We start from the raw sequence: 57,671 nt of genomic DNA on the forward strand, positions 1-57,671 counted from the left end.
AGGCTTCATCGCTTCTGGGAGTACGTCTGCGAATACCGGGTTACTGCAATACTCCAATGACAAGATGTTAAGCGACTTTACTGAACAGCTTGGGGAAAAGAATGCCGTTTTATTTTATCGTGCCTGCAAGCACGCAGCCGAGCAATTAGGCGATATAGCTGAAGGTTTGCGAAGACAAGTTGATTTCAAGCGCCGCAGTAGCTTTTACTATGCCTCAACTCCGGAGGATGTCCCTGCACTTAGACGGGAATATGACATGCTGCTCCAGCATGGATTTCCTGCGGATTGGTGGGAAGAAAATCAAATCGGGCTAATGTTCCCGTTCCAACGAGCTGCAGCAATTGTCACACGCGGGGATGCTGAAGTTAATCCTTATAAATTCGTTAATGCTGTTGCAGAAGAAGCCCATCTAAGCGGACTCGACATCTATGAAAATACAGCTATGCTATCCGTGGAGCCCTCCTCCCAAGGTTATGTCGTAAAAACAAATCTAGGTGATATTGAAACGGAGCATGTCATCTATGCCGTTGGTTATGTTCCGGAGTCAGCGGGGGGACGATGGGTAGAAGCCAAGCTCAACCGCTCCTATGCTATAGCCACTGAACCGATCGCTTCCCTATCCGATTGGCATGAAAGGTTCATGTTATGGGAGACAGCCCGACCCTACTTATACTTAAGAACAACCGTTGATAATCGAATTATCGTGGGAGGGCTGGATGAGAACATCCGACAGCCAGTTCAAACCAAGCAGGAGCTAAAGTCACATTCCTTGAGACTTCTTTCAGAGCTTCATAAGCTATTTCCAAGCTTGGACCCACAAATCCGTTATGAATGGTGTGCGACTTTTGGTGAATCAGCAGACGGTTTGCCTTGGATTGGCGAAGATCCGGACCGTCCTGGGCAGCATTACTGTCTAGGTTATGGAGGTAACGGATCAATATATAGCTTGCTTGGTGCAGAGATTATCCGAGACCACCTACTCGGCGTGCATAATCCCATCGCAGCGATCGTTCGACCCAATCGTCACACAGCTTCTGCTTCTGTTGGAGGCTAATAGACAGGGAAGATAAACCGCAGGTTGAGGGCTACAAGCCGCTACCAGCGGACTAATTGTTCGAAAACCGAGTATCGGTGCGCTGTAAGCCGCTATCAGCGGACTAATTGGAGGGAATCCTCGCAGCGGAGCTCTGCAAGCCGCTACCAGCGGACTAAATGGCGGGAATCCTCGCAGCGGAGCACTCCAAGCCGCTACCAGCGGACTAAATGGCGGGAATCCGCGCAGCGGAGCTCTGCAAGCCGCTACCAGCGGACTAAATGGCGGGAATCCGCGCAGCGGAGCACTCCAAGCCGCTGTCAGCGGACTAATTGTTCGAAAACCGAGTATCGGTGCGCTGTAAGCCGCTATCAGCGGACTAATTGGAGGGAATCCGCGCAGCGGAGCTCTGCAAGCCGCTACCAGCGGACTAAATGGCGGGAATCCGCGCAGCGGAGCTCTGCAAGCCGCTACCAGCGGACTAAATGGCGGGAATCCGCGCAGCGGAGCTCTGCAAGCCGCTACCAGCGGACTAAATGGCGGGAATCCGCGCAGCGGAGCACTCCAAGCCGCTGTCAGCGGACTAGAGTGCTGTATCCACGCAAAAAAGCCTACAAAACCACCGTTACTCGGGGATTTGCAGGCTTTACGTTGTAGCTGCCCTACTCAAGTACAATTACTGGAAGACGTCGGATGCTCCTGCTTGCCTTAGACAGTCCTGCGCATCGAGCTCCGGATCTGTTTTCGCAACTAATAAATATTGACCTGATTCGACTGCTTGGCCACATTGCTTAGCTGCATTCTCAGGAATCCCAATTGCGTGCAACACCCCACTGCTGCTCGCCTCCTCATCGGAGTTAGAGCCATAGAACACCACGCCTGCCGTCCCAGAGTTGGAGTTCATGGACATACTCCCTACGGGGAACCCCCCTGTAGCCATTGGAGCAGTGCCGAAGGGCAGAACATCTCCGTTTTCATCATGTGATCTAATCGCTTGAATCTCATATAGCTCTTCAATCGCAACTTCCCCATCAGCTGCCAATAGCGGAGCACCTTCCCTATTGTTCACGACAACACGTATTTCTTCTTGCTCTACTCCCGCTTCACGAAGCAGCCGAACGGCCTGCAGTACCTCATCCTCTTTGTCAAAAATACCTATAGTCACTGTCATTTTAGTCACACTCCCTCCGAGCTTAGCCTAATCGAAAACTCCTACATATTAGGTATACCCTGAAGTGGAAAATTTGACTCTAGCTAACGAATTTTGCGAAAGATTCTATACTTATCATTACAAGCTTCGTAACGACCGGCCATAGGTGTGAAGGAGATTGATTCCTTGCCCCCCAACGTTAGAAACCCCTCTTGTGCTAAGCTTTCGTAGAAGAGCTTATGAGCTTGGTCCCTAAGCTGAGAGTTGAAATAAATCATAACATTACGGCACATAATGACATGAAATTCGTTAAAGGAGCTATCCGTAACCAGGTTATGGCGTGCAAACACGATAGGTTGGCGTAAAAATGGCTTAACCATCACTGTTCCATGATCCGAGATGTAGTAATCGGAGAAGGACTGCTGGCCACCCGCTAACTGATAGTTTTTCGTATACTTTTTCATCCGGTCAATCGGTATGATTCCGTCTTTGGCTCTTTGCAAAGCACTCTCGCTAATGTCTGTAGCGTATATCCGCGACTTGTGCAGCAATCCCTCTTCATTTAACAGGATGGCCATCGAATAGACTTCCTCACCTGTGGAGCAGCCAGCGTGCCATATTCGAATAAAAGGGAGCTCACGCAGCAAGGGAATGATATCCCTCCTAAAGGCCAAAAACATGTCTGGATCGCGAAACATTTCCGTGACAGGGATAACGAGATCACCTAAGAGACGGTGGAACACCTCAGAATGATGCATGACTTTTGCCTGCAAGGATGAAACATTCTCTAGCCCTTCCAGTCGCAGACGATGCCAAATTCTTCGGCGGATAGATGCATAGGAATAATTGCGAAAATCATAGCCATATCTCCGGTAAATTCCTTCTAACAACAGGTTGATTTCGATTTTCTCGAGCTCGCCATCGAGCGGTAGCTGTGTATTCATCGATGCAGCCATACTCTCATTAAAGATAAGAGCTGGTCCGTATTGACCGGCTTCGTAATATAATCAGAAGCGCCAGCCTCAATGCATTTATTTCTATCATCCTTCATCGCCTTAGCTGTCAATGCGATGATTGGAATGTTGTTCCATTCAGCGTTGCTACGAATATGCTTCATCGCTTCGTAACCGTCCATTTCAGGCATCATAATATCCATTAGCACTAAATCAACGTCAGATTGCTCTTCTAGTATGCTCAGAGCCTCCCGTCCATTTTCTGCAACGATGACTTTCATCTTCTTATGCTCCAACACGCTTGATAGAGCAAAGACATTGCGTGCATCATCATCTACGAGTAGTATTTTCTTATTTTCAAATGCGGCTTCTCCCTGATGCAGCTTGCTTAGAAGCTTTTGCTTTTCCTCGGGGAGCTCAGACTCCATTCTATGCAAGAAAAGCGCCGTTTCCTCCAAAAGACGCGCTGGTGAGTTTACGTCCTTAATGATGATTTTGTTTACATATGGCCTTATTTTTCTTAGCACATCCTCATGAATATCATTTAATCCGTGCACTATAACTGGAATGCGTCTCAAATCTGTTGATTCTTGAATGTGATCAAGTAAGGTAGTTCCCGAATCACCTGCCAAATTAGAACCGAGAACGATGCAATCGAAAGAATTTTCCCTTAATTCATCCCTTGCTCTAACTACATCTGGAACTGCGGTTACGATAACGTCTTTATGATCAATTAGCTGTGTGAGACTTAGCCGCATTTCGTCCTCTTGCTCAATAAGCAGCAGCTTCTTTGGTTTTTTATGATCCAAAACCCGATTAATATTTCTAAAAACCTGTTCAAGCTGCTCTCCAGTAGCCGGCTTCTGTAAATGGCCTATCGCACCCATTCGAAGGCCCTCATTCGATTGTTTGACAACAGATATGACATGAACCGGGATATGACGAGTTTCTGGATCACTCTTAAGCTCATTAAGCACAGACCATCCGTCCGTCACTGGTAATTGAATGTCTAGAATAATAGCTTCAGGTTTCAAGGATTTGGCTAGCTCAAGGCCTTCATCACCCTGCAGCGCAATAACTGCCTTAAACCCGCGGGAATGTGCCATCTCCAGCAGAACTTTGGCAAAGTTCACATCATCTTCAATGATCAGTAGCACCTTATCTTCTTTGACCAAAGAGGCACGGTCATCTTCAGGTACCAATTCCCTTGCCATCTGATTTATAGGGGAACTAGGAGCCGAATCGTATGGGTATAATGGTTCCGAATCCAATGGGAATGTGCCATAGTCTATCACTTGCTCAGGCACAACAAGGGTAAATGTGCTACCTTTACCCAAACTCGTCTCTAAATAAATCCACCCTCCCAGCAGATGAGCAAGCTCCCTGCTTATCGTAAGCCCAAGACCAGTACCGCCATATTTACGACTCGTCGTCCCATCTGCTTGACGGAATGCCTCAAAAACAAGCTGGCTATTCTCTGGCGCTATCCCAATTCCAGTATCTGTTACTGATAACGCTACATAGCCTTTATCAGATTTCTTTCGGTCTGATTCCATTTCCTCCTCGCTTGGCCTGCGTATCGTAAACGTAACTGAGCCGGATTCCGTGAATTTAATCGCATTGGATAGCAGATTTCGCATAATTTGCTTCAGCCGATGTCCATCCGTCCATATCACTTCTGGAATGTCCTCTTTTTGCTCGACAAATAAAGATAAGTTTTTGGATACTGCCATCGGTGTATAGGTATGATCTAGGAACGCGGAAATATCGTCCAATACCACCCACTCCGGGTGAATGTCCATTTTACCGGCATCCACCTTGGACAAATCTAGTATTTCATCTATCATCTTCATCAAATCGTTTCCAGAATAATGAATGGTTTGCATATATTCCTTCTGCTTATCGGTTAGATTGCCTTCCTTGTTCTCCGCAAGAAACTCAGACAGAATGAGTAAGCTGTTCAGAGGCGTTCTTAGCTCATGGGACATATTGGCAAGAAACTCAGTTTTATATTTACTTGTCATCGCCAATTGAAGCGCCTGACGTTCCAGCTCAGAATTTGCTTGGGCTACCCGTTCAATATGCTGCTCTAAAGAAATTGTTTTGACAGTTAGCTCATGATTCGTAAGCTCTAGCTCTTCCTGCTGATGCTGCAGCTGTTGTTCCGATTTTTTCAAATCATTTTGTTGGCTCTCAAGCTTATCATTCGTTTCCCTTAGCTCTTCCTGCTGACAAACGAGCTCTTCGGACTGGGCCTGCAGCTCTTCAGTCATCGCTTGGGATTCCCTTAGTAATTCCTCCACTCGTTGGCGTGAGCGAATATTGTTTAGAATCGTGCCTAGCTTGTCGCATAGAATAACGAGCATTTCTTTGTTCTCCGAATTAAACCCCTTTATAGAAGCCAGTTCAATGACTCCGATAACCTGACTTTCATAAATAATCGGATGAATAAGCAGCCCTTTCGGCTCTGCTGCACCTAGACTCGAACCAATTTTCACATAACCTGCTGGAACGTCCTCCATACTAATGGGCTGGGCATCCTTAAAGCATTGCCCAACAAGGCCTTGTCCCGGATGAATAACTTCTGGGATGCCAGAAACACCTTCTCCGGTACTTTGCCCTAATGAAGCATAAGCACCTGACAGCTCTAATTGCTCCTCATTAGCTGTCGGATTTACTAAATAGAGATGAGCATAGGATGCGCCCAGCACAGGAGCAAACTCCGAGATAAAAGCTTCAGCGACCAGCTTTGTGTCCGAGCCCTGCTGAAGCAATTCTGTTACATGGGCAGCCTGGGCATTAATTCGCCCTTGACGTTGTTGGATGTCCGATAACAATGCTTCTCTCTCATTTTTCGCTTGAAGATCAAGAGCAATTTTCTTAAACAAGTGTGCTAACTGTCCAAGCTCATCCTGAGACTTAATTTCAAATCGAGCAAATCCACGCAAACGTCCTTTGCCAAATCGATCCGCCATTTTTCCTAACAGGTTGAGACCCTGCGTAATGCTTGGAAATATCCATAACACGATTGCTATGCCGAGCAGCAAACCAATGATCGTTAGAGCTGCCATCATCTGCACCGATCGATCGTACAGCCTTCGAGAATCTCCCATTTCCTCCTTCAAGGCATTCTCTTGGGTTTTCACTAGCCCATCCATGGAATCAATAACCTGTCTTTGTTGGCCACGAAGATGGTCTGCATATAGCTTCTTAGCAGCATCCACTTCATCTTTATTAATCAGCTCAATAAAGCTTGTTAATGATTTCGTGTATACTTCGGTTTTTTTCGTAATTCCATCCATCTCGTCTTGTTCATCACTAGTCTGTTCAAGTCTTGCTAACGTCTTAAATTGTTGATCTGCGTTTAAGAGTTTCGTTGTAATATCTTTTGCTCCCTCGGTCGGATCTTGATCTCCAATCATCATATCGTTCATAATACGACCCGCGGAGTTTATTTCACCCCGTACTGCAAGTGCTACCTTGACCTTCTCAAACCTATTATCGTAAAAATGGTTCATAGAGCTGTTCATCTGGCTCATACGCAAATATCCGAATGAAGTAATACCTATAAGAAGTAGAAGAAGCAACGTGAAGCCTACCCTTAGCTTTGATTTAATCTTCACGCTTCCCACCTCCAGGCATGACTTCAGCTTTAACTAAGCAGCGATCATCAGAACGACCATCGATCGGCTTGCAAGTAATCAGCTGCTCTACACTTGTTTCATCATCCTTCGCTTGGTGAAGGAATGCAATCAGTTGCTCCATCTGGGCCTCGTCATCTCCCTGAAAAGGACCTAGAATACCATCCGTAAACAAGTAAAGCTTGTCTCCCGGAAGGAGGTTCAGAGTGCGAGTAACGATTTCCAGCGTGTCGAACATCCCAAGTGGAGCGGAGCTAACCGTAAGCTTCTCAGGCTCCGGATCTTCAACACGGTAAAGCAATCCAGAGGGATGGCCTGCATTGGCATATTCCAGCTTTCCCAGCTCCAAATCCACAGTTACATAAATGCCGGTGCAGTAATAATGAGTAAGCTCATTTTCCCACTGAAGCCCCATCAGTCTGCGGTTAAGCTCTGTAAATACCCTTTGAGGTGACCATAGCGTGCGCATGGATTCCTTGAGTATGGAAGCAATAAACATACTAACTAAAGAAGAGGATATTCCATGACCCATAGCATCTATTACGGCGATAGACCAGCGGTTGTTATCTAGTCTGTGCCAAGCATACAAATCACCCGCCAGCTCCTCAGATGCTTGAAAAAAAGCATTAATGCGGAAATCCGAGTCCTCCACCCTATCTGGAAGCACGGACTCCTGTACCTGGCGGGCGAGCAGAAGCTCTTGCCGCATTCGAAAATCCCTCTCCTTATGCCAATCCAGCTCGCGCTTTAGCTTAAGAGCGGAACGAATTCTAGCAAGCAGCTCTGTTTTGTTAATAGGCTTCGTTACGAAATCTATCGCACCCGCATCCAATGCTTCTGCAAGCTTACGAGAATCCCCAATGGCGGTAACCATAATGACAGGTATATCTTTATAGTTATGATAAGTCTGAAGCTTTCGGCAAGCCTCTATACCATCCATTGTTGGCATCATTAAATCCAACAGGATCAAATCTATCTTTGTAGCTACAATTCCATTTCCCTCTTGATGAGTTTTCAGAAGCTCAAACATTTCTTCAGCAGAATAGGCTATGAGAAAATCATCGTAGCCTTCTCTTTTTAGCATTTCTTGAATAACCATGACGTTCATAGCATTATCATCCACGATTAATACAGCCATTTGTCCTAGTCTCCTCGATTGAATCGTGTTCTCTATCTAAATAATAAACGCGAATAAGGAATGAGCGACAGAATTCTGCCTCATTCCTTATTACCCTATGATCTCTCTATTTGTTCTATTAACCTTCTTCTTTCCTATTGAAACATATCAAGCTACTAATTTTTTTGTTGCTTCCAGCCTTTTTCTACGCTCCTAAACACCTGTGATCCTATAACCGCCCATTGCAGCCACGAAGGAGGGTCTTTACTGTCCTCTTTAGAAGCCGCTTGTTTCCTCATTGAAAGAGTAAAGCTTTCGGTAGCTTCCCTTGCGGTACCTGTTACTTCTCTTATCAATAGGCCGACATCCTCAACAGCATCGAACAAGGGGTCTGTCGATTGCAGCTTTCCTTTAATATCGTCAGCAACGACATTAATACTTTCTGCCAGCTTGTTCACTTCACCCTGCAAGCCTTCGACAGTTCCCTTTACTTCCTGCATGGTAGATTGCGCTGTCACTAAAGAGCGTTGCGCTGTTCTCAATAGGGAAATAAGAAATACGCAAAGAATGACAAAAGCGATCACAGCAATGACTACGCTCCATGTCATAATATCATTGTTTTCCATGAGCAACCCTCCCTATTTTCACCAAATCATTATCTCTTCTTACCCAATCATCGGTTTTGTGAAACAAACTATCCATTAGGTTCACCGATTAGCTTCTGGGGTAAGCAACTGACAAAGCGGGATACGGCCTAGCTGTTAAGGAGGGTCGAGTCGCAAAAAAGGAGGAAAATCCTATGTTATATTGGACTTTTGTTTTTCTAGTTGTCGCTATCGTCGCGGCTATTTTCGGATTCGGTGGTCTGGTAAGCGCCGCTGCGGGCATTGCTAAAATCTTATTTTTCATCTTCTTGATTTTGTTTATTGTTTCTTTCTTCACAGGACGCAGAAGCAAAGCTTAAGGTGGACTATCTATCATCATATATTCAAGTTTAATCGAGCCGCCTATGGACAGGTCATCTGGATAATTATTGCAGTAAAACCCTTTTTGAGGTAAAGTAGGCTTTAACATAAAGCTTCAACCTTCTCTCCAACGTAGCCATCTGGGTAAGGTAAGCCTCACATGATGATTGAATCCAAATTTTGCAGCTAACATTCCTCTAAAAGATGCTCCACTAGATACAGACGCTTCCCTAACGCATTTGCGATATGGGAGGCGTTGTTTTTTTTTCGGAGGTGATTGAAACATCTTTGTTTGTGTTAAAGAGTAGTCACCAAGCCCTTCTGGGAAACTTATCAATTATTTGGAGGTTGATCCAATCATGAAAGCATTATTTCTCGCCGGTGGTTTAGGAACCAGATTGCGCCCCTTAACGGAACATCTTCCGAAGCCAATGGCCCTAGTGGGGAATCGTCCATGGTTAGAGCATTTGCTCTTGCATTACAAGGAGCAAGGTATCAACGAATTCGTTATTGCTGTTAAGCATTACAGCGAGCTAATCGAAAGCCATCTAGGGGATGGCTCCAAGTATGGGGTGCGTATTGACTACTCCATTGAAAAAGAACTCTTAGGCACTGCAGGTGCCATTAAAAATGCTGAACACCTGCTTAGCGATAGATTCATTGTTGTAAATGCAGACATTATTCATCAGGTTAATCTTGCTTCTGCCTTGAAATTTCACATAAATCACGGTGGTGTGGCTACGATCTGCCTAACAGAGGTCGAAGACCCTTCTCAATATGGAGTCGTCGAGCAAATAAGCAATCATCAGATTACCCGATTTATCGAAAAACCAAAAAAAGAAGAAGCACCGTCAAATCGGATCAATGCTGGCATATACATTATGGAAAGGAGAGCACTCGGCTTTGTCCCTTCAGGCAGGTCAGTGTCCATCGAGAAAGAAACATTTCCCCTTCTAATCGAGAACGGGAGCGGTGTGTACGGTCACCCCATCGGCGGATATTGGATGGATATGGGTACTAAAGACCGTTATCGTCAGGTTCATTGGGATGTGCTCGATCGCCGTTTTCCAGTAAAAATCGATGGCAAAGAAGTGGAGGGTAAAGGAATTTGGCTTGGTGACAACGTCCGTGTCGGTCAGGGGGTGCTCTTCATCCCTCCTGTTATGATCGGGGATAACGTGACCATCGGGGATCGCGCTATTATTGGTCCTTATGTAGTTGTTGGAAAAAGTAGCCGCATTGGTGATCAGGCTCGTATGGCGAACTCTATTTTGTGGGATCGATGTAAGATTTCCGCCGGCGCTCAACTGAATGAATGCATTTTTGGATCGGACATGGAGGTCGGTCCTCATATTCTCCACGAAGCTGTTTGCAATCGGACCTTGGAGGTGCAGCGTTAATGAACAATCGTCTTCCTCAGATCGCGTATGCAAGTACTTATATCCCGAAAAAATGTGGTCTTGCTACGTATACTCATCATTTGCGAGAAGCCATCACCCATGCGAAAGGAAATCGGGCGATTGACCCGGTTATTACGCTATGTAATCCAGATGAATATTCGGACTATCAAGAGCCTTGGATGCTTCCCGTAATCAAACAAAACGTGGAAGATTATAAAATGATCGCGGAAGCAATCAATCAGAGCTCGGTGGAAGTCGTGTCCCTACAGCATGAATTTGGCATATTTGGTGGTGAAGCAGGCTCTCATATTATCGAATTTCTGCGCCGTGTTAAAAAACCGGTCGTTACAACCTTCCATACCGTGTTTGAACAACCAGTAGCACCCTACTCTGATGTACAGAAGCAAATTGCACATTGGAGTGACCACTTACTTGTTATGAATCGCAAAGGCATTGGTTATTTACATGATAATTTTGGTGTGCCGCTTGAAAAAATAACATTTATCCCTCATGGCACACCCGTCCCCAATCGAGCTAATCGGGCAAATGTACGCCAACAGGCAGGATGGGATAATCGTAAAGTACTGTTTACTTTCGGACTGCTTGGACGTAGCAAGGGCATTGAGCTTATTCTACGTTCGTTGGCAACAGCTGTTCAGGCTGTACCCGATTTGTTGTATGTCATTGCAGGCCAAACTCATCCGGAGGTTCGTAAGCACGAGGGTGAAGCTTACCGTGAGGAGCTAACTGCCTTGATCACTGAGCTTGGTCTTGAGCATCATGTGCAATGGATTAACCGATACGTACCTGAGGATGAGCTAGTGTCCTTAATTGCAGCCTGCGATTTATATGTCACCCCTTACCCAGGAATGGGTCAAATCACAAGTGGGACATTGGCTTATGCAGCAGGATTAGGCAGACCTATTTTATCTACACCTTATGTTTATGCTAAGGATCTTGTGCAGGGATACGATGAAATGCTGCTTCCCTATGGCGATGCTGAGGCATGGAGCTCTAAGATCATTGAATTGTTTACTTATCCTGGGATGCTGAACTCATGGGAACGAGTCATGTCTGAAATCGGGCGAAGTATGCATTGGCCACAGGTGGGGGCGCAACACCTACGGCTGTTCCAACAAGTCATTACGGAGCAAAGGGACAAAATTGCCGATGTCGGATAACAGTCAGAATCCAATTAACCGTTCGGCAGCGCCGCCGTCTTTCGCCCATTTGCGCCGCCTGACGGATGACACTGGATTACTGGAGCATGCTCTCGGGCGAATTCCTCGTCGCCGAGAAGGCTATACAACTGATGACAATGCGCGCGCTCTGTGGACGGTGACAGAGTGGCTATCCTTCGGAGAGGAAGTCGTTAATTCAGATACTAGAGATGAGCTTAACCGACTAGCCGATATTTACATGGCCTTCATGCTCTGGACGCAAAATGATGATGGCTGGTGGTTTAATAATTTCGCGTATGACCGAACACTGGAACCTGAGGAAATCTCGCATGACTGCCAAGGACGTTCGATCTGGTCCTGTGCGGATGCTTGGATTCGCCTGGAGGGTCCACAACGGGAGACTGCAAGATGTATAGTAGAGCGTTCATTGCCAACCCTGCATCGCATCGATTCCCTTCGCGGCCAGGCCTTCGCTATGGCCGCCTGCGCTCACCTACTGGAAGCCGAAAGACATGGAAAAATTAAACTTCCTGATGATGTAAGATCCGAACTGAAGCATCATTTAGTTCGTTTGGAAATATTGATAAACGGTGCATTTATTCATTTCTCAGATGAAAAATGGCGTTGGTTTGAGCCTGCGATGACTTATAGCAATGGTGTGCTTCCGTGGGCTATGCTGCGGACATATCGTTATACTGAGCGTCCAGAAACCTTAAAAGCTGGCTTGGAAAGCCTTTCGTTCCTACTAGAAATAATGACTGCTGATGAAGGTTGGTTACGCCCAATCGGCAACGAGGGCTGGTGTAACTCTGAGGCCGTTAGCCGCTGGGATCAGCAGCCACTAGAGATGTTCAAGCTTGCGCTAGCCTTAGAAGAAGCTGCCCTTGCCATCGAGCATTCGGAGCAGAGTCTAAGCGCCCATCTTGTCGGAAGCGCACTGGGGAAAGTGGGTATCGACTTCCGCGGGGAAGCTCGTCATCCCAATCAACACTCAGCCAAATTAGGCCATTCCAGCCATCGTTCCGGAAGCTCTGCGTACTTCCGTACGATTCGCAATTCGTGCCAGGCTTGGTATTACGGCGACAACGATCTTCAGGTGCCCGTTGCCGATCCTAAGGACGGCAGCTGCTGCGACGGGCTAAGCCAGCACGGTCCCAACATCAACTGCGGCGCAGAAGCAACAATATCCTACTTGATGACTGAAGCATTATGCAGTAAAAGATAAGACCAATCGCACCGCGCGCTGGAGACAGCGCGCGGTGTTTGCGTTGCATAGTGGCGGTCGACTTAACATTAGTAGCCTTCAGTGCCTTATTTCCTCTCTGTTGACCAAATTCGTCGATCTTAGTAGCCCTCAGTGCTTTATTCACTCGCTGTTGACCACATCCGCCGTCCTTAGTAGCCCTCAGTGCTTTATTCACTCGCTGTTGACCAAATCCGCCGATCTTAGTAGCCCTCAGTGCCTTATTCACTCGCTGTTGCCCAAATCCGCCGTCCTTAGTAGCCCTCAGTGCCTTATTTCCTCTCTGTTGACCAAATTCGCCGTCCTTAGTAGCCCTCAGTGCTTTATTTCCTCTCTGTTGACCAAATCCGCCGTCCTTAGTAGCCCTCAGTGCTTTATTCACTCTCTGTTGACCAAATCCGCCTTTCTTAGTAGCCTTCAGTGCCTTATTCACTCTCTGTTGCCCAAAACGCAAAGACATCCACACAACCAACGATTTAAAACCAACTATCTCGCTCTTCCAAGCCTCGTTGCTCGATTTTTTCGTACACCTACCTCTATTCGTGCCCACGCCAAGCCTCGTTGTTCGATTATTTCGTACATCTACCTCTAAACGTGCCTCAGCCAAGCTCGTTGCTCGATTTTTTCGTACATCTACCTCTATTCGTGCCTCTGCCAAGCCTCGTTGCTCGATTTTTTCGCACATCTACCTCTATTCGTGCCTCTGCCAAGCCTCGTTGCTCGATTTTTTCGTACATCTACCTCTAATCGTGCCTCAGCCAAGCCTCGTTGCTCGATTTTTTCGTACACCTACCTCAATCGTGCCTCAGCCAAGCCTCGTTGCTCGATTATTTCGTACATCTACCTCTAAACGTGCCTCAGCCAAGCCTCGTTGCTCGATTTTTTCGTACATCTACCTCTATTCGTGCCTCTGCCAAGCCTCGTTGCTCGATTTTTTCGCACATCAACCTCTATTCGTGCCTCTTCCAAGCCTCATTGTTCGATTATTTCGTACATCTACCTCTAAACGTGCCTCAGCCAAGCCTCGTTGCTCGATTTTTTCGTACATCTACCTCTAGTCGTGCCCCTGCCAAGCATCGTTGCTAGATTATTTCGTACAACTCCCTCTAATCGTGCCCCTGCCAAGCCTCGTTGCTCGATTATTTCGTACATCTACCTCTATTCGTGCCCACGCCAGGCCTCGTTGCTCGATTATTTCGTGCATCTACTCTCCCAACGGGCCGCTTCAGCCGTTATTACCACAAAGAACGAATGTTACTTGAAGAGGTGACAGTCGCTGTTGCTACATTTGTGTGGAATTGAAACTACGAGTAATAGCAAATATGTGTCACCGCGCGGAATTTTGATTGGCAATAAAAAAAACTCTCAAAGGCCTAAAAAAGCACCCGTGAGAGGTTTCTTAAAAATTTATTGCGCAACAAGTCACCAACCACTTAGTCCCGTCGCAGCTTATTCACCGCTTTACTGAAATCATCCGGCAAAGCTGCGTGCACCTGTTGCTTATCTCCAGTCCATGGATGACTCCAAATTAGTCGTTCACCATGCAGCGCTTGCCTTGCCATAATTCCCCTCTTTCCTCCATACATTCCGTCACCCGCGAGTGGATGATTAATCGAGGAAAGATGAACCCTAATTTGGTGAGTACGTCCAGTCTCAAGTCGCAAACGGACGAGAGTATGATCTGCCAATCGTTCAGCTACCTCAAAGTGGGTCACAGCTGGATCTCCCGTATCACTTACCCGGCGACGGGTGGAATGATGGCGATCCTGACCGATAGGCTTGTCAATTTTCCCCTTGTTGCCCTCGATGTATCCTTCTGCAAGTGCAATATAGATCCGTTCGATCTCTTTATCGCGCATCGCCTTGTCATACTGATAGTGGGCAAACTCATTTTTAGCATATAAAACAGGTCCCGTCGTATCCTTATCAATTCTATGAATATGACGAATTCGGATATCCTGACCTGACATTTCATAGTAAGCGGCAACTGCATGAGCAAGTGTCTTGCGTTGACCTTTTTCACTAGGATGCACTTCTATACCTGCAGGCTTGTTTACAACTAACGTAAACTCATCCTCGTAAAGAATATTAAGCTCCATCCAATCGGATGGAAAATCTCGGCCTTCCTTCGGGAATAAATGAAGGCGTAGACTTGGGCCCTGTAATGCCACTCCACGATTGTGCATTAATTTGGAGAGTAGCTTAGGAGGTAACGGTAAATGCTTGCTTATGATGGACATAGGAGCACCCACCAAATGATCAGGAAGACGAATTTCCATCCATTCGCCCTTTATCCTACCCATAGATATGATAGAATGGGAACCCTTGGCTTCTGACGGTCGCACCGCGCGATTCGCTGATCCGCCATTTCCATTCCGTTTTGGAGCGGGTCCGCGCTCATTAGGTTGCTTTGAGGCTTCCGCTCCCAGTCCACGTTCCCCTCTTCCGGCAACTGCACCACGCTCATTAGGCTTCTTTGAGGCTTCCGCTCCAAATCCACGTTCCCCTCTTCCAGCAGACGCACCACGCTCATTAGGCTTCTTTGAGGCTTCCGCTCCAAATCCACGTTCCCCTCTTCCGGCCGATGCACCGCGCTCATTAGGCCGCTTTGAGGCTTCCGCTCCAAACCCACGTTCCCCTCTTCCGGCCGATGCACCGCGCTCATTAGGCCTACTCTTTGGTCCTTCTGCTCTAAACCCACGTTCTCCACGTCCGGCCGCAGCACCGCGCTCGTTATATTTCTTAGGTGGTCCTCCACGAGAACCTCGTCCATTTCTTTCACTACCGCCTGCTTGCTTTTGTCCACCTTGCTGTCTGCTTCTTCCTGCACCGCTCATTGCTTAATTCCCCCGATTCCATTCCGCGCAAGCTCTCTCCTAATTAATAGAACTATGCGAGGCTTTGCCGAACAATATACGGGAACAACCGTGCAAAGTCAACCATTAAACCTTTCTTCGCAGTCCTTAAGCACGATTTAATGTCTATTCCTATCCCAACCTTCAACCTGCTTTTCGTCATATTTTCCGTTCGACTTCTATAGGAACTTATGACGTTATTAGTCGAATATAATCGACTGTTATCCCTTTCGATTAAACTAGTCATAATACAACAAAATAACACCGTTGCCACTTTTTTACTTTAAGTATAACGTGAGTATTAGGGGTTTGTCCCCCTTATCATTACCCCCGGGAGGTTTGTCGAGATGGATTTGGATGCTGAAGAAGTAGTAGCGGTTGAAGGATCGGAAGTAGATGCAGAAAGTGAAACTGCATCTGAAGAAGTAGAAGCGGTGGCTGAAGAAACGGAAGTTATCGAGGCAAGCGCGGATGAAGATGAAGCTGCTGAAGAGGCGTCCGACGAAGCTTCTGCTGAAGAAGCAGAAGTTGAAGCAGATGCATCTGAAGAAGTGGAAGTTACAGCTGAAGCTGAGGCAGAGGCAGACGAGCCTGCTGAAGCGGAAGTTGCTGCGCATGAAACCGAAGCATCCGACTCCGAGTCGGTCATTGACTAATTATTAATCTTTATATGATTACTAAAGGGGCTTTCCCGTAGGTCATAACAGACCGCATGGGAGAGCCCCTTGCCTTCGTAAAATGAGGGCAGACCTGCTGCCTAGGTTCGATTGCGGTAGAAGCTGAGAAGCGCCCATTTGCGTTCATGCCGTTTCATATATCGTGGCAATGACCGGAATAATTCACGACACTCCCTGTAGGCCTTAGCAGCCTCTTCAGGATTTCCTAAGCCCGTGTATACAACCCCTAGCCGATAGTAGGCTTCACAGGACGATGAGTTAACATTCTTGAATTCCTGTAAATAAGCAACCGCCTTTATAGGATCCGATTTGGAAAATGTTTCTGCAAGGCGCAAATAGGGCTGTCCATATTTAACTCTCGGACTTATTAAAAGTGCCTGCTGCATTTCTCTTTCCCCTTCGTCCACATTTCCAAGGGCAAGATCGCAAATACCTCTGTCGCTCCAATACTCCGCGGAATGGTCCATTTGAGTCTGGATACCAAGCAAGATTTCACGGGCTTTATCGTATTTCTTACTTTCGATTAATAGACGGGCCAGCTCCGATTTCGCTGCAACATCATGCGGACTAAGGTGTATCTGATTCTTCAACTTAGCAATCGCATTTCGACGGCGAAATGGACGTACAAGACTCGGTGATAAACCGATAAATCGACGCTCTAGCACGTATAAAATAATTAGAATAACTAGAATGGCTATGAACGGATCACCAAATAACCAAGTTAATCCTATGAACAGTAAAATCTTACTCAACCTCACCAAGCCCCCAGATCTTTCTTGTCTAAATGGTCGTGATAGCTAATGATGCTCCCATCATATCACACAGGCAGATATTGGAAAATATTTTTTTGAAGCTTGCTTTTGAAGGATCGAACCATCGCATTAGAATGGCAGCTCAACGGAATCGAGAAGCTACTAAACATCTAAGTTCTGAATGGCTTTGCCCTTCGGGTTGCCTCTGCTTCAAGCGGATTATCAGGCCAATAGTGCTTAGGGTAACGTCCCTTTAAGTCCTTCCTGACCTCAAAATAAGTATGACTCCAGAAGCTAGCAAGATCTCTTGTCACTTGCACAGGACGCTGTGCTGGCGACAACAGGTGCAGTGTTAATGGCACTCGCCCACCGGCGATGCGCGGCGTTTCTGGCAAGCCGAAGAGCTCCTGCAGACGAACAGCGACAAGAGGGGCATTAATATCGCTATAATCAATTGGGATGCGTGATCCGCTTGGTACAGTCCAGTGAGTCGGCGCACTATTTTCAAGCTCTCTCCGCTGCTCCCACGATAACATGGACTCTAAGATGTCCTTAAGATTCAATCGCTGTAAATCGGATCGACCCTTCATTCCATCTATATATCCCGCCAACCATTGTTCCAATGAATTCAGCAGAGCTAGATCCGACAAGTCCGGCCAAGCATTATCATGATGACGGACAAATACTGTTCTCTCCTGTAGCTGTCGAGCCGCTTTAGTCCAAGGCAGCAGCTCCAGGCCTTCCGTTCTGATACCCTCAAGAAGTGCTTGGAGCACAAGATTTGCTGGAGGGCGACTTAAAGGCTTCTCCCCAAGCTGCAAAGCTCCCAGCCTTTTGCGGCTTCGGCCACGAACTGATTTGGATTCGCTATCCCAATAAATTTGCGTTTCCTCGTTCATCTCATCCTGCAGATGCGTAGCAATTTGCTCCATAGAAATGGGAGCAGCGAGACGGATTCGACTATCCGATCCCATATCGTCTACATCAGCGACGACAATCCATTGCTCATGGGCTAATGCTTGCCCACTTGCGAACTCCGCTCCTCTTCCCCCGCTTAGCAAATACTTACCATTGTCCCTCCTGCGTCCAATTCGATCCGGATAGGCAAAAGCTAGTAAGAGTCCACAGTCTGTTCCCTCTGGATCTGCTGCCCCTTTTATTCCATGCTCGCGCTGCAACAGCTTAACTTCCTCCACGAGTCTCCTGCGGGCTCCCTCATCTGTTGCGTAGCCTCCTCTGCCTCTAAGAGCCTCCAACCTTACCCTTAAATCAGAAGTAGGAGCTTTACCTTCAAAGCGAATAATATCTCTAGCCTCCAGCAATACGGCAAGCTCACTAGCTAAGCTACCGAATCCAATAGGGATTGCTCTTAATAGCATATGAGCAATTCGAGGGTGCTTCCCGAATTCAGCCATTTGTCTCCCATGCGGAGTAATGAATTGTCCATCCTTATCTAATGCTCCCAGCTGCACAAGCAGGTCGCGAGCTTGCTGCAAGGCTGGAGCAGGTGGGTTGTCTAGCCAAGCCAGTTGAGCAGCATCCTTCACACCCCACATATATAATTCTAATAATAGTGGGGCCAGGTCTGCCTCCATGATTTCTGGAGCGCTACGCGAGGATAAGCTTTGCTCCTCCTCTTGGCTCCACAGCCGATAGCATGTGCCAGGCATGAGCCGTCCTGCGCGTCCACGGCGCTGGTCAGCCGATGCGACAGATACCGTTATCGTCTCCAAACGGGACATCCCCGTACGTGGTGAAAATCGGGAGACTCTCATTAATCCGCTATCAATAACGACAGTAATACCTTCAACCGTTAAGCTGGTTTCTGCCACGGAGGTTGCTAGCACTATTTTACGTTGTCCGGAAGCTACAGGAGCCAGAACCTCATCCTGCGCCTCTGCGCTTAAACCGCCATGCAGAGCGAATATTCGAATAGAAGCATCCCGTAGACTGGCTCTTAGCTTAGATTCAACTGAACGTATTTCACCGATACCTGGCAAGAAGACGAGCACATCCCCCTCATGAGCCCGAAGCGCTTCAATGATTACCTGTGCCACCCCATCAGTCATATAGCCGCTGCCAGAAGGCTTGGGACGATAGATCGTCTCTACCGGATAGCTCCGTCCCACACTGCTTATGACAGGTACGCCTCCAAGCAATTCTGCAACAGGCTCCGCCTCTAATGTTGCGCTCATGACGAGCATCTTCAAGTCATCCCGAAGCAAATCCTGGCATTGCAAACAAAGCGCCAGCCCCAAATCCGCTTGAAGGCTCCGCTCATGAAATTCGTCAAAGATAACAAGACCGATCCCTTCCAACGAGGGATCGGCCTGTAGCATTCTTGTTAGGACACCTTCCGTCACAACCTCAATACGAGTAAGTGGCCCCACTTTCGTATCCATCTTCACTCTGTAACCAATCGTTCCACCAACAGCTTCACCAAGCGTGCTGGCCATATACTTAGCCGAGCTGCGAGCAGCCAGGCGACGGGGCTCTAGCATGATGATTTTCTGTCCATTAAGCCATGGCTCATTTAGTAACGCTAAGGGCACACGTGTCGTCTTCCCTGCACCAGGAGCCGCTGTCAGAACAGTGTTGCGATTATCTAACAACGCTTGCTTCAAATCAGGTATTACCGAATCAATAGGCATCAGAACCATAACAACGTGGATCTCCTTCCTGTCCAACAAATACACATCAACGCTCGATTGTCGCTTTGTTGAACAGCTTACCATTTTCGGAGACACGATGAAACTATCACCTAAGCTCTATCCTATTTCTTCGCCAAATATTTACGAACATCGAATGCTACCGCTGACACGATTATTAAGCCTTTAATAATGAGCTGCCAATTTGGGTTAACCCCAATATAAGTCAAACCATAGTTGATGACGCCGAAGATCATAACGCCCGCCATAACACCAGGCACCGTTCCGATACCGCCAGTCGTTGATACTCCACCAACAACACAAGCCGCGATGGCATCTAGCTCATACATATTGCCGTAACCGTTCGAAGCCCCGCCTGATTTAGCTGCTTCCAGTACACCCGCTAGCCCGTATAACCCTCCCGCAATACTATAGATCCACAGGAGATTGCGACTGACATTTATACCCGAGACATGAGCCGCTTGAACATTACCCCCAATGGCATACATGTTCTTGCCGAGTCTTGTTTTGTTAAAGATGACCCAGCATATAATCGCCACAACAATTGCAATGATAACGAGATAAGGTAAGCTAAACGCACCAATCTCAATTGTTCCCGAGCCCCATTTGGTGAAGCTTTCACGAAGCCCGCCAATCGGTTGAGAGTTGTTTGGGGGCATGTCGAAGTACAATGAGTTGACCCCTAGAACGATTACCATTGTACCGAGCGTAGTAATAAACGGAGGCACGTGCAGCTTTGAAATAATTAATCCATTGATTAGGCCAACAATGAGTCCTGCGAGAATGGCTAATAGGACAGGGAAAATGACCCAAACCTCACCGAGATGAGGGAAAAATTTCTGCGGATAGTTAGATAATTGCACCATCGAAGCTGAAACAACAGCAGATAATCCAACAACACGACCAGCTGAAAGATCTACTCCCCCCGTAATCAGTACGAAAGCTGCTCCGAGCGCTATAATCGCTTTGGTAGAGTTCTGATGAAGGATATTTGTTAAGGTGCTTAGAGATAAGAAGGAGGGATTAGTTAAGGTTATGCCTATGATTAGAACAGCGAGCACGACATAGATTGCGTAATCCGTCAGAAAAGCATTTACTCTTTTTACAGAAACATTCATGTTGATCCCCTCCGATCATGCCGTATGTTGGGCGGCGAGCCGCATAATTTCTTCCTCAGTGGCACTTGCACCATCGACAATGCCCGTTAAGCAGCCTTCACTCATAACCATAATGCGGTCAGACATCCCAAGCAGCTCTGGCATTTCTGAAGAGATCATAATGATACTTTTACCTTGCGCAGCCAGATCAGCAATAATGGAGTATATTTCGTATTTAGCACCTACGTCGATTCCCCGTGTGGGTTCATCAAGCAGCAGGATGTCGGGCTCCGTCAATAGCCATCTCGCCATAAGCACCTTCTGCTGGTTCCCACCAGACAAATACCTAATCTGTGTTCTCATAGAAGGGGTCTTCACGCTCAAGCGGTTAATGCTGCGTTCCGTGTCCTTACGTCTTTTGCCGTCCTCTAAAAAGAAATATGGATTTTCATATTGCTTCTGGTTGGCGACTACCGTATTCTCAAGCACCGACAGTACGGAAAAAATGCCGGTGACGCGACGTTCCTCGGTTAGTAAAGCCATTTTGTGCCGAATCGCATCTAGTGGTCTACGAATTTTAATCGGCTTACCCCGCAATTTTAGTTGGCCAGACGCTAGCGCACGAATCCCAAACAGAGCTTCAATTAGTTCCGTTCGTTGAGCACCAACCAACCCGCCCACGCCCAAAATCTCGCCCTGACGTAGCTCGAAGGATACATTCCGGAATGATTTAGGGATAGTCGATGTGAAGTTGTCCACCTGCAGAAGCACGTCACCTGGAATGTTGCTGCGTTCCGGAAACCGTTGTGTTAGATCGCGCCCAACCATCCGTGAAATAATGAGATCTGTCGATAAATCCTTTGCATCCCATGTCCCAATCCTTCGTCCATCGCGCATAATCGTAACCTCATCTGAGATTCGCAATATTTCTTCCATTTTGTGTGAAATATAGATGATGGCGACTCCTCGACGCTTTAAGCTTTCAATAATGCGAAACAAATGCTCAACCTCATTCCCGGTGAGGGAGGAAGTCGGTTCGTCCATAATAATAATTTTGGCGTTATACGACACGGCTTTGGCAATTTCGATTGATTGAATTTTTGAAACCGATAGCTTACCCGTAATCGTGTCTGGCCTAATATCCATATCAAGCTCCGCAAAGAGCTTCTCTGTATCGTTAAACATTTTCTTACCATCTACGAAACGAAATGGACCAATACCCCGAAGCGGCAATCGGCCAAGCCAAATATTTTCCATTACATTTCGGTGTGATACAGGGTGCAGCTCCTGATGAATCATAGAAATCCCTTTTGTTAAAGCTGCTTTGGAATTAGGAAGCTGAAGCTTCTCCCCATTCATCCGAATTTCTCCGGTGTCCGGGATGTAAATGCCGAAGAGGCATTTCATTAGGGTGGATTTGCCCGCACCATTCTCGCCCATTAGCGCATGAACGGTACCTGGGCGAATGTTCAAATTAACATTGTCCAAGGCCTGTACGCCAGGGAATGACTTTGAGATTCCTTCCATTTCCAACAAATATTCCGATGCTGTCATTATTCACGCCCCCTGATGACAAATGCTCCATAATAGGAAAGGCGGGGTTAGCGATATTAGCTTTGCTCGCTCCCCGCCTTCGTTACTTGAACGTTTTATCCTAGCTGTTCAGCCAATTAACCCATTAATGATTACTTGGCTTCGTTCATGTTGTCCTTCGTAATTTTTTTGTAAGGTACCCACACATATTTGCCGTCCGTGATATCGTATCCGGAATTTTCCTTAGTTGGTGTTTCACCTTTAGCTAGCACAGCTGCAAGATTCAGTGTCGCTGCGCCTTGATTCTTAGCATCGTTAAGAACGGTTCCAAGCAGCGTCCCATCCGATAGTGCTTGTAATGCTGGAGCTGTAGCGTCAACGCCTACTACAGGCATGAATTTATTATCTTTGAAGTATCCGGCAGCTTTAAGGGCTTCGATCGCACCAAGCGCCATATCATCGTTGTTCGTAATTACGGCCTCAATCTTATCCCCATGAGCAGATAGGAAGGTTGCCATTTTGTCTTGCGCTTTTACGCGGTCCCACATAGCTGTGTCTTCCGCAAGCTTCTCAACCTTTATGCCAGCATCCTCGATTGCTTGGATGGAGAACTTCGTGCGTAGCTCGGCATCTTGATGTCCCGGCTCGCCCTTCAGCATAATGTATTGCAGAACGCCGTCTTTATTTTTGTCCATCTCCGGATGTGCTTTCCAATAATCAACGAGCAGCTCGCCTTCCATAGATCCTGATTGCTCTGCTTTAGCACCTACGTAGTAAACGTGGTCCCATTTCTTCATATCATCTGCAAGCGGCTCGCGATTGAAGAAAACGACTGGTATTTTAGCTTTTTTAGCTTTCTCAATAATGACTCCTGCGGCCGTACGGTCTACTGGATTAATAGCCATTGCATTATATTTCTTGGAGACGAAGAGGTCGACTTTATCATTCTGGGTCGGTTGGGAGTTCTGGCTGTCGACGATATCCACCGTTGCCTTGCCTGTCGAAGCATCCTTAATTGCGTTACGTACGCCTGTCATGAAGGTATCATCGAATTTGTAGATGGCCACCCCAATCGTATTGTTGCCTCCACCTGAGCCTTTACTGTCATTATTTTTCGAGCTACTACAGCCTGCTGCCACTGCTGCAAGCATTACTCCTACTACAAGAACCGGAATGATCTTCTTTTTCATCAATTACCTTGACCTCCTCGAAACTGTATATTTATGGTTACAAGGTCGATTATGTCTTATCTCAGTTAGGAATCGAATACAATATCCTCCTGTTTTCTAGCAATATCCTGCTGTCTGATCTGGACTATTGAACGAACGGAAACAGCATCTTTTGATTATCAGACCAGAACATGTTGACTGCATCAATGACCTTCGTTCCAGTATCTATCTTCTTATCAACCTTCTGTCGGCTCATCGCTTCAACCGCAGTCTTAACACCTAAATAGCCCATGCTAAAAGGATTCTGGATAACCGTTGCCTGAATAACACCCTCTTGTAGCCACTCTAACTCCTCCGGGGTATTATCGAATGCGACTAACTTAACAATGCCAGCACGCCCCAAGCTTTGCAGCTGCTCTGCTGCTCCAATAGAAGCAACAGCATTAAGCGCCAATATACCGTCGATACCGCTGTATTTTCTCAGCATCTCATTTGTTAAACGTCCACAGTTGTAGGAATCTGAGTTGCAATATACCGATTCCACAATATGCATATCTGGTATGCTTGCCCATTCATCTCTTATCCCTTGCTCACGGCGCTCGGCGTTCCGAGATCCTTTGACATAGTTAAGAATGATGAATCGCCCTTGTGATCCCGTTAATTCCTTCATCTTCAAAGCTGCTTGGCGTCCCGCTTCATAGTTGTCTATTCCAATGAAGCTTCTCACCTCTGGCGCATCGACTTCTGATTCTATCGTTATAACGGGAACCCCCATTTTATCCGCTTTAGCCACTACTCCTGCCAGCTTCTTATAATCGTTAGCCGCTAGAATAAGCCCATCTGTTCCGTAAGCAAGATACTTATTTACAAGATCTATCTGGGTTTGCTCATCCGTCTCATCCGTTGACCCGTCAAATATGAGCTTAATATTAAACTCCTTGGCCGCTGCTTCCGCCCCCATCTTGACGGTGTTCCAGAATTCTCCTTCCTTACTTTTAACGATTAGAACGATTTCCTTCTGCTTGTCCGGTATTGAGTGGATTTCTCCTCCTCGACCACACGAATTAAGCATGAGCATAATAAAAAGGAGGGCTGTACAAAGGGCTATAGATGGTTTCATGGCTCTACTCCTTCCTGCAAACAGGGCAGCCACAAGCTTACGACTGTCCCCTCCTCACGCTCACTCTCAAATTGCAATCCGTATTCCTCTCCATAATTCAATCGAATGCGCTCGTGTACATTGCGAAGCCCAATACCCACTCCTGCTCCTTCACTGTCGTGAGAAGCATCTGTTGTGAGCAGCTCCTTGAGTTTATCCGGTGCGATGCCTAATCCGTCATCCTTAACCTGGAGGCAGAGCTTACCTTCAATAATTCTTGCAGAAATTCGAATAAAGCCCTCGTCTGCGCTAGGCTCAATGCCATGATAAATGGCGTTCTCCACAAGCGGCTGCAAAATAAGCTTCAGCGTTCGACATGTGAGCGCCTCTTCCTCTGCCTCTATTGCATATTCGAACTTGTTTTTGTAGCGCATTTTCTGGATGATCAAATAATTACGAATATGCTCCAGCTCATCTGCGACTAAGATGAAGTGCTCCCCCTTAGACAAGCTAATCCGGAAAAATTTCGATAGAGAGGTAATCATCGTAATAACATCTTCGTTTTTCCCTGTACCTGCCAGCCGCACGACCGAGTTCAAAGTGTTATATAGAAAATGAGGATGAATTTGGGATTGCAGCACCTCTAGCTCGCTCTTACGTTTCGCTTCCTGTTCGTGAATGTTCTGATTCATTAGCTCACGAATTCGGTTCACCATAAGATTAAATCTTCGAGAGAGGCGACCAACCTCGTCATCGCGCCTAATGGGAATGTGAATGTCAAAATTCCCGCGTTCAACCAGCTGCATCGATTTCTCTAATCGTTTAATGGGCTGCGATATTTTGGCAGACATATACAAGGTGATTAGTAGGACGAATATCATAACAGCCAGTAAGAGCCACAGAAGGAAAGCGCTGATTTCCTTACGTGTCGTCACGATTTCATCCATGTAGGATACACCTACTATTTTCCACCCAACGTTATTAACGGTTTGAATAGTAATTAGTCGGTCTACTCCTGTTGAATTATCCAAGTAGCTGCCGTATGTATATTTCAACGCTTGCTCCACATTCTCGTACTTAAGACCGGCGTAGATTAATTGCTGCTGCGGATGATAAATGATATTTCCCGCGGAGTCATCAATAATATAGGCATAACCCTTCTGCCCGAGCTTAACGCTTCTTGAGAGATCATCTATCATCTTAAAATTAGCATCGACAAGCAGAACGGCCTTAATCTCTTCCCCGTTTGCCGTCTTTAGCTTAATTCCTTTGCTCATCGATACGACCCACTTATATTTACCTTTGAACAGATTTTGGACATGCGGTACGGAGAAGCTTAAATGATTAGGGTTTTCGATAGCAGAAAGAAACCAATTTTGAGAGGTAAGATGTGTGTTCGATCTCATGTATGTAGAAGGAATTGAAGTCATCCTCTGCCCCGTATCAGAAAAAAGTCCGATGGTGACAAGGTCCTCCCGCGTATTAAATATCGTATTAAGGCGCTCATTCAGAAGGTCATTTGGCAGTTCTCCGGTGGATTGAATCTGTGCCTCGACGGAGGCGAATACAGTTGTCATGCTGCGGATGTAATATTCGAGGTTAGCTGCAACCTGATAGATGATTTGCTGGTTGCTTAATGATGTGTTATTTTCAGCTGTGCGATTAAACTTGTTGTAAAGGACTATGCTGACGAAGGAGACGACGAGAACCGTCATTACTGTGAAGGAAGCGGCGATGAGAAATTGAATACTCTTGAACCGATAAAGTCGGACCCCCTTGCCTCTCACGGCAGCTCTCCTCTTGCCCGATTGCGATAATCCTTAGGAGACATTCCTACTTGCTTCTTGAAGCTAAAGCTAAAATAATTCGGATCAGCATATCCAACCAGCTCGGCGATTTCGAAGGTTTTGCGATCAGTCGTCAGGAGCATTTCTTTAGCGGCTTCCATGCGAATATGCAATAAATAATTCACATAGGTCATTTTCGTTTCTCGTTTAAAAATATTGCTGAAATAGCCAGAGCTTATGTGCAAATGTGCGCAAACTCTAGCAATGGTCATGTCGCTATCTGCATATTGGGCTTTTGTGAATGTTCGAGCCTGCTCTACTAGCGAATGGTAAGCGGATTGCCGATCTGATGCTATGCGGCTAATGATAGAAGCACAGGTTAAAATAACCCAAGCCTTGGCCTCTTTAAGACTATCGAACTGAGTAATCTCCCTAAACCAATTCGCATCGTTACCAGATCTGTCGCTTGGCTGACGAGTAGGTCCCTGTCCCTGGAGTGCCTTTAGCATTGTCGTTACGATTTGCAGCAAAAATATTTGCGCATCACGAAAGGAGCAGGACGAGCCCGCGAGAATAAGGGGCGCGAACAGGTTCTCCACGACGGACTCCATCTCCTCAGGAGACCCCACCTTCAAGCAACGGAGGAACGCCTGCTCCTGCAGCTCATCGAACCTGATTGGGGCCGCCGACCTGCTCTCCACGTCCTCAATGGCAATGATACGGTTGTTTCCTAACAAAATTCTGTAATCTAGTGCAGCAGAAGCGTCAGCATAGGAATATTTAACATCCGAAAGCTTAGGGGTAACGGTACCTATCCCTATCGTAACGCTTCGTTTAATATACTTCTCCACATTAAGACGGATTTCTTCAAGAAGGTCTGACGTATTTTTATGTACGACATTAAGATCAGTCTCTAAGCTTGTTTCTAACAGCACAACATTGTCGTTATGCTGGAATACGTACCCTGACATCCCTTGCCGTGCAACGATTTCTTCTGCAATATTACGCACAGCGAAGCTTTGTAGCTCATAATCAAATCGACTTCGATTGGAGTCATCCGATACTCGTTCTAATGTTGGATTATCCAGTTGCATAATAGATACGGTATAATGTCTTCCTTCTAGAATCATCCCATAATGCTCGGTTTTCTCTCTAATTTCTATCGATGACAGCCTGCGAGTCATAAGAGATACAAGAAACAGCTCCCTTAGAACAGGGATACTTCGACGGTAATGCTCCTGCAGAGAATCTACATTTTCCCGTTCAGACATTTCCTCATCTAGCCTGCCCTTAACTTTGTGCAAAGCCTGTAGCAAATCACCAGCTGAAAAAGGCTTAAGTACAAACTCTTCTATATTTAGATGTATCGCTTTGCGAGCATATTCGAATTCATCAAAGCCGGTAAGTATAATGATTTTAGTAGAAGGATAAGTCCGGCGTATTTGTTCGGAGAGCTGTAATCCATCCATGAATGGCATCCTAATATCAGTCACTACAACGTCGGGTGCCGACTTCTCTATCATTTCTAATGCTTCTCGACCATTCTCCGCCACATCAGACACTTGAAAACCATTAGCCTCCCAGTCAATCTCACGAAGTACTCCTTCGCGCACGTCCGCTTCATCATCTACCAGAATCAATTTATACATATACGATTTCCCTCTCCATTAGGAAATAATGCGTTTTCAATGGAAATATCATAACATACAAAAAGAAGAAGAGGGAGACGACTAGTTTATCGTTCTCCCTCTTCTTCTTCTTTGTACATTACGTGTAAACGATTATGTAGCTGCTCCCAGCTTCTGAGAGATTTGCGCTGCGGCTAATTTCACTGCTTCTATAGTAGATGGCAAATTTTCTTCATTAAGCCGATGCACAGGACCAGCAACCGATAAGCTTGCCGCTAATCGATGCTGAGTATCGAATATAGGTGCAGCAATAGCGAATGCATCTGTATCAACTTCCCCTAACGTGAGACAATGCCCGGCATTACGGATATCCTTTAATTGTTCTAGAAGGCCACGTTTCTTAGAGTCATCCTCTATCGATTCGAGCAGCTCTCCAATGATTTTATCAGATTCATAGGCAAGCAGAGTCTTCCCGGAAGCGCCGGAATGCAATGGCAGTACCCTGCCGTTCTCAATGGATAAGCGGATTAAGCGTCGGCTAGTGACATGCTCAATACAGATTGCTTTCGTTCCTGTGCGAATGAACAGCACGGTCGTTTCATTCGTCTGATTCGTTAGCTCCTCCATAATGGGACGAGCAATGGCAAGCAATTCCCTCTCAATCTGGGAGGACAAGCTGCGAGCCAAATCAAAAATCCGCAAGCCAAGGCCAATTTGACCTCTTCCTTTGCGTTCAACGAATCCATTCTTTATCAATGTCTGAATAAATCGGTAGGCCGTGCTATCAGGAATACAAACCTTCTCTGCGATTTCACTTACCGTTAGTGTACTGCGTGATTCCGCCAATACGAACAAAATATCGATAGCCTTGCCAAGTGTCTGGGTTCCGTTCACATTACACCTCAGGGAAACATTAATGAGCACGTATAACAAAGCTAGTATATCACACTGAGCGTTCCCCTCGCGCACGTGCCATAGCTATTTTTTCAATAATTAACAAAACCTGATTAACCCCAATAGCTAGTAAAGATACGAATATTGTACCCCACACAATCTTCGGCGTTGAATTCTGATACAATCCTTCAAACAAAACAACACCAAGACCGCCCGCATTAATCCATGCCGCGATTGTTGCAATGCCGATTACCGATACGGAGGCTACACGAAGCCCCCCCAAGATAATAGGAAGCGCAAGTGGAAGCTCTATTCGTCGAAACAATTCCCATCTATTAAAGCCGATTCCCCTACCCGCTTCAATGACCGAGGGATCAATAGCTTGAAAGCCGGATATGACACTCCGAACCAGAATCAATTGACTATACACCACAAGGGCGATGATCGCTGGCTTCATGCCTAATCCAACCAAAGGAATAAGCAAAGCGAACATCCCAAGGCTCGGTACAGCGTAAATAATTCCGAATACCGACATGATGGGTATAGAAATACGTCGGTGCCTAGATAGAAAATAGCCAATCGGCATTGCTATGACTAGTGCAATCGCAAGCGAGATGAAGGTGAGCACGAAATGTTCTTTCAGCAATCTGAACAAATCATCATAATGCCGATTCCAATATTCCATCATTTGCGCTTGCTCCTATCAGTCAAATTTAAGAATGTCCAATGTTAATTGGCCAATCGGCAAGCCTGCGGAATCCACAACGATAACCCGTCCAGAGCCTTGCCTTAACAATTGCTGCAACACTTCACGTAAGCTCTCTTTTTCGCTAACTCTTGGTTCATTTTCCTGAGGTGGCTCGGTCAAAGGAGTCATTTTCTCAGCTGCTCGAATTAATTGCAGGCGAAGGAACAAGTCTTCTGATCGGATGAGTTGGCTCACGAAAGCATTGGCTGGATTAGTCACCATCTCAAGCGGTGTATCAAATTGCTGGATTGTCCCTTCGTTCATAACAACGACACGGTCTCCAAGCTTGAGCGCCTCATCGACATCATGGGTGACGAATAGCACTGTTTTCCCTAACTGCCGCTGGATATCTTGAAAGTCCTCTTGGAGCTTCGTTCTTGTTATGGCATCTATAGCTCCGAAGGGCTCATCCATTAACAGGATTTCAGGATCTCCTGCCATCGCACGAGCAATACCTACCCTTTGCTGCTGCCCACCAGAAAGCTGTCTGGGGAAACGATTACGAAAGCTCGAGGGCAGATGAACCAAATCCATCAAATATTCTATTCGTTTATTCGTCTTCTCACGATCCCAGCCAAGTATATTCGGCACTGTTGCGATATTTTGTTCAATCGTCATATGAGGAAAAAGTCCGATTTGTTGAATAACGTATCCGATACTCCGTCGCAGCTCTGTTACGGGAAGTGATCGAACGTCTTTACCTAACACCGAAAGTGTTCCAGAAGTAGGCTCGATAATTCGATTAACCATTTTCAGCAACGTTGTCTTACCGCAGCCGGATGCTCCTAATATCGTGACGAAGGATCCCTTCTTAATGGCAAGGCTTGTTTCATTCACGGAAGGCTTTGAGGTTTTCGGAAAAAGCTTCGTAACCCGGTCAAAAACGATCGCATTTTCTATTGTCATTGTTAAACACTCCCCCTATAGCTCAGGAGGCTTCCCCGATTTCGGGGAAGCCGATGAAAGTGAAGCGGATATTATTTAATAAGGCCCTCTTGCTTAAGGAATGCTTTCGCAACATCTGCGTATTCCTTCTTGTTAATATCTACATCAGCATTCAGTGCTTGAACCTTGGCATTGTCCAGCTTAGCCGATACTGCATTCAACACTTTAGCGATGTCAGGGTCCTTATCCAATGTTGCACCACGGATGACTGGAGCTACGAAGTAAGGAGGCCAGAACTTCTTATCGTCCTCAAGCAGTACCAGGTCTGGGTTAGTCAAATCTCCGTCTGTTGTAAATCCAACGGTTACGTCTGCTTCGCCATCAAGAATGACGCGATATTTGATACCATAGTCAAACAGCTTAATGCTCTTAAAGTTCGATTTACCGTAAGCCGCATTCAAGCCCTTCAAGCCATCTTCGCGCTCTTCGAACTCAGGAACAGCAGCCATGTTAAGCTCAGGTGCGTTCTTTGGCAAATCCGAAATTTTGTAAAGATTATATTTTTCAGCTATTTTCTTTGTTGTAACAAGACCTTGTGAATCGTTCGCGTTCGTTGGCTCCAACCAAATGAGATTGAATTTCTCTTTGTAGCCTTTAGCTACTTCATCGTAAACCACTTTGGCATCCGATTTCGGCGCGGATTCAAGGACGTTGATCAAACCAGTACCCGTGTACTCGGGATACATGTCGATATCTCCCTTTTTCAAAGCTTCATGCGCGACCAATGTTCCGCCGAGGTTCAGCTTACGCTTAACCTTATAGCCTGCGTCCTCTAAAGCTAAGGAATACATCTCACCTAAAATAAGTGATTCTGTGAAGTTCTTCGAACCGATAGTCAAATTCGGCTTGCCAGATGACCCCTCTTTTGATCCACATGCGCTAAGTACTAGGGAAGTAAGCAAAATCATACTAACAATTGAAGTTAATTTTTTCATCTTCTCTCTAACTCCTCTCATATCCTCTGAAATTTGGTTGTTTTTCTTTCAATAAGCGCGAAGCCGATTTCGGACAAGATTGCCAGAGTCGCTACGGGTATAGCCCCTACAAGCAATAATGAAAAATTGTACATGCCCAGCCCATTAATGATAAAGGTCCCGAGCCCACCTCCTCCGATGAATGCTGCTAGAGTCGCACTAGATACTACCTCTACAACCGCTGTCTTTAATCCTGTAAGCATAAGTGGTGTAGCCAGTGGAAACTCGATCCTGCGAAGAATACGCCCCGGGCCCATCCCCATTCCTGAAGCCGATTCGAGAACAAAGGAGTCAATGCTCCTAAATCCTAAGTACGTATTCACAAGAATAGGTGGACAAGCCAGCAGAGTCAGTGCAACAAGAGCAGGCGCGAAGCCAGTACCCATGATGGGTAAAATAATGACCAGGATAGCTAAGCTAGGAATAACCCGCAAAGCGTTGAATGTTGCCATCACTGGACCTGATAACCACATCTTCTTGGCACAAATAATTCCTAGAGGGACGCAGATTGCCGTGGCAATCAGTAATGCGGACAAGCTGATCGTCATATGTACGCGAAGGGCCTCCCAGAAGCGGTCGGAATTTTCTTGCACATAATTATAGGCTCCAATCAGGACATCCAATCGACTACCCCCTCCTGAAAACTTAGTAATTATCATAATACGATAACAAATTACCACTATCAATTATATTAGTTCCTAATACCCACTAAGTCAATAGGAATTATGTAAATTATTTCAAAACTTTTTGAGCTACCCGAAGCATCGAATGAAGCAGAATATCCGCCCCGTCCGAACAATCCTCCAAGCTGCTCCACTCTTCCCGATGATGGCTAATACCGTCCTTAGACCGTACCAAAATTAATCCAATTTCCGTTAGGGAATGAATAGCTACCGCATCGTGTCCAGCCCCACATACCATAGGCATAGCTTTAATCCCAATTGAGCCACAAACTTCAGTAAGCATGCTTGTAAGCTGCTCGCTACATGTAACAGGTGTCGCTCCGTCCGTTTCAGATACCTCGACAGTCAGCCCTCTTCTAAAGGCTAGGGACTCCAACGTTGTCTCCATTTGCTGCCCCATTTCGGTTAAAGCCTGAATAGAGCTATGACGGTAATCTATCGTGAAGATAACTTCGTCAGGGATAACATTTACTGCCCCTGGACTTAGCTTAAGCGTACCTACGGTTGCAGTTCCTCCACTTCTAATAGCAAGCTTCTCAATAGCAATAACAGCTTCTGCTGCCGCTAAGAGGGCATCGCGGCGCAATGCCATAGGAGTTGTCCCCGCATGATCTGCATGTCCCTTGAATTTGACGAGCAGCCATCTATATCCGTATATAGCCGTGGCTAGTCCACATGGAAGATTCGCATCCTCCAGAACCCTTCCTTGCTCAATATGAAGCTCGAGATATGCCCTGATGCTTCCAGCAGGCCGTGCAGCTCGTTCAGCCAGAGAGGGGTCAATATCAGCCTGAATCATTGCCTCATTTAGTGATATTCCATCCTTATCCTTCGCTTTAAGCCATTCGGGACTCCATTCACCAGCCATTGCGCGGCTTCCTAAATAACCAATGCCGAATCGTACGCCTTCCTCATCCGTAAAGCAAATAACCTCAAGAGGGCAGTGATGCTTTACCCCTAGCTCTTTAACGGTACGGAGAACCTCAATTCCCGCAAGTACACCAAGAGCCCCATCAAATTTTCCCGCCTCGGTAACTGTATCGATATGCGAGCCCGTAATAACTGCAGGTGCGTCTATGCAGTCCCCTTCAAGCCGCCCGATAAGATTACCAGCTTCGTCTTGACGCACGGAGAGACCAGCTTCCAGCATAAGGGCATGGACATGCGACCTCGCTAACAGGTCTTGAGCATCTAGTGACAAGCGATTAATTCCACCGGTAGGGCTTCGACCTATTAAGCCGAGCTCTGACAGCGTATGCCAAAGCCGCTCTCTATTAATCCTCGCCTCCACCTGCTTCATTCTCCCTTCTCGCTCAATCCAGCAAATGCATCAAATGCATAGGTAGCCCTCGTAAGAGCCTCCACTCCCGCTGCTATATGCGTTAGCTCCGTCCATTCTTCTGGACAATGACTTCTACCCTTAACACTTGGAACGAATAGCATTCCAATCGGTGCAATAGAGGCAAGTTGGTTAGCATCATGTCCTGCACCGCTTGGCAGCTCTATAACTGGAGCAACCTCTGAGCAAGCATCCAGCAATAATCGCTTCACATCATCAGACACTTGAATGGCATCTGACTGAGATAGTCTTTCTAAGCGGACAGTGAGCCCTCTTTCAGAAGCAATTCGTTGAGCTTCTGCTTCAAATGCTTGATAGATGGCTTGTGATACTTCTGTATCTAGGGAGCGAATCTCAAGATCAAAATCGACATGCCCAGGGATAACATTAGAAGCGTTGGGATTATTACGAAGCCTTCCTATTGTACCCACTGCTTCGGTATCATATTTCATTCGGCATTGTCGTTCGAATGCTAGCCCCATTTCGCAAAAGCCGGCAAGAGCATCGTATCGCATATCCATAGGTGTAGTACCTGCGTGGTTGGGCTGTCCAGTTATCGTTACCCGATGGCGGTGTATTCCGACGATTCCCGTCACCACGCCTAACGTCGCTCCAACTTGCTCTAGTACAGGTCCTTGTTCGATATGAATTTCTAAGTACAGCGCTACATCCCCAGCTAATCTAGAGGAATGCTTCAACTGCTCCGGTCTTCCACCAAGAGAGCTTATCGCTTCTCTTAATGTTCTGCCATCAGGGTCAGTTCTCTCTAGCATTTCCTCGGATAAGCAACCGACCATTCCCCGACTACCAATCGTTGAAATTCCGAATTCACTCGGTTCTTCCGCCGTAAAATCGACCACTTCGAGCGTATGATGCAGTCGAATATCTGATTCCTTAAGCATCCGAACAACCTCAATGCCTCCAAGCACCCCAATTATTCCATCGAACCTGCCCCCACCGTTTACCGTATCGGTATGTGAGCCAATCATAATGGAAGGAAGCTTTGGATCCGTGCCGATTAAAGTGCCAATTAAATTGGAAGCTTCATCTATTCGTACCGTTAGCCCAGCTTCTCGCATCCGTTCCTCTAGCCAGCTTCGCCCTTGATCATACTTAGCGGTGAACGAGCGTCTTGTCCAGCCATCCTTGGTGTCGTCAACGATTCGGGATAGGGCTTCTATGTCTGTACTCAGCCGATTGGAGTCCGGTTTGCCGAGCTGCTTCCCCTTACTCATCCTTTGTCCCCCCCTGTTCACACTTCGTTACTGGTTGTGTATCGCGGGAATAAAATGACCGTATCCTGCCTCCGCGAAAGTATCTGTGTCCCCGTCATAAACTAATTTCCCTCTAACGTAAGTCTGCATAACTCGGCCGCGAAGACCCATGCCTTCATAAGGGCTCCAGCCTGCGCTCGAGTGCAATTTTCGTTCATCCAGCACCCCAGAAGCTGCAGGATCTAGGACAACGAAATCTGCATCATAGCCAACAGCCAGCTTGCCTTTCCGATGACCTAAGCCGAAGGTAGCCGCTGGATTCTCACAAAGAAGCCTCACCAAATCTGAGATTGAAAGACGTCCTTTAGCAACCCCTTCACTGTAAAGAACGAGTAATAATTGCTCTACACCCGGTGCTCCTGATGCATTGGCAAAAATATCAGCATCGTTAGACTTCCTATCCAGCAGCCAAGGAGCATGGTCCGATGTGACGAAATCAATTGCGCCAGAACGTGCCAAATCCCATAGCCCCTCAACATCTTCAGGAGAACGTAATGGCGGATTGATTTTACCTCGCCCCTTCAAACGCGGCATGTCCTCTTCACTAAACACTAAATAATGAGTACACGTTTCTGCGGTAACCCTCAGACCTTGGGAACGATAGTACTCGACCAATTGAAAAATCCTTGGAAAAGTACAGTGATAGAGATGAAGCTTAGCGCCAGCTGCCAATGCCAGCTCCATTGCCGTAACAGCAGCTGTTGATTCGCTCACCTTAGGTCTGCTAAGACCATGGGACAGAGGGTCGCTTCCCTTATCCTTATATTTATCTAAATATCGACGGACGATTTCGTCGGTTTCCGCATGGACACCAACAGGACAGCCTGTTTCTGCGATAACAGCAAATGAATCAAGAAGCTGACCATCATCAATTCGAGGAAATCGGAAAGAATCTGTATTGAACATTGAAACTTTAAACCCGCAAGCACCAGCAGCAGCCAAGCTCCGAATATGATCGTAGCCATCTTCCTTGTGAATAGTAACCAGCATCGCCATATCCACTACTGATTCCGCTTCAAGACGCTGCTTCTTCTCTTCAAAGGCTTCTAGCGTACAAATCATCCCTGTTGCATCGTAAGGCATTTCAATTACTGTAGTGACCCCACCAGCAGCAGCAGAACGACTAGCGTGATAGAATCCTTCGTTTAGCGCGCTATAGCAATGCACATGAGCGTCAACAACACCAGGTAGCACATAACAGCCATCCGCTCTAATCACGTTACCTAAGCTTGCTATCTCGGCATCGGTTAATGATTTCATCGGAATGATATTAACGATTTTCCCTTCACTAACGCACAAGGCATGATCGTACAAAATACCACTCGTCAACACGATATTACCAATAAGTGCATATTCATTCGTATTATGCATTAAGCGATCCTCCTTCCTCATCTTTCGAGAAAAGCGCCCCATTCCGCAGAAGCTCAGCCATCATTGCAATATCCCCAGTAAGCGGACGGTCCACCGAGAGGAACGAAACCTTGGAGCGAATGCCTTTATAAGCTGTAAGAGTTCCTTGACCAAGCTGCGTCTCATTGCGCAAATCTATGGCCTGAGCTGCATTCATTGCTTCCATCCCAAGAATAAAATAGAGCCGATCTAAAATCTCCCCGGTTTTTCTTACGACAAAAGGCGCATGGCTTGAATGATCCTCCATATCTCCAGAAATGGAGTAGCTATCTGGGCTAACCGGGATCGCTAGATGACGAATTTCTGCATCTATGGAAGTGAATGTTTTCTGTAAAGTACCTAGTCCAATCGTTTTATCAGGATCAGGAGTCAGAAATCGAGTTAATCCCGTAATATCAGGATTCCCCAGCTTTATAGAACGGGAACAGGAAATTTTGGATACATGGCTTAGAGCCAACCCAAGCATCTCAAAAGCCAAAGTCCAAGTCGTAACATCGAAATTGGAATTCGGCACAATCCGGCGGTCATCTACTAATAGACAAGGGTTGTCATCGGAGCTGTTTAATTGAATAAGCAGCAAGCTTTCGGCATATGCCAAAGCATCTCTAGCCGCACCATGAACCTGGCATGCACTGCGGAAGCTAAGCGGATCTTGGATTCGATCTGCTCTTATTGTGCAATCGCCTTGCTGCCCACCCTCTAAGTAACGCCGAACAGTTTTTGCGCTTTCAGCAGCCCCTTTAAACGGGCGAGCCTTGTAAACCCCCTCGTCTAAAGGACTTCTGCAGCCATGAATAGCTTCGAGCGAGAGCGCATATACGACATCAGCCGTCTCGAGCAGCTTCCTGCACTCCTGAAGCACGATTGCACCAAGGCCTGCCGATAAGGCATTCGAGCTGACAATTGCTAGCCCTTCTCTGGCTCCTAGCCTGAGCTTAGTTAGTCCAGCTTGAGCTAACGCTTCATTGGCATCCATTGACTGACCGCCGTAGCTGACTATCCCTTCTCCGATCATGGCCAATCCGATATGCGACAACAAGCTGATGTCCGCTGCTCCGATCGAACCCCGAAGGGGCAATGCCGGATGAATTCTATGGTTTAGGAAGTCCACGTACATACGAACAACCGACGGCTGAACCCCTGCACAGCCAATCAGAAGCGTATTAAGTCTAACAACCATTATTGCCCTTACCTGTTCGTCAGAAGCCCATGGTTCAATTCCGCTGCTATGCGATAAAATGAGGTTACGATTATAGGCTTCAAAATAGTCTGCATCAATGGGTCGGTCCTTGTTAACTCCGACACCTCTATTTAAACCGTATATCGGCCTGCCCCCCGCAGCCAACTCGCACAGCACCTTGTGTGCTTCTGCGACTATCGCTTCCGCAGCTGGATTCAGTAATACTTCTGCTCCGTGCTTAGCGATCTGTTCGATTTGAGCTAGCGTCAACGAATGACCATCTAGCTCTACGGGAGCGATTTTACGAATATCTACGTCCCCATGCATGTTACAAAATCATCCCGTCAAAAGCATATTTGGAAAGCTCAATGCCAAGGGCCTTCTCCACCTCAGGATAGACGGTAGGATCCTTCACACTGGAGCTTAGCGGAATGTATTGCTTATCTATAGCAAACAGGCTAATCTCAATTCCTTCTTTTACTCCTCCTACACTAATAGGAAGCCCTGTTGAACAGTCGAAAGTGGTAATAACGTCTGGGTAAGTTGTCAGTCTCTGACCTTCGCCGTTATCAACTGCCATATATTCATTCATGACATGGAGAATAAGCGTGCCTCCATTGCCATCCTCCATTGTAATCGTCCCGATATCAAAAGCACCGGAGTAATGAACGTCTTTGCATAAAACTTTCCCACGACCGATAATGCGACCTTTTGTCTTGTCGCATACCGTTGTCATAATGGACTCAGGACCATCCGCCTCAGCGGCAATCATCGCTTTTCCCAGCTCCAATGCTAGGGATATACCACCGATTGCGGCATGCTTCTTCACGTATGAGGCAGGAATAGGATGACGTGCAGAAGCAATAAAGCCTCCAGACATGTCAGATGCCGTGCGCAGAATATTGGAGGTTTTCGCAGGGGTCCCTTTAACTACGAGCTCAAGATAAGACCCGTTGTCTCTTCTTCCGCCAACTACAACCTGAATAGTCTCGTAGTCTGTTAGTGCAGCAAGTCCCATTGATCCCATTTTACCCGTCGGATGAGCCCGGATGTCCCCTGTTGCATCAACAACAACAAGACCTAAGGCTGCCGCTGGAAGCCAACCATTAATTGTGCTGGACATGCCATTCTGTGGTGTCATAACGCCAACAACCTTGCCGTCATAACGGTCCATTAGAAGCTGAACAGCTTTAATATAGTCAACTCCCCACATCTCCCACTCGTTTCCAGCAGGTGCGCCAATAGCAGTACACGTCACGATGATAGCATCGTCCGGTAGCTCATCTACAGAAACAAGCTTAGGCTTGCCGATTCCTACTGCCGCTCCTCCAATCTCAAGACCATGATCGACCCATCCTCCGCCGCCGGATGCGAATACCGCTCCGCCTCTCACTGCTGCTTTTACATCCTCTATCGTTAACTCACGCATACTGTAAAGCCCCTCTCTAGAAGTTAATTAGCGCTATTAAAGGCGGGAGTATCCCGCCACTACAATCAAAAATCAAATCACTCCGGCTCTGTCTTAACTCGCCTAATTCCTTTGCTGCGAATTTCATCGAACGATTCCTCGTACCCAGCATCTGCGTAACGAAGTACACCAATGCTTGTGTCATTATCGAGCGCAGTCTTAAGCCTTATATCTGTTTCTTGACTACCATCAGCAACAATGGTTATCCCCGCACTAGTCATATACCCGCTGTAGCCCCCGCCACCGGAATGAATGGCGACCAAATCAGCCATCGATGAGCAGCTAAGCATGGCATTGATCAGCGGCCAATCTGAGATCGCATCACTGCCGTCCTTCATATTCTCTGTCATAATATTCGGATGAGTCATTGCGCCAGCATCAAGATGATCTCTGGAAAAAGCAATCGGTCCGCTTAGCGCTCCACTACGCACCATCTCATTAACAGCAAGCGCTAGCTTCGTTCGATCGCCATGACCGAACCAGCCAATTCGTGCAGGAAGACCTTCCACAGGAACATATTGATTAGCGAGACGAATCCAATTAACCGCAATTTCGTTATCCTTGAACTCTTCTAATATATATTGATCAATGGTTTGAATATCTTGTGGGTTCCCACTCAACGCCACCCAGCGGAATGGACCGATCGCCCGGGCAAACAATGGTCTTAAAAAGCCCTCTGTAAATACGACGATATCGAAAGCATTCTCCACCCCATATTGGGAAGCTTGTGTACGGATATTGTTTCCATTATCGAATACGATTGAGCCATTCCTTTGGAATTCAAGCATCGCCCTTACTTCCGTGGCAATTGAGGCACCCGCATCTGCTTGGAGCTTCTGCGGATCGCTTTTGCGCATTTCCACTGCTTCTTCGAGACGATAGCCAGAAGGAATATAACCATAGACCAAGTCATGCGCTGATGTCTGATCCGTTACGATATCGGGAATGATTCCTCGACGGAGAAGCTCGGGATAGACGTCCGCTGCGTTACCAAGCAAACCAACCGATAAGCTCTGCCGATTACTAACCGCTTCATCTACCCAAGCTAACGCCTCATCAAGGCTCGCTGTTTTCCTTTGTAAGTAACCAACCTCTATCCGTTTGTCTATCCGCGCTTCGGACACCTCTACACATAGAACAATTGCATTAGCCATAATTCCAGCAAGAGGCTGAGCACCTCCCATACCGCCCAATCCAGCTGTAAGTATGAATTTTCCCGTCAAATCGCCATTGAAATGCATTCTAGCAATCGACTGAAAAATCTCGTAGGTTCCCTGAATGACTCCTTGCGATCCAATGTATTGCCATGCAGCAGCCGTTAGCCCACCCCATACAATGAGTCCTTGCTCTTGATATTTATAGAAGTTGTCGCTCGTAGCCCATTTTCCGACAATATTGCAATTAGCCATAATGACTAGAGGCGCGAATTGATGAGTGCGCATAATTCCAATGGGTTTACCGGACTGGATAACGAGTGTTTCGTTTTCTTCCAAGTTCTTCAAGGTTTCTACAATAGCTCTATAGGAGTCCCAATTACGGGCAGCTTTAGCCAATGCGGCATATACGGTAAGCTCTTTCGGGTTTTCTCCATTCTCGAGGACATTCTCCAGCATGCGAAGTAATGCTTCCTGCCTCCAGCCCTTACATCTAAGCTCAGTGCCCCTGGCAGCTAATATTCGATCCATATATAAGCCTCCTAATTATCATATTACAATAATTCGTTTCCATTTATTAATAATAAGTTAACAAATTAGCTTGCCACCGTCAATAAAAAATAGTTTTCTCCTCGGAATAAAAAAGTAAATCAATCGGATTTATTGAATTACAATAGACGATATGTTACTTACAAGCAACTGACATGATTAACGATGATATTCATCTCTGTTACGTTTCGAACCCTGAGCAACTGGGAAACTCTCCTCCACATGCCCTTAAAGTGCATAATGCCCTATGCAATTAAACATAAACAATACAGAGCTACAAACAAGCATAAATAAATGTGGCAGGCCTTTGGATCAGCGAAAAATGTTTATGTCGGAGTAGAAAAAAGCTGCCCCCAAAGGTCTAATTTAGACCAAAGAGAACAGCTTCTATATGATGTGAATCTATGAAGCCTCTTCAGGAGGAGCTTCCGGTGAAGTCAGCACGATCTTGCCATCTACTAGCTCAAGCTTAACTTTGTTCGTGTTTTTGACCCCTATCGTTTCTAAATAGGTGGCAGGAACTTGAAGTCGCCCGGCCTTGTCGAGAATTGCATACTCTACGTGTGAGTCCTCCTCTAATTGGGCGATACCACTTTCAAGCTCAGCCATCTCTTCGGCATAGGACTTGCGTCGCAACATTTCCGAGGAAATTTTACCGTCGCGAATGGCAACGACACGGTCAACCTTCTTAGCAAGATGTGGATCGTGGGTAACGATGACAATTGTAATTCCAATGGTGCGGTTCAGTTCACGGAATAGATCGAGAATTTGGTCAGCCATCTTAGAATCTACTGAGCCAGTCGGCTCATCCGCAAGCAGCAGCTTCGGATGATTAGCAAGCGCAATGGCGATAGCTACTCTCTGTTGCTCACCGCCGGATAACTGGTGGAGCTTGTTATTTTTACGATGGGTTAGTCCGACTGCTTCCAATAATTCTAATGCCCTTAGCCTTTTGCGTTTTCCTCTCAGCAATATTGGCAGCTCAACATTCTCAAGCGCAGTCAGATAAGGAATTAAATTACGTGCATTGTTCTGCCAAACAAATCCTACACTTTCTCGCTTATAACGGACGAGATCTTTTTCAGTCATCTTGAGCATATTTTTCCCATCAATCTCAAGATTACCTGCCGATGGGCGATCCAGCCCGCCTAGCATATTAAGCAGCGTCGACTTTCCACTTCCACTGTTGCCGATAATAGCCATCAGCTCGCCCGTTTCAATATTTAAATCCAGCCCCTGTAATGCAAATACCTCCAGATCGGCCGCTTTGTAAATTTTGACCAAACCTTCGCAATTGATCATGGGTTAATCCTCCCCCAGTTTCAGCGCTTGGTGAATGCGAATACGGGAGAGCATGTATGACAGAATACCCAGCCCAAGCAATAACATAAAGCCAACTATAGAATATAGACGAATAAAATCAATCGCTTCAAACATGACCTTAAACGGTGGAACTAAGCTGCTCGGATTGAAGGCAATCTGAAAGTTGGGAACGAATAGACGACTAGCAACATTACCAACGATGACTCCAATTAGAATGGCTACTCCCGAAGTAAGCAGCTGCTCCAAAGCAAGCATTCCTATTAGCTGACGCAGTGAAAGTCCTATCGCACGCATAATCCCATTTTGTAAGGTTCGTCCTTTAAGAGATAATATCCAGTAAAGAAGGAAACCAACAAAGCTAATCAATATCGAAATAATAAACCCTAATGTCAAAATCCCATTAAGCGCGAGAAGGAATGGATCATTCTTTGCCTTCGTTAGTGCTTCTCTCGTGTTTACTATGCTAGTTAAGGCGATCTTCGCTTGCTTGATATCGTCGTAAAACTGGGAAGTAGGATAATCGGGCTTCAGCTTCAACCATACTTTGTAAGGCTCAAGCGCCAAATGAAATTGAATTCGACTCAGACTTCCGACAATAAGCATCGGTGCATTACTCTTCGCATCTGTTTCTGCCGCATTGATGGAGCCAACAGGCGGGTTCGGATTAAATGTAGGGAAGTATTCAATAATGCCGAAGACGACGAAGGACTGAGAGTCCACATTTTCCCATCCCACATTAATAGTGTCACCCTTCTTCACACCCTTTTGTTCAGCCAACGTACGGGAGATGAGCACTCCCCGTGAATCAGCGGCAAGCAAATTTAGATAATCATAAAATTCATAATCAAGTAAATTGTTCGGGAACCACGAGGTCATACCGAAATCATCGCTATCTATGCCGATGAGTTGAGCAACCCCATTCTTATTGCCCTCTAAAGAAAATGTTGCCTTATCCTTCACGAACACTTTAGCGGCACTCTCAACACCTGGTAATTTCTTATAGGGCTCGAAAGACGGCTCCAGATAATGAATAACCTTAGGCACCGGTGCTGGTGCAGGGCCACCTCCGAAACTAACAGCTGGCGGAGCATCATTCTGCCATTGTCCTGTAGTAACAAAATCTGCCCCATTCCCATAGCGAATCCGGTCCTCTGTATTGTTATTCAGTGTTCGCGCGGCACCTGCACTAAATACTCCTATGGCAATAGTCATAATGAGAAACACCATTAGGAATTGATATTGACTGTTCGAACGTCCGACTTGAATTAATGTGGCGTAAAGGGATGGAGGCCACCACTTTCGACCGACCCAATAAATGAGCTTTAGAACGTAAGGATATAATCTGAGAAGCAGTAAGCCCGCACCTAATACGAACAAAGCAGGCATTACAAACTGTAGCGGATCGATTTTCAGATCATCCATGTTCAAGCCTAAGCTTTTCAAATCCTTTAACCGGTTACGGAAGGTGTACAAACCATAGATGGAAACCGCTAAAGCCGCAATATCCAGAAATGCTTTGTGCCAGAATGGTTTCCGATTCATACGTGCAAGCTGCTGCTTATGTCCAACTATGGATACACGTGTAGCAATAATTACCGGGATTAGCATCATAATGAATGAAACAATAGCTGCGGCTCCTCCGTAGAGGAACGCTTGATCATTAATATGGACCGGCATACGAGACCGTTGAACGAATTCAAGAAAACCGTTCGAGGCTCCTAGCAGCTTCGTTAATCCCATTCCGATAAAAGGTCCCGTTATCCACGCAATTGCACAAAGGAATGCCCCTTCTATCGCAAAAGAGAGAACAACCTGCCACCTTGCTGCCCCCCTACTACGTAAAATGGCGATTTCATTTTTCTGTCGGTCTACGATCAGATTGGACACCATGAACATATAGAAGCCCAACATAATTAGTACTGGCACGTTCAAAGACCACATCAGCTTATTTAATTGCTTAGACCGTTCTAAATACTTCGTAATCGTATTTAATGCTGGTACAGAGAATTCAGTTTGAAAGCTTACTACCTTGCTTTGTACCTTTTCCTTAATCGATTTGTCGGTTTCTATAAATTGGTCGACTTGACCAAGCCCCATTTTAGAATAATCAAGCACAAAGAACCAACCGACTGACATCACTTGTGCTTTATTTCCGCGGATAAACTCTTGAGCAAATAACTCCTCATTAATAATGAAGACAGAGTTTAAATCGCTTAAGCTGGCATTACGGAAGTAGGGGTCGTTATATACCTTTTTGTTAAAAACACCTACAGGTTTGATTTTTACAGTTCCTAGTAGTTTATCATCCTTCAGTTCAAACACGGTATCCAACACTGTATTGAAATTGCTAAGCGTTTGAGCAGTTACAAGAACCTCATATACGCCATCAACCGGCTTATTCGCAGGCATTCTACCGTCTTCTAGCTTAATGTGGTCCTCAAAATCACTGTAGGATCTCAAAGTAGCAGTTTGCTTTGACTTCTTGTCATCAATGCTCCCTGGAGGAATGAGAAGAACCGATTGGGTACGACGCTCATGTACGAGCTCCTTAATCGGAATGCCAAATTCCCCAGCCTTCACTTCCATGAATTTATCCATCTCACTAATAACTTTGGCACGTTTCTCGTTCGATTCTCTATAGAAACCTAACATCGACCAATGCGTTCCAGGATAAACACCCTTCTCATTCTGGAAAACCTCAAGATCCTTGACGAGCATACGAGATAAAATCGCCTCAGAATAAATCGGCATTGTTCCAACAAGCGCAACAGTAATCAAAATACCAAAAAACATACTGGACACGAGCCACTTATTTTGAACCATTTTACGGATAATCATGACAAATAAGGCCACACCAAAGCCTCCCTAGCTCTAGGAATGCAAAATAATTACTGTAAAACGATGACCTGATCTACTTGTAAGCCTTTAATAATTTCCACCTCAGTGGAGCCGACCAGGCCAGGCTCGACGTCAATTTCGCGAAGGCTTTTGCCATCTTCCAGAACTCGAACAAAATTACGACCCAAATAAGAGCGCAATCCGCTACGTGGGATTTTCAGGACATCATCAAGCTCCTGCGTAATAATCTTCACACCAGCTATAGAGCCTATTTCAGCCTTAAGCGGTAATTTAGGAACTTCAATATAGAGCGTTTTAGCGTATTTCTCTGCTAAATCTTTATTTAAGGTTGTGGGAGACGAGGATGGCGTCTGAACCACTTTACCGACAACCTTCTCATCGTTTAAGGTAATATCCGCAGTTGCACCTACGTCTACCTCTCTAATATCGTTAGGATTGTCCACACGAAGAGCGATTCGAAGCTGAGAAGGATCAGCAATGATAACTAATGTCTGATAAGCGTCGACATTATCTCCTGCCTTCAACGTCTCGACAAATGTCACCTGTCCATCAATACCCGCATAAAGCTGCTTACTATTGAATTTCTTGGAAAGCTTCTCATATTTGATTTGCTCAATTTCCAGCTTTAGCTTAGCAATACTGAGAGCCTGATCATCGCTATCTTGTGTTTGCCTAAATGCATATCTGGCTTTCTCTAGCTCCAATTGCTGCTCCTTCAACTGCAGATCCAGTCCGTCCAAAATCAATTGAACAAGAATATCACCTTTCTTGACAGTATCACCTTGCTTAACTAGTATCTTATCAATCCGTCCCCCTTCTCCTGTAAACTGAGAAATGTCAGTACGGATTGATTCGAAGCTTCCACTTGAGGAAATGGCTTTAACGATACTTCCTTTCTCCACCTTCACTGTCGTGTAGTTTTCCTGAGCTGGCTTAACGAGCGGCGGCTTTAACGCTTCTTCTTCTTGAGGGAGTAGAGAACACCCCGCTAAAGTACTGCTTAGAACGATTGCCAATCCTAGAGCCGCAGCTTGTTTAATTGTGCGAAACAATTTGTCCATCCTCCAGTTCATAAACTTGATCGACGATTTCCATAATGGCTGGATCGTGCGTAGTTAGAACGACTGTAACGCCACTCTGCTCCACAAGATCACGAAATACCTTCATAATATGAAGCCCAGTTCGACTGTCCAGCTCAGCCGTTGGTTCATCTGCCAGAATCAGCTTAGGCTTGTGTGCAATCGCACGTGCTATTGCTGTTCTTTGCTGCTCGCCTCCTGACATCTCGAACGGGCGGTGATGCATCCTCGGCTTTAAGCCGACATGATCCAAGGCCTGTATGGCTGCGGCCTTCCTCTCACTCGCGGGAACTCCCGCAATTCTAAGTACGAACTCGACGTTCTCATAGGCAGACATGAGAGGAATAAGGGCAAACGATTGAAAGATCAATCCCATTTCCTTGCGACGAACGGCATCCCTTTGTTTGTTCGACATCGTTGTAAGGTCGCGCCCATCGAAAATGATAGTACCTGAAGTGGGTTGATCCAAAGCGCTTAGAAGATTTATTAGCGTTGTCTTCCCCGAGCCGGACCGACCTTTAAACGCGAGCAATTTACCTGCTGGAAGCTGAATATCAACCTCTTTCAGCACGGTTACCGCACCGGAGCCCTTACCATAAACCCGCTTAATACCCTTGCCATTAATAATATTGGGAGTCGATACGGCCATCTGGCTTATAATCTCCTTTCTACCAATTCGTCAGCGTTACAGGTCAGTTATTATTGCTTCGTTTCATTACCGATTGACGTTCCAATAGCTTGGGGGGGATCGAGGATTTCCTACCCGGGTGACCCGTGAGCAGTTCCATCAGCAGTTCAATGGCTCGAGTACTAACGTCTTCTCTTTGAATGCTAATTGTTGTTAGCGGAGGAGCGGTATACGCCGTGTACGAGTCTCCGTCAAAGCCTATAATGGATAGGCTTTCTGGCACCGAAATGCCATTACTCGTAAATTCCATAATTGCTCCCATCGCCATCAAGTCATTTGCACAGAAGATAGCTGTCATTTCAGGATGGAGCTGCTTCAGCGCTTTGGCTGCCTGAGCCCCGCTTGATCCAGAAAAGTCGCCATTCCCAACTAAGGAAGCATCGTGCTCAATTCCAGCTTCCATTAACGCTTCACAAAATCCCCCATACCTGTCCTTACAGATTCGTATATGGGCAGGACCATTTATATAACCAATAATTTGATGCCCCTCAGCGAAAAGCTTTCTCCCAGCTAATCGGCCACCCTCACGATCATCAGTAATAACCGAGGAACAGTGTGGCCCGACTACATCCTCGAAATTTACACAAGGTATCTGCAGCTTTAAGGCTTCCTGAACCATAGGATGTGATTCCGAGAAGGCAGGTAGCAATAAGCAGCCTTCAAGGCTCCGAGAGCTTATACATTCGGTTAGGAGATTGTTCGGATAATTTAAGAAAGGAATAGAGAAAAAGAGCGCATCCTTCCCATTGCGCTGTAAAGCTTGTTGTAAGGGAGAAAACATATCGACAAATCCTGAGCTCGCTTCAAACTCAAATTGCGGAAAAAATACCCCAATCAGATTGCTGCTCTTGCCCACGAGCTGCTTGGCTCCTAAATGAGGAACATACCCCATTGCTTTAGCAGTTTCCTGAATAAGCTCTCTCGTAGCTGGATTTACACCATACACCCCGTTTAATGCCCGGGATACCGTGCTAGGGGATAGATTTAATGCTTTGGCTACTGCTTTGATTCCTCCATCAACGTTTGCGGCTTTTAAGCCTTTCAAAGCGAACCACTTCGATAGGTCATCAACATTGAAGAATTCTCCTTCATTCATTGATTGCAAACGTTTGCAATGGATAATTTTACTATAATTTTAGAGTAAATATCTGTCAATTGGATTTTGTTAAGATCATAATTTTGCACACGGAAAACGTAATATTGTTCATTAGTAGCGAATTGGCACATTCCAAACCGCTATCGTGTCTCTTTAAGGATAATATCCATTGCAAGATGAAAATGGTTACAGTACAATAAAACATATTACGAAAATAATTTTCTTGGTAAGTGAAATTAAAAGGAAACTAATTTTCCACCCTAAAGGATGTTAGCCATGAGCATTCTGAATGCAATCCAGGAAAAAATGGACAGTCTGTATCTTAAGGAACGCACTTTGGCCGAGTTTCTGCTCGCACATCCTCAGCAAGCGGCCCAAATGACCATTACCGAGCTGGCAGCACAATCAGGCAGCAGCACCGCAACGATTTCTCGCTTCTGCAAAACATTTCATGCGCACAATTTTCCGGATTTCAAGCAAAAGCTAGCTACCGAGCTCGTCCAGCAAACGTCTACATCCAATCAGTATCAGGACATTGTCGCAGGCAATCCTCTTCAGGACATTGTCGCGGCAATTACGACCAATCATTTGCGGTCACTGACAGATACGACCCAAGTGCTGGATCTAAATCAGTTGCGATTGGCTATAGATGCCCTGCACAATGCCGCAAGGGTAGACCTTTACGGTTCCGCTACCTCGGGAATAGTTGCCCAGGATTTCTTCCATAAGCTCATTCGAATAGGCAAAGCGGCGGCGGCATTTTCCGACCCCCATCTTCAACTGACGTCAGCTTCATCGCTTACTTCCAAAGATGTTGCCATCGGAATTTCTTATTCAGGAGAAACGCCGGAGACGATTCATGCCCTCCGTTGTGCAGCAGAGCAAGGTGCCACAACTCTATCCATCACTCGATTTGGCATTAACACGCTTGCGGATATGTCTACAATTCGACTATTCACTTCGTCGGCCGAAGTCGGAATGCGGCGGGGAGATATGGCTTCGAGAATGGCGCAGCTGCATGTTGTCGATATTTTGTTCATTGGACTGGTCAGCGAGCATTTTGAACAATATGTCCCTCGTCTTGAACGATCCTTTCAAACGGTTAAACAATATAAAACAGGCAAAGAGGAGCGAAAAACATAATGAATATCCTTACTTTTGACAGTGACGACAAGCTAAATGAAGCGGCAGCAAATATTATTATCGGGCAAATTCAGACTACTCCGCGCGCGGTATTAGGCCTAGCAACTGGTGGTACGCCTGTAGGCATCTACAAGGAAATCGTTAAGGATTTTCAACGTGGCATGTTTAGCTTTAAGAATGTGACTACCTTTAACTTAGACGAGTACGTTAATATACCGACTGATCACCCGGAGAGCTACCATTCTTATATGAACAGCCATCTGTTTAATCATATCGACCTCCCTGAGTCCCAATGTCACATTCCGGATGGTAATGCCTCCGATACTGCGGCAGAGTGCGAGCGTTATGACCTGGCTATTGAGCTATCAGGACAAATTGACTTACAGCTGCTCGGAATAGGGCACAATGGGCATATCGGGTTTAATGAGCCTGCACATGCTCTAATTAAAGGGACTCACGTCGTTGATTTAGCGGAGGAAACTCTCGAGGCAAATGCTCGTTTTTTCGATACGATAGATGATGTTCCTAAACAAGCGCTAACAATGGGCGTCGGTACTATTCTTAAAGCTAAAAAAATACTGCTTGTTGTTAAGGGAGCAGACAAAGCGGAAATCGTGAAACGTGCTCTGCAAGGGCCTATTACGACGGATTGTCCAGCTTCTCTCCTTCAAACGCACCCGAACTTAATTGTTTTGCTTGATTCTACTGCAGCGGAGAAACTCTCATGAGCATCGACCAATCTAATGGAGAATTCCAAATTGTTAACGCGAGTCTAATTACACCTTCTGGTGTCTTGACGAATGCATTCATTAAGATTAGCAAAGGCAAGATTGTTGAAATTGGTAGCTCTTCTGACTCTGTGGGCAACTCCTCAACCCAATCTCCTATAGAAACCATCGACGCAAAAGGGAATTGGATTATCCCCGGATTTATCGATGTGCATGTTCATGGGGGAGCAGGACATGATTTCATGGACGCAAATGCAGAAGGCATAGCTGCAATATCTAAGTTCCATGCCTCTAACGGCACGACAAGCATGCTGGCAACGACGCTAACTGCTACACGTGAGGACCTGACTGCTGTAGTGGATCGGGTTAGCGCTTTTATGTCAGCGCCGATGCCTTATGCCCAGATCGTTGGAGTACACTTAGAAGGACCTTTCGTTAACGTAAAATGGAAGGGCGCACAAAATCCGAGCTACATCGTTCCTCCACAGCCAGAATGGCTAGAGGAATGGGTTACTCGTTTTCCAGGCATTATTAAAATCCAGACGTTGGCTCCAGAATCTGAAGGGGCACTTGATTATATTGAAAAGCTAGCGCAAAACGGTATCGTTCCCAGCTGTGGGCACACGGATGCAACCTATGAGCAAATAATCGCTGCCGCTGATCATGGCTTACGTCACGCGGTACATACCTTTAATGCGATGACACCTCTTCACCATCGTCAACCAGGAACAGTCGGTGCAGTACTCACTGATGACCGGATTACTGCTGAGGTTATCGCAGATGGACATCATGTTCATCCCGCAGCAATTAAGCTAATAACCCGTGCCAAGGGTGCGCACAATGTTATTCTTGTAACTGATGCGATGTCAGCTGCAGGCATGCCCGATGGGGAATATGAGCTCGGTGGTCTCCCCGTTCACATGACCTGCGGGGTCGCACGACTTAAGGAAACGAACAGCCTTGCTGGCAGTACACTCACAATGATTAGTGCTGTCCAGTATTTAGTTCGTGAGGTTGGGGTTACTTTAGAGGAAGCTAGCCGGATGGCCAGCGCTAATCCAGCTCGGCAGCTTGGGATCGATGCCACAACAGGGTCATTGGAAGTCGGCAAAGCAGCAGATTTCCTAATGCTAGACAAATCGCTGGAGCTGCAATCCACATGGATTGGTGGAAACAAGCTGGTAAACTAAATTGTCCTATTCGATATGGTGACAAGTAGATCGTAAGATAGGCTGTCCGTGAGGGTCTGAGATAAGAGACCTCCTAGGGCAGCCTATTTTGTCTGATTTGGGGCTTATGTGTGCGACGAGCACGGATTTTGTGGGCGTTGTAAGGTTTTTTCGAGCAACTTGTCTGTCGGCACACCTGTTTGGGAGGCGTTGTACGATTATTTCGTGTAACTGGTCTCTCCGGACACTTGTTTGGGATGCGTTGTACGATTATTTCGTGTAACTAGTCTCTCGGGGCACTCGTTTGGTAGGCATTGTACGATTATTTCGAGTAACTGGTCTCTCCGGACACCTCCTTGGGAGACGTTGTACGATTATTTCGTACAACTGGTCTCTCGGCACACCTGTATTGGGATTGGGATGCGTTGTACGATTATTTCGTGTACCTGGTCTCTCAGCACACCCATTTGGCAGGCGTTGTACGATTATTTCGAACAACTGGTCTCTCGGCACACCTGTTTGGGAGGCGTTGTAAGGTTTTTTCGAGCAATTGGTCTCTCGGGGCGCTTGTTTGGTGGGCGTTGTACGATTATTTCGTGCAACTGGTCTCTCGGCACACCTGTTTGGGAGGCGTTGTACGATTATTTCGTGTAACTAGTCTCTCAGGACACCCTTTTGGCAGGCGTTTTACGATTATTTCGAGTAACTGGTCTCTCAGCACACCCGTTTGGCAGGCGTTGTACGATTATTTCGTGCAACTAGTCTCTCGGGGCACTCGTTTGGGATGCGTTGTACGATTATTTCGAGTAACTGGTCTCTCCGGACACCTCCTTGGGAGGCGTTGTACGATTATTTCGTGCAACTGGTCTCTCCAAACACCCGTTTTGAAGGCGTTGTACGATTATTTCGTGTAACTAGTCTCTCGGGGCACTCGTTTGGGATGCGTTGTACGATTATTTCGTGTAACTAGTCTCTCGGGGCACTCGTTTGGGATGCGTTGTACGATTATTTCGAGTAACTGGTCTCTCCGGACACCTCCTTGGGAGGCGTTGTACGATTATTTCGTGTAACTAGTCTCTCGGAGCCCCCTTTTGGGAGACGTTGTACGATTATTTCGAGTAACTGGTCTCTCCGGACACCCGTTTGGCAGGCGTTGTACGATTTTTTCGAATAACTGATCTCTCCGGCACCCGTTTGGCAGGCGTCGTACGATTTTTTCGTACAACTGGTCTCTCGGCACACTTGTTTGGGATGCGTTGTACGATCTTTTCGTGTAACTAGTCTCTCGGCACACCTGTTTGGGATGCGTTGTACGATTATTTCGTGTAACTAGTCTCTCGGGGCACTCGTTTGGGATGCGTTGTACGATTATTTCGAGTAACTGGTCTCTCCGGACACCTCCTTGGGAGGCGTTGTACGATTATTTCGAGTAACTGGTCTCTCCGGACACCTCCTTGGGAGGCGTTGTACGATTATTTCGTGCAACTGGTCTCTCCGGACACCTCCTTGGGAGGCGTTGTACGATTATTTCGTGCAACTTATCTCGCGGAACACCTGCTTGGAATGCGTTGTACGATCCTTTCAAGCACCACTACACTCGGAGCTCCCGCTTGGGATGCGTTGAACGGTCTATTCGAGCAACTCCATTTTTCGACAAAATACTTCTTTTTCTCTATTGTTTTTATTGTTTTTTCGATTATAAAAAGGAATTTTTTGCATTTATGTCGAAGTAAATAGGGAAATGGATGTAGATACGCAGGAGGAAAGTCATGAAATGGCGACATAAAAAATTCACCTTCATGGTGATCCCGGATGCGAACAGCTCAGTTATACGTTTCCAACTATCCGCACTCATTCTTATATCGGGGATAGCCGTAATTATTGCATTAATTGCAGGATGTATTGCAGCGTTCCTGATTTACAGAGGAAGCTCCGGACAAATCGGTCAATTAAAACACCAGCTGTCATCAGCCTCGGTTGATTATGAACGAATTATTGATAATAAGAGCAAGCATATCGACGAGCTGCAAACAAACTTAATTGACCTTTCTGAGCAAGCAAAAACTATCAGTACCCATATGAACGACCTTAAGAGCTTAGAATCCCAGCTTAAGGAAATGGTAGGTATTGATGCAGGAGATTCCCGTGCCAAAGCTGCTCATACACAAGAGGAAGACTCTTACAGTGGGCAATTTTCAATGGATGGGGGCACTGGTGGCGAAGACCGTCCTGTTACTGAGGAGGAAATGAAACTTTTACTCGATCAAACCCGCGATGAATTCCTAAATCTTGGAGAAGAGCTTGAGACGATGAAGCCCGAGCTTGAGTTCACCAAATCCCAAGTGGCCAAGCAGCAAAAGCTCATCGCCGTAACTCCAACCATATGGCCGACAGACTCACGCAAAATCACTTCCACCTTCGGAATACGCAAGGATCCTTTTAAAAGAAGAGCGACTTATCATGCAGGCTTAGATATTGGCGCGAATATTGGAGAACCGATATATGCGGCAGCGAACGGGACGGTAATTGAGGCAGGACGAAGCCCCTCACACGGCAATAATGTACTCATCTCCCACTCGAACGGACTCCAAACGCATTACTCCCATATGAGTAAAATCATAACTACGGTTGGCGCCAAGGTGAGCAAGGGAGATATTATCGGCGAAATTGGTTCAACGGGGCGTAGTACTGGGCCGCATCTCCACTACGAGGTTATCCTTAACGGTGAGCACGTTGATCCTCTTCCCTATCTTAAAGCAAGTAGAAGGAGCCCTTAACGATGTTTAAGAACAAAAAAACTAAAATTGATCCCAACTCAACTGACACGCTAATAGGTGAAGGAAGCTCGTTTGAAGGGAAAATAAAATCGGAAGCTGGCATACGTGTAGAAGGTGAAATGATTGGTGATATTGAGTGTGCTGGCGACATCACGATTGGCGAGGGGGGCATTGCCCGCTCAAATATTAAAGCTCGCAATATCATCGTTGCTGGACAAGTCATTGGAAACGTCACAGCCTCAGAAAAGCTGACCATTAAAGCAACTGGGAAGCTTCACGGCAACTCAACTGCCAATGACCTTTCTATTGAATCCGGCGGCATTTTCCAAGGGTCCAGTAGCATGGCATCTCAGGGATTGCAAGCTGTTTCTGAAGAGCAAGGTACACCTCGTAATCAAAAATGAGCATTGCTGAAGCTCAATTGGTTAGTGCGGAATCATCATTTAAGACCTACTAAGTTTGCAAGCCCTTCCTTCCATCGTGTATGATGCATAGTAGGCAGACAGAACGGAAGGTTGACAGGAGTGAGTGAAATAGAAGATTTAAAGAAGGCATACGAAATACTCGGGCTACCGGAAGATGCTACTCGAGAACAGGTGGAAAATCGCTATTTTATATTAATGAAACAGGCTCGTGCTGCACAATCCCGAACTGAGGAAGCTAACGACGAAGAAAATCGTAAGCTTGATCATTCGGAAATTAATCGCGCATACAATCTCGTACTCGGAATGGAGTCCGGGAAGATCAGTACCGTTGAGAAGCCGACTAAACTAGCTCATTTCTTCCACTATTATAGACTTCATGTAATAGTAGGAATTATTATTGTTCTGGTTGCAGGCTATATGATCAAAGAAGGCATTGATAACAGAAGAGCAGCAGCCAATCTGCCTCCGTCAAGTCTTTCTGTAAGCGTGTTCGGCGACTTTTATTTCGCAGATGCGGAGATTTTAGAGAAAAACATGCTAGAGCTTATTCCTGATTGGCAAAGGATAGACACGAAGTTAGTTTTCGTGCCTACTGAAATTAAGAGTCAGCAAGACATGGCTATGCAGCAAAAAAGCGTTCTTATGCTTATGACTGAACGCTCCGAGCTCTATATTACAGACGAGTTAAGTTTCAAAAACCTTTCCGCTCAGGGAGCGTTTGTGAATTTGAAGGAATTTGAAGCCTCGCATCCCCTGAATATTCCGGCTGATAAAATTCGCAAAGCCAAATCCGAGGATGATACTGAGGAGCAGCCATACGGAATCGACATTACTGGAAATCCCATATTCAAAAATATTGAATTGAATGGCCAGCATACAATAATAGCTATTCGTGCGAAGGAAGAAAAGTGGGATAACACCGGCCTGCTTTTGGAAAAGCTCATTCAAACAACGCCTTAACAGACTTACACTAAAAACGGCTTCGACTTCCCAAGGGAAGTCGAAGCCGTTTTTAGTATGAGCTGATACCTTTTGTCGGCTGGCGAGGGCGACAGTGAACCGTAGGTTCACTAATATTACTTTTTGAAGGCTGGTTGGACTGTTAGTGAACCGTGGGTTCTCTAATGTTACTTTTGGCGGGTTGGCGGGACAGTTAGTGAACTTTGAGTACTCTAATGTTGCTTTTTGCGGGCTGGCGAGGCTGACAAATGTTACTTTTTGAAGGCTGGCGGGTGGGCGTTCGGGGGAGCTCCCCCGAGCCTTGCCCCCACTATCCGCTTACCTTAGATCAAATACCAGGAAACTAGCGCCACCTGAATGACTAGTATTGCAGGCATTCCGATGACGAATGTGAGGTGCTTTGTTTTGTGACGCAACACTCTCATGGCCACAATGGCTCCAACCGAGCCTCCGACGGCTGCCAAGAGAAACAATGTTCTCTCTGGCACCCTTCTTCCGCGTCTCTTTGCTTGCGACTTATCATGTGCAAATACGAAAAACGTAATGAAATTAATAAGAGCCCAAATAATACTAACAGTCGTTATCATTCTGATTCCTCAACTTCAATAATATCCGGGAATAAAATATCCCCATTCTGCTCGTTTGACCCAATGATTTCTGTAAAGGCTGTTGAAAGCTCACGTGGTGGATATGGCTTCGTTAAATATTTCTGAATCGAATAGGTTTTAAGATTTTCATCCGACTTGTCCAATGCAGATGATATGACAATAGGAATTTTTGCCGTCCTGGAGTCATTTTTCAGCATCCGGATTAAATCCCATCCATCCAGCTCATCTCCCAGCATAATATCGACTACGATCCCAACGAATGGTGTCGTTAGAGCCTCTTGGAAGGCTTTCTGCGCGTTATAATGATGCGTGACCCTAAAGCCCTTGGCCTTTAATTCCTCAGACAGCAGCAAGGACAGGCTGGAGTCGTCCTCAACAATCATGACGTTCTGGATCTTATCTTTGTCATTACCTTCTGGAAGGACAATCATATCTTCCTCGCGAGGATGCTCATAGGACCATAGTGGCAATTCAAACCAGGTTGTTGTTCCTTCACCTTCAACGGATTCTATCCCAATTTTCCCATGGTGCTTCTCAATAATTTCCTTACAAATTGCAAGGCCTAATCCCGTCCCCCCGACTTTCCTAGAGGTACTGTTGTCGACTCGTCTGAATTTCTGGAAAAGAATATCTATCTGGCTTTTAGGGATACCGAGTCCTTTATCTTCAATCTTAACGACGATATGACCTGGCACATTATACATTCTTACCTTAACGTCACCTTCATCAGGCGAAAACTTAATGGCGTTGCTAATAAGATTCGTAAATACTTGTACAATTCTAGCCTTATCCACTTCTACATCTGCAAACTTGGCCTCATCAATAAGCAATACGTTGTGCTTATTTCCTACTTTATACTGATCAATGACTTCCATAGCAATCCGATTCAAAGCATACGTCTCAACATCGTATTGCTGTTTGCCTGATTCCATTCTCTGAAGATCAAGGAAATCGTTAATAAGATTCGTTAATCTTAGAGCCTCTTTATGAATCGTCTCCAAATATTTTCTCTGCCGCTCAGGCTTCAACGGTTTTGAAAGCAGCAATTCCGTAAACCCTAGCACGCTCGATAATGGCGTTCTCAGCTCGTGGCTTACCGTACTAACCAATTCCGATTTCATGATATCTAGCTCATGCTCTTTAGTAATATCACGATGCACGAACAAGGTTCCTATTCTAACCTCACGGCGAACAACAGGAGTAGCATACACATCAATATATTTCTTTGATCCCTCACCAATTGAATATTGGATACTGCTTGATTCTTGCATCTCCTCTGAAATAGCTTGATTGAAGAAGCTCTCCAGCTCTGAAGGAGTATTGCATTGATCCACGATATCTCGCATCCATTGCCCGACCGGAATGGCCTGCCCCTCTGTCCACCGCTCACACAAAATAATATTAAGCAGCGCTTTATTACTATGTGTCATTATGCCATCTGAATTAACGAATTGGATGCCTTCATTTACATTGTTAACAATATCCTGATTCAGCTTGCGGGCCATTTCGATATCTTCAACCATTTCCATTCTTTCGACCGCTAAGCTAACTCTGATCATAATCCCTTTAATCTCTTCTAATTCTTCCTCCAAGAAACGTCTACCAATTCTCGTAGCACAGAATACGCCCACTACCTTGTTATTGGCATCCTTAACGGCAGTATACAAATCAAAGCAATCTACAGCTTCTATTGATATGCCAAGCTCCGAGTTGCTCGCCGCTCTTTGGACGATATATGTATTTTCCTCAGCAAGTCTGTCTAGCATTGCATGAGATGAAGGAGTAACATAACGATCAACAACCTCTTGAGGAAGTCCTCTCGATACATGAATACTATCTCTAATAATCATAAAGAAGCTAGAATCGAAGGAATAGAACTCATTAATAAAATGAATAAACTTCTCCACAAAATCCTTTTTGTTTAGAGTATACGTAATTTCATGATTTAATAAATTATGGTTTTCTAAAATACTCATCGTTTCTTCTATTTGCTGCAACGATTCGACAAGCTCTTGCTGTATCGATTTATTCATGCTTATATCGTTTGCAATCATAATATACTTATAGATGTTCCCATGCTCGTTAAGGTAAGGAACAACCGTAAGATTAAGCCAAATAGCCGATTGATCCCTTCTCTCGACCTCTAGCTCAGCGTTCCATACCCCTCCCTCTCTCACTCTACCTTGCATTTTGGCTAGAGCCTGCAAGGAAGAATCACGAATGGATATTACCTTGTATGGTTTCCCGAT

45 protein-coding genes (2 of these 45 cut by a window edge) are annotated in these 57,671 nt (G+C 46.0%); 12 read left to right on the top strand and 33 right to left on the bottom strand.

Annotation, left to right across the window (positions count from 1 at the left end):
* Positions 1 to 1,054 carry the 3' portion of an NAD(P)/FAD-dependent oxidoreductase gene (locus KCTCHS21_RS23250; RefSeq protein ID WP_130613845.1) on the top strand. Its footprint begins 179 nt before the window's first position, so 1,054 of the gene's 1,233 nt are visible here — the last part of the coding sequence; its start codon lies off the left edge, out of view; its stop codon occupies positions 1,052 to 1,054.
* Between the two features lie 655 nt (positions 1,055 to 1,709).
* On the opposite strand, the gene KCTCHS21_RS23255 is transcribed toward KCTCHS21_RS23250, so the two are convergent.
* From KCTCHS21_RS23255 to KCTCHS21_RS23275, 5 genes are all read right to left on the bottom strand, one after another.
* The gene (locus KCTCHS21_RS23255) at positions 1,710 to 2,204 is read right to left on the bottom strand and encodes a general stress protein (protein WP_130613847.1); all 495 of its coding nucleotides are present in this window, start codon (positions 2,202 to 2,204) and stop codon (positions 1,710 to 1,712) included.
* A gap of 83 nt (positions 2,205 to 2,287) precedes the next feature.
* Positions 2,288 to 3,127 carry a CheR family methyltransferase gene (locus tag KCTCHS21_RS23260; RefSeq protein ID WP_179952634.1) on the bottom strand — a complete coding sequence of 280 codons (840 nt, stop codon included), beginning with the start codon at positions 3,125 to 3,127 and terminating at the stop codon, positions 2,288 to 2,290.
* Entirely contained in the window at positions 3,124 to 6,759 is a 3,636-nt protein-coding gene (locus KCTCHS21_RS23265; protein ID WP_130613851.1) for a response regulator, read from the bottom strand. The genes KCTCHS21_RS23260 and KCTCHS21_RS23265 overlap by 4 nt, the downstream gene beginning before the upstream one ends.
* Positions 6,749 to 7,915 carry a PP2C family protein-serine/threonine phosphatase gene (locus tag KCTCHS21_RS23270; RefSeq protein WP_130613853.1) on the bottom strand — a complete coding sequence of 389 codons (1,167 nt, stop codon included), beginning with the start codon at positions 7,913 to 7,915 and terminating at the stop codon, positions 6,749 to 6,751. Before KCTCHS21_RS23270 ends, KCTCHS21_RS23265 begins: the two co-directional genes overlap by 11 nt.
* Before the next feature lie 155 nt (positions 7,916 to 8,070).
* On the bottom strand, positions 8,071 to 8,520 hold the full coding sequence (locus KCTCHS21_RS23275) for a DUF948 domain-containing protein (protein ID WP_130613855.1): 450 nt from the start codon (positions 8,518 to 8,520) through the stop codon (positions 8,071 to 8,073).
* 173 nt (positions 8,521 to 8,693) lie between these two features.
* Between KCTCHS21_RS23275 and KCTCHS21_RS23280 the strand changes: the two genes are divergently transcribed.
* The 4 genes from KCTCHS21_RS23280 (at position 8,694) to KCTCHS21_RS23295 (ending at position 12,665) form a co-directional block, all read left to right on the top strand.
* Complete coding sequence (locus KCTCHS21_RS23280) at positions 8,694 to 8,858, top strand: DUF1328 domain-containing protein (protein ID WP_130613858.1); 165 nt, start codon at positions 8,694 to 8,696, stop codon at positions 8,856 to 8,858.
* Between the two features lie 360 nt (positions 8,859 to 9,218).
* Positions 9,219 to 10,259, top strand: a complete 1,041-nt coding sequence (locus KCTCHS21_RS23285; protein WP_130613860.1) for a nucleotidyltransferase family protein — start codon at positions 9,219 to 9,221, stop codon at positions 10,257 to 10,259.
* Positions 10,259 to 11,440, top strand: coding sequence for a glycosyltransferase family 4 protein (locus tag KCTCHS21_RS23290; RefSeq protein ID WP_130613862.1), 1,182 nt, complete (start codon positions 10,259 to 10,261; stop codon positions 11,438 to 11,440). The genes KCTCHS21_RS23285 and KCTCHS21_RS23290 overlap by 1 nt, the downstream gene beginning before the upstream one ends.
* The gene (locus KCTCHS21_RS23295; RefSeq protein ID WP_130613865.1) at positions 11,430 to 12,665 is read left to right on the top strand and encodes a hypothetical protein; all 1,236 of its coding nucleotides are present in this window, start codon (positions 11,430 to 11,432) and stop codon (positions 12,663 to 12,665) included. The genes KCTCHS21_RS23290 and KCTCHS21_RS23295 overlap by 11 nt, the downstream gene beginning before the upstream one ends.
* On the opposite strand, the gene KCTCHS21_RS23300 is transcribed toward KCTCHS21_RS23295, so the two are convergent.
* Positions 12,601 to 13,368 (bottom strand): hypothetical protein, encoded by a 768-nt coding sequence (locus KCTCHS21_RS23300; protein ID WP_130613867.1) that lies wholly within the window; start codon positions 13,366 to 13,368, stop codon positions 12,601 to 12,603. The genes KCTCHS21_RS23295 and KCTCHS21_RS23300 overlap by 65 nt on opposite strands.
* A gap of 748 nt (positions 13,369 to 14,116) precedes the next feature.
* Positions 14,117 to 15,520 (bottom strand): RluA family pseudouridine synthase, encoded by a 1,404-nt coding sequence (locus KCTCHS21_RS23305; protein ID WP_130613869.1) that lies wholly within the window; start codon positions 15,518 to 15,520, stop codon positions 14,117 to 14,119.
* Positions 15,521 to 15,885: 365 nt separating this feature from the next.
* On the opposite strand from KCTCHS21_RS23305, the gene KCTCHS21_RS23310 reads away from it, so the two are divergent.
* Positions 15,886 to 16,194 carry a hypothetical protein gene (locus KCTCHS21_RS23310; RefSeq protein ID WP_130613871.1) on the top strand — a complete coding sequence of 103 codons (309 nt, stop codon included), beginning with the start codon at positions 15,886 to 15,888 and terminating at the stop codon, positions 16,192 to 16,194.
* 101 nt (positions 16,195 to 16,295) lie between these two features.
* Here KCTCHS21_RS23310 and KCTCHS21_RS23315 read toward each other — a convergent pair whose 3' ends face one another.
* The 24 genes from KCTCHS21_RS23315 to KCTCHS21_RS23430 all read right to left on the bottom strand — a co-directional run bounded on the left by KCTCHS21_RS23315 (position 16,296) and on the right by KCTCHS21_RS23430 (position 47,612).
* Complete coding sequence (locus KCTCHS21_RS23315) at positions 16,296 to 16,973, bottom strand: tetratricopeptide repeat protein (protein WP_408621732.1); 678 nt, start codon at positions 16,971 to 16,973, stop codon at positions 16,296 to 16,298.
* A 164-nt stretch (positions 16,974 to 17,137) separates the two neighbouring features.
* Positions 17,138 to 19,627, bottom strand: a complete 2,490-nt coding sequence (gene hrpB, locus KCTCHS21_RS23320; RefSeq protein WP_130613875.1) for an ATP-dependent helicase HrpB — start codon at positions 19,625 to 19,627, stop codon at positions 17,138 to 17,140.
* 113 nt (positions 19,628 to 19,740) lie between these two features.
* A complete protein-coding gene (gene mglC, locus KCTCHS21_RS23325; RefSeq protein WP_130613877.1) occupies positions 19,741 to 20,754 on the bottom strand; it encodes a galactose/methyl galactoside ABC transporter permease MglC in 1,014 nt (337 codons plus the stop codon).
* A gap of 15 nt (positions 20,755 to 20,769) precedes the next feature.
* On the bottom strand, positions 20,770 to 22,287 hold the full coding sequence (locus KCTCHS21_RS23330) for a sugar ABC transporter ATP-binding protein (RefSeq protein WP_130613879.1): 1,518 nt from the start codon (positions 22,285 to 22,287) through the stop codon (positions 20,770 to 20,772).
* Positions 22,288 to 22,418: 131 nt separating this feature from the next.
* Positions 22,419 to 23,456 carry a galactose ABC transporter substrate-binding protein gene (locus KCTCHS21_RS23335; RefSeq protein ID WP_130616668.1) on the bottom strand — a complete coding sequence of 346 codons (1,038 nt, stop codon included), beginning with the start codon at positions 23,454 to 23,456 and terminating at the stop codon, positions 22,419 to 22,421.
* 124 nt (positions 23,457 to 23,580) lie between these two features.
* Entirely contained in the window at positions 23,581 to 24,555 is a 975-nt protein-coding gene (locus KCTCHS21_RS23340; RefSeq protein ID WP_130613882.1) for a substrate-binding domain-containing protein, read from the bottom strand.
* Complete coding sequence (locus tag KCTCHS21_RS23345) at positions 24,552 to 26,249, bottom strand: sensor histidine kinase (protein ID WP_130616669.1); 1,698 nt, start codon at positions 26,247 to 26,249, stop codon at positions 24,552 to 24,554. Before KCTCHS21_RS23345 ends, KCTCHS21_RS23340 begins: the two co-directional genes overlap by 4 nt.
* A 68-nt stretch (positions 26,250 to 26,317) precedes the next feature.
* Positions 26,318 to 27,970 (bottom strand): response regulator, encoded by a 1,653-nt coding sequence (locus KCTCHS21_RS23350; protein ID WP_130613884.1) that lies wholly within the window; start codon positions 27,968 to 27,970, stop codon positions 26,318 to 26,320.
* A 132-nt stretch (positions 27,971 to 28,102) separates the two neighbouring features.
* A complete protein-coding gene (locus KCTCHS21_RS23355) occupies positions 28,103 to 28,843 on the bottom strand; it encodes an IclR family transcriptional regulator (RefSeq protein WP_130613886.1) in 741 nt (246 codons plus the stop codon).
* Between the two features lie 49 nt (positions 28,844 to 28,892).
* A complete protein-coding gene (locus KCTCHS21_RS23360) occupies positions 28,893 to 29,531 on the bottom strand; it encodes an ABC transporter permease (RefSeq protein ID WP_130613888.1) in 639 nt (212 codons plus the stop codon).
* A 15-nt stretch (positions 29,532 to 29,546) separates the two neighbouring features.
* The gene (locus KCTCHS21_RS23365) at positions 29,547 to 30,497 is read right to left on the bottom strand and encodes an ABC transporter ATP-binding protein (protein ID WP_130613890.1); all 951 of its coding nucleotides are present in this window, start codon (positions 30,495 to 30,497) and stop codon (positions 29,547 to 29,549) included.
* Between the two features lie 71 nt (positions 30,498 to 30,568).
* A complete protein-coding gene (locus KCTCHS21_RS23370) occupies positions 30,569 to 31,471 on the bottom strand; it encodes an ABC transporter substrate-binding protein (RefSeq protein WP_130613892.1) in 903 nt (300 codons plus the stop codon).
* A gap of 17 nt (positions 31,472 to 31,488) precedes the next feature.
* Positions 31,489 to 32,133 (bottom strand): ABC transporter permease, encoded by a 645-nt coding sequence (locus tag KCTCHS21_RS23375; RefSeq protein ID WP_197726480.1) that lies wholly within the window; start codon positions 32,131 to 32,133, stop codon positions 31,489 to 31,491.
* A gap of 109 nt (positions 32,134 to 32,242) precedes the next feature.
* Positions 32,243 to 33,493, bottom strand: a complete 1,251-nt coding sequence (locus tag KCTCHS21_RS23380; RefSeq protein ID WP_130613896.1) for a Zn-dependent hydrolase — start codon at positions 33,491 to 33,493, stop codon at positions 32,243 to 32,245.
* Positions 33,490 to 34,767 carry an N-carbamyl-l-glutamate amidohydrolase ErtE gene (locus tag KCTCHS21_RS23385; RefSeq protein WP_130613899.1) on the bottom strand — a complete coding sequence of 426 codons (1,278 nt, stop codon included), beginning with the start codon at positions 34,765 to 34,767 and terminating at the stop codon, positions 33,490 to 33,492. Before KCTCHS21_RS23385 ends, KCTCHS21_RS23380 begins: the two co-directional genes overlap by 4 nt.
* Before the next feature lie 27 nt (positions 34,768 to 34,794).
* Positions 34,795 to 36,177, bottom strand: a complete 1,383-nt coding sequence (locus KCTCHS21_RS23390; protein ID WP_130613901.1) for a dihydroorotase — start codon at positions 36,175 to 36,177, stop codon at positions 34,795 to 34,797.
* The gene (locus KCTCHS21_RS23395) at positions 36,170 to 37,723 is read right to left on the bottom strand and encodes an HAL/PAL/TAL family ammonia-lyase (RefSeq protein WP_130613903.1); all 1,554 of its coding nucleotides are present in this window, start codon (positions 37,721 to 37,723) and stop codon (positions 36,170 to 36,172) included. Before KCTCHS21_RS23395 ends, KCTCHS21_RS23390 begins: the two co-directional genes overlap by 8 nt.
* 1 nt (position 37,724) lies before the next feature.
* Positions 37,725 to 38,825 (bottom strand): thiohydantoin desulfurase, encoded by a 1,101-nt coding sequence (locus tag KCTCHS21_RS23400; RefSeq protein WP_130613905.1) that lies wholly within the window; start codon positions 38,823 to 38,825, stop codon positions 37,725 to 37,727.
* Positions 38,826 to 38,902: 77 nt separating this feature from the next.
* Complete coding sequence (locus KCTCHS21_RS23405; RefSeq protein ID WP_130613907.1) at positions 38,903 to 40,549, bottom strand: thiourocanate hydratase; 1,647 nt, start codon at positions 40,547 to 40,549, stop codon at positions 38,903 to 38,905.
* Positions 40,550 to 40,969: 420 nt separating this feature from the next.
* Entirely contained in the window at positions 40,970 to 41,869 is a 900-nt protein-coding gene (locus tag KCTCHS21_RS23410) for an ABC transporter ATP-binding protein (protein ID WP_130613909.1), read from the bottom strand.
* A 3-nt stretch (positions 41,870 to 41,872) separates the two neighbouring features.
* Entirely contained in the window at positions 41,873 to 44,743 is a 2,871-nt protein-coding gene (locus KCTCHS21_RS23415; protein WP_130613911.1) for an ABC transporter permease, read from the bottom strand.
* Positions 44,744 to 44,778: 35 nt separating this feature from the next.
* Positions 44,779 to 45,801, bottom strand: a complete 1,023-nt coding sequence (locus KCTCHS21_RS23420; RefSeq protein WP_157994109.1) for an efflux RND transporter periplasmic adaptor subunit — start codon at positions 45,799 to 45,801, stop codon at positions 44,779 to 44,781.
* A complete protein-coding gene (locus KCTCHS21_RS23425) occupies positions 45,785 to 46,477 on the bottom strand; it encodes an ABC transporter ATP-binding protein (protein WP_130613915.1) in 693 nt (230 codons plus the stop codon). The genes KCTCHS21_RS23420 and KCTCHS21_RS23425 overlap by 17 nt, the downstream gene beginning before the upstream one ends.
* A 43-nt stretch (positions 46,478 to 46,520) precedes the next feature.
* Entirely contained in the window at positions 46,521 to 47,612 is a 1,092-nt protein-coding gene (locus KCTCHS21_RS23430) for a LacI family DNA-binding transcriptional regulator (protein WP_130613917.1), read from the bottom strand.
* Between the two features lie 276 nt (positions 47,613 to 47,888).
* Here KCTCHS21_RS23430 and KCTCHS21_RS23435 point away from each other — a divergent pair, with 276 nt between their 5' ends.
* From KCTCHS21_RS23435 to KCTCHS21_RS23460, 6 genes are all read left to right on the top strand, one after another.
* Complete coding sequence (locus tag KCTCHS21_RS23435) at positions 47,889 to 48,755, top strand: MurR/RpiR family transcriptional regulator (protein ID WP_130613919.1); 867 nt, start codon at positions 47,889 to 47,891, stop codon at positions 48,753 to 48,755.
* Positions 48,755 to 49,483, top strand: a complete 729-nt coding sequence (gene nagB / locus KCTCHS21_RS23440; protein ID WP_130613922.1) for a glucosamine-6-phosphate deaminase — start codon at positions 48,755 to 48,757, stop codon at positions 49,481 to 49,483. Before KCTCHS21_RS23435 ends, nagB begins: the two co-directional genes overlap by 1 nt.
* Positions 49,480 to 50,673 (top strand): N-acetylglucosamine-6-phosphate deacetylase, encoded by a 1,194-nt coding sequence (gene nagA, locus KCTCHS21_RS23445; protein WP_130613924.1) that lies wholly within the window; start codon positions 49,480 to 49,482, stop codon positions 50,671 to 50,673. The genes nagB and nagA overlap by 4 nt, the downstream gene beginning before the upstream one ends.
* Positions 50,674 to 52,421: 1,748 nt before the next feature.
* Positions 52,422 to 53,429: a M23 family metallopeptidase gene (locus tag KCTCHS21_RS23450; protein WP_130613926.1), complete on the top strand. Its 1,008-nt coding sequence runs from the start codon at positions 52,422 to 52,424 to the stop codon at positions 53,427 to 53,429.
* A 2-nt stretch (positions 53,430 to 53,431) separates the two neighbouring features.
* Positions 53,432 to 53,833 carry a bactofilin family protein gene (locus KCTCHS21_RS23455; protein WP_130613928.1) on the top strand — a complete coding sequence of 134 codons (402 nt, stop codon included), beginning with the start codon at positions 53,432 to 53,434 and terminating at the stop codon, positions 53,831 to 53,833.
* 120 nt (positions 53,834 to 53,953) lie between these two features.
* Positions 53,954 to 54,814 (top strand): hypothetical protein, encoded by an 861-nt coding sequence (locus KCTCHS21_RS23460; RefSeq protein ID WP_130613930.1) that lies wholly within the window; start codon positions 53,954 to 53,956, stop codon positions 54,812 to 54,814.
* 323 nt (positions 54,815 to 55,137) lie between these two features.
* Here KCTCHS21_RS23460 and KCTCHS21_RS23465 read toward each other — a convergent pair whose 3' ends face one another.
* On the bottom strand, positions 55,138 to 55,401 hold the full coding sequence (locus tag KCTCHS21_RS23465; protein ID WP_130613932.1) for a DUF1294 domain-containing protein: 264 nt from the start codon (positions 55,399 to 55,401) through the stop codon (positions 55,138 to 55,140).
* Positions 55,398 to 57,671, bottom strand: the 3' portion of a protein-coding gene (locus KCTCHS21_RS23470) for an ATP-binding protein (RefSeq protein WP_130613934.1). 1,002 nt of this gene lie beyond the right edge of the window; 2,274 of the gene's 3,276 nt are visible here — the last part of the coding sequence; its start codon lies off the right edge, out of view; the stop codon is at positions 55,398 to 55,400. The genes KCTCHS21_RS23465 and KCTCHS21_RS23470 overlap by 4 nt, the downstream gene beginning before the upstream one ends.

The organism is Cohnella abietis, assembly GCF_004295585.1.
GTDB classification, from domain to species: domain Bacteria; phylum Bacillota; class Bacilli; order Paenibacillales; family Paenibacillaceae; genus Cohnella; species Cohnella abietis.

What these genes read in the sequence shown, in the direction of transcription:
- KCTCHS21_RS23255 (WP_130613847.1), bottom strand. Translation starts at nt 2,204, where the DNA reads ATGACAGTGACTATAGGTATTTTTGACAAAGAGGATGAGGTACTGCAG.
- KCTCHS21_RS23260 (WP_179952634.1), bottom strand. Translation starts at nt 3,127, where the DNA reads ATGAATACACAGCTACCGCTCGATGGCGAGCTCGAGAAAATCGAAATC.
- KCTCHS21_RS23270 (WP_130613853.1), bottom strand. Translation starts at nt 7,915, where the DNA reads ATGGCTGTATTAATCGTGGATGATAATGCTATGAACGTCATGGTTATT.
- KCTCHS21_RS23275 (WP_130613855.1), bottom strand. Translation starts at nt 8,520, where the DNA reads ATGGAAAACAATGATATTATGACATGGAGCGTAGTCATTGCTGTGATC.
- KCTCHS21_RS23280 (WP_130613858.1), top strand. Translation starts at nt 8,694, where the DNA reads ATGTTATATTGGACTTTTGTTTTTCTAGTTGTCGCTATCGTCGCGGCT.
- KCTCHS21_RS23285 (WP_130613860.1), top strand. Translation starts at nt 9,219, where the DNA reads ATGAAAGCATTATTTCTCGCCGGTGGTTTAGGAACCAGATTGCGCCCC.
- KCTCHS21_RS23290 (WP_130613862.1), top strand. Translation starts at nt 10,259, where the DNA reads ATGAACAATCGTCTTCCTCAGATCGCGTATGCAAGTACTTATATCCCG.
- KCTCHS21_RS23295 (WP_130613865.1), top strand. Translation starts at nt 11,430, where the DNA reads ATGTCGGATAACAGTCAGAATCCAATTAACCGTTCGGCAGCGCCGCCG.
- KCTCHS21_RS23300 (WP_130613867.1), bottom strand. Translation starts at nt 13,368, where the DNA reads ATGTGCGAAAAAATCGAGCAACGAGGCTTGGCAGAGGCACGAATAGAG.
- KCTCHS21_RS23305 (WP_130613869.1), bottom strand. Translation starts at nt 15,520, where the DNA reads ATGAGCGGTGCAGGAAGAAGCAGACAGCAAGGTGGACAAAAGCAAGCA.
- KCTCHS21_RS23310 (WP_130613871.1), top strand. Translation starts at nt 15,886, where the DNA reads ATGGATTTGGATGCTGAAGAAGTAGTAGCGGTTGAAGGATCGGAAGTA.
- hrpB (WP_130613875.1), bottom strand. Translation starts at nt 19,627, where the DNA reads ATGGTTCTGATGCCTATTGATTCGGTAATACCTGATTTGAAGCAAGCG.
- mglC (WP_130613877.1), bottom strand. Translation starts at nt 20,754, where the DNA reads ATGAATGTTTCTGTAAAAAGAGTAAATGCTTTTCTGACGGATTACGCA.
- KCTCHS21_RS23330 (WP_130613879.1), bottom strand. Translation starts at nt 22,287, where the DNA reads ATGACAGCATCGGAATATTTGTTGGAAATGGAAGGAATCTCAAAGTCA.
- KCTCHS21_RS23335 (WP_130616668.1), bottom strand. Translation starts at nt 23,456, where the DNA reads ATGAAAAAGAAGATCATTCCGGTTCTTGTAGTAGGAGTAATGCTTGCA.
- KCTCHS21_RS23340 (WP_130613882.1), bottom strand. Translation starts at nt 24,555, where the DNA reads ATGAAACCATCTATAGCCCTTTGTACAGCCCTCCTTTTTATTATGCTC.
- KCTCHS21_RS23345 (WP_130616669.1), bottom strand. Translation starts at nt 26,249, where the DNA reads ATGACGGTTCTCGTCGTCTCCTTCGTCAGCATAGTCCTTTACAACAAG.
- KCTCHS21_RS23350 (WP_130613884.1), bottom strand. Translation starts at nt 27,970, where the DNA reads ATGTATAAATTGATTCTGGTAGATGATGAAGCGGACGTGCGCGAAGGA.
- KCTCHS21_RS23360 (WP_130613888.1), bottom strand. Translation starts at nt 29,531, where the DNA reads ATGATGGAATATTGGAATCGGCATTATGATGATTTGTTCAGATTGCTG.
- KCTCHS21_RS23365 (WP_130613890.1), bottom strand. Translation starts at nt 30,497, where the DNA reads ATGACAATAGAAAATGCGATCGTTTTTGACCGGGTTACGAAGCTTTTT.
- KCTCHS21_RS23370 (WP_130613892.1), bottom strand. Translation starts at nt 31,471, where the DNA reads ATGAAAAAATTAACTTCAATTGTTAGTATGATTTTGCTTACTTCCCTA.
- KCTCHS21_RS23380 (WP_130613896.1), bottom strand. Translation starts at nt 33,493, where the DNA reads ATGAAGCAGGTGGAGGCGAGGATTAATAGAGAGCGGCTTTGGCATACG.
- KCTCHS21_RS23385 (WP_130613899.1), bottom strand. Translation starts at nt 34,767, where the DNA reads ATGAGTAAGGGGAAGCAGCTCGGCAAACCGGACTCCAATCGGCTGAGT.
- KCTCHS21_RS23390 (WP_130613901.1), bottom strand. Translation starts at nt 36,177, where the DNA reads ATGCATAATACGAATGAATATGCACTTATTGGTAATATCGTGTTGACG.
- KCTCHS21_RS23395 (WP_130613903.1), bottom strand. Translation starts at nt 37,723, where the DNA reads ATGCATGGGGACGTAGATATTCGTAAAATCGCTCCCGTAGAGCTAGAT.
- KCTCHS21_RS23400 (WP_130613905.1), bottom strand. Translation starts at nt 38,825, where the DNA reads ATGCGTGAGTTAACGATAGAGGATGTAAAAGCAGCAGTGAGAGGCGGA.
- KCTCHS21_RS23405 (WP_130613907.1), bottom strand. Translation starts at nt 40,549, where the DNA reads ATGGATCGAATATTAGCTGCCAGGGGCACTGAGCTTAGATGTAAGGGC.
- KCTCHS21_RS23410 (WP_130613909.1), bottom strand. Translation starts at nt 41,869, where the DNA reads ATGATCAATTGCGAAGGTTTGGTCAAAATTTACAAAGCGGCCGATCTG.
- KCTCHS21_RS23425 (WP_130613915.1), bottom strand. Translation starts at nt 46,477, where the DNA reads ATGGCCGTATCGACTCCCAATATTATTAATGGCAAGGGTATTAAGCGG.
- KCTCHS21_RS23430 (WP_130613917.1), bottom strand. Translation starts at nt 47,612, where the DNA reads ATGAATGAAGGAGAATTCTTCAATGTTGATGACCTATCGAAGTGGTTC.
- KCTCHS21_RS23435 (WP_130613919.1), top strand. Translation starts at nt 47,889, where the DNA reads ATGAGCATTCTGAATGCAATCCAGGAAAAAATGGACAGTCTGTATCTT.
- nagB (WP_130613922.1), top strand. Translation starts at nt 48,755, where the DNA reads ATGAATATCCTTACTTTTGACAGTGACGACAAGCTAAATGAAGCGGCA.
- nagA (WP_130613924.1), top strand. Translation starts at nt 49,480, where the DNA reads ATGAGCATCGACCAATCTAATGGAGAATTCCAAATTGTTAACGCGAGT.
- KCTCHS21_RS23450 (WP_130613926.1), top strand. Translation starts at nt 52,422, where the DNA reads ATGAAATGGCGACATAAAAAATTCACCTTCATGGTGATCCCGGATGCG.
- KCTCHS21_RS23455 (WP_130613928.1), top strand. Translation starts at nt 53,432, where the DNA reads ATGTTTAAGAACAAAAAAACTAAAATTGATCCCAACTCAACTGACACG.
- KCTCHS21_RS23465 (WP_130613932.1), bottom strand. Translation starts at nt 55,401, where the DNA reads ATGATAACGACTGTTAGTATTATTTGGGCTCTTATTAATTTCATTACG.